Origin of the sequence: Stenotrophomonas sp. S41, from assembly GCF_016624625.1 — a bacterium.
Lineage (GTDB): Bacteria > Pseudomonadota > Gammaproteobacteria > Xanthomonadales > Xanthomonadaceae > Stenotrophomonas.
The window spans coordinates 1-52,603 of the sequence record NZ_JACVTV010000019.1; the positions used below are offsets into that span (position 1 = coordinate 1).

57 protein-coding genes and 4 tRNA genes are annotated in these 52,603 nt (G+C 67.1%); 29 read left to right on the forward strand and 32 right to left on the reverse strand.

Annotated features, from left to right (window positions below; all coding sequences use genetic code 11):
• Positions 1-140: 140 nt before the first annotated feature.
• Both IAE56_RS06395 and IAE56_RS06400 read right to left on the reverse strand, forming a co-directional pair.
• Positions 141-1,037, reverse strand: a complete 897-nt coding sequence (locus IAE56_RS06395; protein ID WP_108769401.1) for a M48 family metallopeptidase — start codon at positions 1,035-1,037, stop codon at positions 141-143.
• An 89-nt stretch (positions 1,038-1,126) separates the two neighbouring features.
• Positions 1,127-2,998, reverse strand: a complete 1,872-nt coding sequence (locus IAE56_RS06400) for a formylglycine-generating enzyme family protein (RefSeq protein WP_108769402.1) — start codon at positions 2,996-2,998, stop codon at positions 1,127-1,129.
• An 84-nt stretch (positions 2,999-3,082) separates the two neighbouring features.
• Here IAE56_RS06400 and rnd point away from each other — a divergent pair, with 84 nt between their 5' ends.
• Positions 3,083-4,162, forward strand: coding sequence for a ribonuclease D (gene rnd / locus IAE56_RS06405; RefSeq protein WP_200751911.1), 1,080 nt, complete (start codon positions 3,083-3,085; stop codon positions 4,160-4,162).
• Between the two features lie 199 nt (positions 4,163-4,361).
• Here rnd and IAE56_RS06410 read toward each other — a convergent pair whose 3' ends face one another.
• From IAE56_RS06410 to IAE56_RS06425, 4 genes are all read right to left on the reverse strand, one after another.
• Positions 4,362-5,495, reverse strand: coding sequence for a hypothetical protein (locus IAE56_RS06410; RefSeq protein WP_200751912.1), 1,134 nt, complete (start codon positions 5,493-5,495; stop codon positions 4,362-4,364).
• 128 nt (positions 5,496-5,623) lie between these two features.
• A complete protein-coding gene (locus IAE56_RS06415) occupies positions 5,624-7,951 on the reverse strand; it encodes a TonB-dependent receptor (protein ID WP_108769404.1) in 2,328 nt (775 codons plus the stop codon).
• A gap of 191 nt (positions 7,952-8,142) precedes the next feature.
• Positions 8,143-10,701 carry a Cache 3/Cache 2 fusion domain-containing protein gene (locus IAE56_RS06420; protein ID WP_200751913.1) on the reverse strand — a complete coding sequence of 853 codons (2,559 nt, stop codon included), beginning with the start codon at positions 10,699-10,701 and terminating at the stop codon, positions 8,143-8,145.
• Between the two features lie 120 nt (positions 10,702-10,821).
• The gene (locus IAE56_RS06425) at positions 10,822-11,127 is read right to left on the reverse strand and encodes a Rho-binding antiterminator (protein ID WP_200751914.1); all 306 of its coding nucleotides are present in this window, start codon (positions 11,125-11,127) and stop codon (positions 10,822-10,824) included.
• A 95-nt stretch (positions 11,128-11,222) separates the two neighbouring features.
• Between IAE56_RS06425 and IAE56_RS06430 the strand changes: the two genes are divergently transcribed.
• Both IAE56_RS06430 and IAE56_RS06435 read left to right on the forward strand, forming a co-directional pair.
• Positions 11,223-11,298, forward strand: a tRNA-Ala gene (locus IAE56_RS06430).
• 129 nt (positions 11,299-11,427) lie between these two features.
• Positions 11,428-11,865: a hypothetical protein gene (locus tag IAE56_RS06435; RefSeq protein ID WP_200751915.1), complete on the forward strand. Its 438-nt coding sequence runs from the start codon at positions 11,428-11,430 to the stop codon at positions 11,863-11,865.
• Between the two features lie 30 nt (positions 11,866-11,895).
• Here the strand turns inward: IAE56_RS06435 and IAE56_RS06440 are convergent, their stop codons facing one another.
• Together IAE56_RS06440 and IAE56_RS06445 are read right to left on the reverse strand one after the other, a co-directional pair.
• Positions 11,896-12,072: a hypothetical protein gene (locus IAE56_RS06440; RefSeq protein WP_200751916.1), complete on the reverse strand. Its 177-nt coding sequence runs from the start codon at positions 12,070-12,072 to the stop codon at positions 11,896-11,898.
• A gap of 108 nt (positions 12,073-12,180) precedes the next feature.
• Positions 12,181-12,942, reverse strand: a complete 762-nt coding sequence (locus IAE56_RS06445) for a hypothetical protein (protein ID WP_200751917.1) — start codon at positions 12,940-12,942, stop codon at positions 12,181-12,183.
• A 127-nt stretch (positions 12,943-13,069) separates the two neighbouring features.
• On the opposite strand from IAE56_RS06445, the gene IAE56_RS06450 reads away from it, so the two are divergent.
• On the forward strand, positions 13,070-13,534 hold the full coding sequence (locus IAE56_RS06450; RefSeq protein WP_200751918.1) for a hypothetical protein: 465 nt from the start codon (positions 13,070-13,072) through the stop codon (positions 13,532-13,534).
• The gene (locus IAE56_RS06455) at positions 13,531-13,998 is read left to right on the forward strand and encodes a hypothetical protein (RefSeq protein ID WP_108769410.1); all 468 of its coding nucleotides are present in this window, start codon (positions 13,531-13,533) and stop codon (positions 13,996-13,998) included. Before IAE56_RS06450 ends, IAE56_RS06455 begins: the two co-directional genes overlap by 4 nt.
• Before the next feature lie 36 nt (positions 13,999-14,034).
• Here the strand turns inward: IAE56_RS06455 and IAE56_RS06460 are convergent, their stop codons facing one another.
• Positions 14,035-15,063 carry an NADP-dependent oxidoreductase gene (locus IAE56_RS06460; protein WP_200751919.1) on the reverse strand — a complete coding sequence of 343 codons (1,029 nt, stop codon included), beginning with the start codon at positions 15,061-15,063 and terminating at the stop codon, positions 14,035-14,037.
• A 374-nt stretch (positions 15,064-15,437) separates the two neighbouring features.
• Here IAE56_RS06460 and IAE56_RS06465 point away from each other — a divergent pair.
• From IAE56_RS06465 to dxs, 7 genes are all read left to right on the forward strand, one after another.
• Positions 15,438-15,513: transfer RNA gene (locus IAE56_RS06465), tRNA-Phe, on the forward strand.
• A 72-nt stretch (positions 15,514-15,585) separates the two neighbouring features.
• A tRNA-Phe gene (locus tag IAE56_RS06470) sits at positions 15,586-15,661 on the forward strand.
• A 107-nt stretch (positions 15,662-15,768) separates the two neighbouring features.
• Positions 15,769-16,347: a lipocalin family protein gene (locus IAE56_RS06475; protein WP_200751920.1), complete on the forward strand. Its 579-nt coding sequence runs from the start codon at positions 15,769-15,771 to the stop codon at positions 16,345-16,347.
• A 180-nt stretch (positions 16,348-16,527) separates the two neighbouring features.
• On the forward strand, positions 16,528-17,004 hold the full coding sequence (locus IAE56_RS06480) for an LEA type 2 family protein (protein WP_108769413.1): 477 nt from the start codon (positions 16,528-16,530) through the stop codon (positions 17,002-17,004).
• Positions 17,005-17,065: 61 nt separating this feature from the next.
• Positions 17,066-18,856 (forward strand): acyl-CoA dehydrogenase C-terminal domain-containing protein, encoded by a 1,791-nt coding sequence (locus IAE56_RS06485; RefSeq protein ID WP_200751921.1) that lies wholly within the window; start codon positions 17,066-17,068, stop codon positions 18,854-18,856.
• Positions 18,857-19,104: 248 nt separating this feature from the next.
• Positions 19,105-19,770 (forward strand): HNH endonuclease, encoded by a 666-nt coding sequence (locus tag IAE56_RS06490; protein ID WP_200751922.1) that lies wholly within the window; start codon positions 19,105-19,107, stop codon positions 19,768-19,770.
• 105 nt (positions 19,771-19,875) lie between these two features.
• Positions 19,876-21,783, forward strand: a complete 1,908-nt coding sequence (dxs, locus tag IAE56_RS06495) for a 1-deoxy-D-xylulose-5-phosphate synthase (RefSeq protein WP_200751923.1) — start codon at positions 19,876-19,878, stop codon at positions 21,781-21,783.
• A gap of 345 nt (positions 21,784-22,128) precedes the next feature.
• On the opposite strand, the gene IAE56_RS06500 is transcribed toward dxs, so the two are convergent.
• The 3 genes from IAE56_RS06500 to IAE56_RS06510 all read right to left on the reverse strand — a co-directional run bounded on the left by IAE56_RS06500 (position 22,129) and on the right by IAE56_RS06510 (position 23,816).
• The gene (locus tag IAE56_RS06500) at positions 22,129-22,332 is read right to left on the reverse strand and encodes a hypothetical protein (RefSeq protein ID WP_079222567.1); all 204 of its coding nucleotides are present in this window, start codon (positions 22,330-22,332) and stop codon (positions 22,129-22,131) included.
• A gap of 146 nt (positions 22,333-22,478) precedes the next feature.
• Positions 22,479-23,018 (reverse strand): DUF3011 domain-containing protein, encoded by a 540-nt coding sequence (locus IAE56_RS06505; protein WP_325167171.1) that lies wholly within the window; start codon positions 23,016-23,018, stop codon positions 22,479-22,481.
• A gap of 138 nt (positions 23,019-23,156) precedes the next feature.
• On the reverse strand, positions 23,157-23,816 hold the full coding sequence (locus IAE56_RS06510; protein WP_200751925.1) for a response regulator transcription factor: 660 nt from the start codon (positions 23,814-23,816) through the stop codon (positions 23,157-23,159).
• A 184-nt stretch (positions 23,817-24,000) separates the two neighbouring features.
• On the opposite strand from IAE56_RS06510, the gene IAE56_RS06515 reads away from it, so the two are divergent.
• From IAE56_RS06515 to IAE56_RS06550, 8 genes are all read left to right on the forward strand, one after another.
• The gene (locus IAE56_RS06515; protein ID WP_234455929.1) at positions 24,001-24,771 is read left to right on the forward strand and encodes a hypothetical protein; all 771 of its coding nucleotides are present in this window, start codon (positions 24,001-24,003) and stop codon (positions 24,769-24,771) included.
• Positions 24,768-25,319 carry a GTP-binding protein gene (locus IAE56_RS06520; protein ID WP_108769419.1) on the forward strand — a complete coding sequence of 184 codons (552 nt, stop codon included), beginning with the start codon at positions 24,768-24,770 and terminating at the stop codon, positions 25,317-25,319. Before IAE56_RS06515 ends, IAE56_RS06520 begins: the two co-directional genes overlap by 4 nt.
• Complete coding sequence (locus IAE56_RS06525; protein WP_200751926.1) at positions 25,312-25,689, forward strand: roadblock/LC7 domain-containing protein; 378 nt, start codon at positions 25,312-25,314, stop codon at positions 25,687-25,689. The genes IAE56_RS06520 and IAE56_RS06525 overlap by 8 nt, the downstream gene beginning before the upstream one ends.
• A 96-nt stretch (positions 25,690-25,785) precedes the next feature.
• A complete protein-coding gene (locus tag IAE56_RS06530) occupies positions 25,786-26,112 on the forward strand; it encodes a hypothetical protein (protein WP_200751944.1) in 327 nt (108 codons plus the stop codon).
• Between the two features lie 113 nt (positions 26,113-26,225).
• Positions 26,226-26,672, forward strand: a complete 447-nt coding sequence (locus IAE56_RS06535; RefSeq protein ID WP_234455930.1) for a pilin — start codon at positions 26,226-26,228, stop codon at positions 26,670-26,672.
• 199 nt (positions 26,673-26,871) lie between these two features.
• The gene (locus tag IAE56_RS21220; protein ID WP_200751927.1) at positions 26,872-27,327 is read left to right on the forward strand and encodes a pilin; all 456 of its coding nucleotides are present in this window, start codon (positions 26,872-26,874) and stop codon (positions 27,325-27,327) included.
• Positions 27,328-27,430: 103 nt separating this feature from the next.
• Complete coding sequence (locus tag IAE56_RS21285) at positions 27,431-27,883, forward strand: pilin (RefSeq protein WP_200751928.1); 453 nt, start codon at positions 27,431-27,433, stop codon at positions 27,881-27,883.
• A 57-nt stretch (positions 27,884-27,940) separates the two neighbouring features.
• A complete protein-coding gene (locus tag IAE56_RS06550; RefSeq protein ID WP_200751929.1) occupies positions 27,941-28,465 on the forward strand; it encodes a hypothetical protein in 525 nt (174 codons plus the stop codon).
• A gap of 18 nt (positions 28,466-28,483) precedes the next feature.
• On the opposite strand, the gene IAE56_RS06555 is transcribed toward IAE56_RS06550, so the two are convergent.
• Positions 28,484-28,690: a hypothetical protein gene (locus tag IAE56_RS06555; RefSeq protein ID WP_200751930.1), complete on the reverse strand. Its 207-nt coding sequence runs from the start codon at positions 28,688-28,690 to the stop codon at positions 28,484-28,486.
• Positions 28,691-29,086: 396 nt separating this feature from the next.
• On the opposite strand from IAE56_RS06555, the gene IAE56_RS06560 reads away from it, so the two are divergent.
• From IAE56_RS06560 to IAE56_RS06575, 4 genes are all read left to right on the forward strand, one after another.
• Positions 29,087-29,362: a hypothetical protein gene (locus IAE56_RS06560; protein ID WP_200751931.1), complete on the forward strand. Its 276-nt coding sequence runs from the start codon at positions 29,087-29,089 to the stop codon at positions 29,360-29,362.
• Between the two features lie 9 nt (positions 29,363-29,371).
• Positions 29,372-29,605 carry a DUF1653 domain-containing protein gene (locus tag IAE56_RS06565; protein ID WP_079222578.1) on the forward strand — a complete coding sequence of 78 codons (234 nt, stop codon included), beginning with the start codon at positions 29,372-29,374 and terminating at the stop codon, positions 29,603-29,605.
• Positions 29,606-29,677: 72 nt separating this feature from the next.
• A complete protein-coding gene (locus IAE56_RS06570) occupies positions 29,678-30,445 on the forward strand; it encodes a transporter (protein WP_200751932.1) in 768 nt (255 codons plus the stop codon).
• Between the two features lie 51 nt (positions 30,446-30,496).
• Positions 30,497-31,069, forward strand: a complete 573-nt coding sequence (locus IAE56_RS06575) for a TetR/AcrR family transcriptional regulator (protein WP_200751933.1) — start codon at positions 30,497-30,499, stop codon at positions 31,067-31,069.
• 109 nt (positions 31,070-31,178) lie between these two features.
• On the opposite strand, the gene IAE56_RS06580 is transcribed toward IAE56_RS06575, so the two are convergent.
• Positions 31,179-31,352: a DUF1328 domain-containing protein gene (locus IAE56_RS06580; RefSeq protein ID WP_200751934.1), complete on the reverse strand. Its 174-nt coding sequence runs from the start codon at positions 31,350-31,352 to the stop codon at positions 31,179-31,181.
• 96 nt (positions 31,353-31,448) lie between these two features.
• Positions 31,449-32,087 carry a LysE family translocator gene (locus IAE56_RS06585; RefSeq protein WP_200751935.1) on the reverse strand — a complete coding sequence of 213 codons (639 nt, stop codon included), beginning with the start codon at positions 32,085-32,087 and terminating at the stop codon, positions 31,449-31,451.
• Positions 32,088-32,237: 150 nt separating this feature from the next.
• Between IAE56_RS06585 and IAE56_RS06590 the strand changes: the two genes are divergently transcribed.
• Complete coding sequence (locus IAE56_RS06590) at positions 32,238-32,963, forward strand: aspartate/glutamate racemase family protein (protein ID WP_200751936.1); 726 nt, start codon at positions 32,238-32,240, stop codon at positions 32,961-32,963.
• Positions 32,964-33,029: 66 nt separating this feature from the next.
• Here the strand turns inward: IAE56_RS06590 and IAE56_RS06595 are convergent, their stop codons facing one another.
• The 12 genes from IAE56_RS06595 to thrS form a co-directional block, all read right to left on the reverse strand.
• Entirely contained in the window at positions 33,030-33,422 is a 393-nt protein-coding gene (locus IAE56_RS06595) for a hypothetical protein (protein ID WP_200751946.1), read from the reverse strand.
• Positions 33,423-33,543: 121 nt separating this feature from the next.
• Entirely contained in the window at positions 33,544-33,876 is a 333-nt protein-coding gene (locus IAE56_RS06600) for a phosphotyrosine protein phosphatase (protein ID WP_108769434.1), read from the reverse strand.
• Complete coding sequence (locus IAE56_RS06605; protein ID WP_108769435.1) at positions 33,873-34,073, reverse strand: hypothetical protein; 201 nt, start codon at positions 34,071-34,073, stop codon at positions 33,873-33,875. Before IAE56_RS06605 ends, IAE56_RS06600 begins: the two co-directional genes overlap by 4 nt.
• A 117-nt stretch (positions 34,074-34,190) precedes the next feature.
• Positions 34,191-34,267: transfer RNA gene (locus IAE56_RS06610), tRNA-Pro, on the reverse strand.
• A gap of 68 nt (positions 34,268-34,335) precedes the next feature.
• On the reverse strand, positions 34,336-34,692 hold the full coding sequence (locus IAE56_RS06615; RefSeq protein ID WP_053518690.1) for a MerR family transcriptional regulator: 357 nt from the start codon (positions 34,690-34,692) through the stop codon (positions 34,336-34,338).
• Positions 34,673-34,972, reverse strand: a complete 300-nt coding sequence (locus IAE56_RS06620; RefSeq protein WP_005410432.1) for an integration host factor subunit alpha — start codon at positions 34,970-34,972, stop codon at positions 34,673-34,675. The genes IAE56_RS06615 and IAE56_RS06620 overlap by 20 nt, the downstream gene beginning before the upstream one ends.
• A 27-nt stretch (positions 34,973-34,999) precedes the next feature.
• Positions 35,000-37,381, reverse strand: coding sequence for a phenylalanine--tRNA ligase subunit beta (gene pheT / locus IAE56_RS06625; protein WP_200751937.1), 2,382 nt, complete (start codon positions 37,379-37,381; stop codon positions 35,000-35,002).
• A gap of 87 nt (positions 37,382-37,468) precedes the next feature.
• Positions 37,469-38,464: a phenylalanine--tRNA ligase subunit alpha gene (pheS, locus tag IAE56_RS06630; protein ID WP_150455548.1), complete on the reverse strand. Its 996-nt coding sequence runs from the start codon at positions 38,462-38,464 to the stop codon at positions 37,469-37,471.
• A gap of 196 nt (positions 38,465-38,660) precedes the next feature.
• Positions 38,661-39,020, reverse strand: coding sequence for a 50S ribosomal protein L20 (gene rplT / locus IAE56_RS06635; protein WP_005410435.1), 360 nt, complete (start codon positions 39,018-39,020; stop codon positions 38,661-38,663).
• A gap of 11 nt (positions 39,021-39,031) precedes the next feature.
• Entirely contained in the window at positions 39,032-39,229 is a 198-nt protein-coding gene (gene rpmI, locus IAE56_RS06640) for a 50S ribosomal protein L35 (RefSeq protein WP_005410436.1), read from the reverse strand.
• Between the two features lie 254 nt (positions 39,230-39,483).
• Complete coding sequence (infC, locus tag IAE56_RS06645; protein WP_075076340.1) at positions 39,484-40,011, reverse strand: translation initiation factor IF-3; 528 nt, start codon at positions 40,009-40,011, stop codon at positions 39,484-39,486.
• A gap of 63 nt (positions 40,012-40,074) precedes the next feature.
• Complete coding sequence (thrS, locus tag IAE56_RS06650; RefSeq protein ID WP_200751938.1) at positions 40,075-41,976, reverse strand: threonine--tRNA ligase; 1,902 nt, start codon at positions 41,974-41,976, stop codon at positions 40,075-40,077.
• A 360-nt stretch (positions 41,977-42,336) separates the two neighbouring features.
• Between thrS and IAE56_RS06655 the strand changes: the two genes are divergently transcribed.
• From IAE56_RS06655 to IAE56_RS06670, 4 genes are read left to right on the forward strand one after another with little or no spacing between them, the layout of a single operon-like run.
• Entirely contained in the window at positions 42,337-44,475 is a 2,139-nt protein-coding gene (locus IAE56_RS06655) for a TonB-dependent siderophore receptor (protein ID WP_200751939.1), read from the forward strand.
• Between the two features lie 7 nt (positions 44,476-44,482).
• Positions 44,483-44,794, forward strand: a complete 312-nt coding sequence (locus IAE56_RS06660) for a hypothetical protein (RefSeq protein WP_108769438.1) — start codon at positions 44,483-44,485, stop codon at positions 44,792-44,794.
• The gene (locus IAE56_RS06665) at positions 44,794-45,057 is read left to right on the forward strand and encodes a hypothetical protein (RefSeq protein WP_200751940.1); all 264 of its coding nucleotides are present in this window, start codon (positions 44,794-44,796) and stop codon (positions 45,055-45,057) included. Before IAE56_RS06660 ends, IAE56_RS06665 begins: the two co-directional genes overlap by 1 nt.
• 10 nt (positions 45,058-45,067) lie before the next feature.
• Positions 45,068-46,627, forward strand: a complete 1,560-nt coding sequence (locus IAE56_RS06670; RefSeq protein ID WP_200751941.1) for a PepSY-associated TM helix domain-containing protein — start codon at positions 45,068-45,070, stop codon at positions 46,625-46,627.
• A 336-nt stretch (positions 46,628-46,963) separates the two neighbouring features.
• On the opposite strand, the gene IAE56_RS06675 is transcribed toward IAE56_RS06670, so the two are convergent.
• From IAE56_RS06675 to rbfA, 5 genes are all read right to left on the reverse strand, one after another.
• Positions 46,964-48,148: a glycoside hydrolase family 18 protein gene (locus tag IAE56_RS06675; protein ID WP_200751942.1), complete on the reverse strand. Its 1,185-nt coding sequence runs from the start codon at positions 48,146-48,148 to the stop codon at positions 46,964-46,966.
• A gap of 284 nt (positions 48,149-48,432) precedes the next feature.
• The gene (gene pnp, locus IAE56_RS06680; RefSeq protein ID WP_108769445.1) at positions 48,433-50,541 is read right to left on the reverse strand and encodes a polyribonucleotide nucleotidyltransferase; all 2,109 of its coding nucleotides are present in this window, start codon (positions 50,539-50,541) and stop codon (positions 48,433-48,435) included.
• Between the two features lie 150 nt (positions 50,542-50,691).
• Positions 50,692-50,952, reverse strand: a complete 261-nt coding sequence (gene rpsO, locus IAE56_RS06685) for a 30S ribosomal protein S15 (protein WP_005410445.1) — start codon at positions 50,950-50,952, stop codon at positions 50,692-50,694.
• Between the two features lie 174 nt (positions 50,953-51,126).
• The gene (gene truB, locus IAE56_RS06690) at positions 51,127-52,035 is read right to left on the reverse strand and encodes a tRNA pseudouridine(55) synthase TruB (protein WP_164072858.1); all 909 of its coding nucleotides are present in this window, start codon (positions 52,033-52,035) and stop codon (positions 51,127-51,129) included.
• A gap of 106 nt (positions 52,036-52,141) precedes the next feature.
• Positions 52,142-52,525, reverse strand: a complete 384-nt coding sequence (gene rbfA, locus IAE56_RS06695) for a 30S ribosome-binding factor RbfA (RefSeq protein ID WP_005410447.1) — start codon at positions 52,523-52,525, stop codon at positions 52,142-52,144.
• Positions 52,526-52,603: the final 78 nt, after the last annotated feature.

The window sequence follows — 52,603 nt, forward strand, 5'->3', positions numbered from 1 at the left end:
CGCGACCAAGCCCCCATGGATGGGTTTACGGCGTCCCCCTCAACCGGACCCGCCCCGCCAACCCACGGATAGCCGGCTTTTGACGTTGCCCTGGCTTCAAGCGGGTGCAGGGCTGCAAGCCCTGCAAAACAAACACCACCCTACTTCGCCTGCTCGCAGAACTTCTGCCGGTACTCCAGCGCCTTCGGCATCAGCGCCTGCAGGTTCTGGATCCGCGTCCCCGGGTTGGGATGCGTCGAGGAAAACTCCGGCGGCGACTGCCCGCCACTCGCCTGCCCCATCCGCTCCCACAACGGCACCGCCTCGCGCGGGTCGAAACAGGCCGCTGCCGCCAGCATCAGCCCCACCTCATCGGCCTGGGTCTCATGGCTGCGCGCATACGGCAGCAGATAGCCATAGCCCATCGCCGACATCATCATCTGTTGCTGCTGCGCATCCATGCCGCTCGCCGCGCCTGCCACCTGGCCGATCTGCGTCAGCTTCTGCTGCGCCATCCGCTGCGCACCATGGCGCAGCAGCGCATGGGCAATTTCATGGCCCATCACCACCGCCATCGCATCGGTCGTGCGCGCCACCGGCACCAGGCCGGTGTACACCGCCATCTTGCCGCCCGGCAGGCAGAACGCGTTGGCCTGGTCGGACTGGATGACGTTGACCTCCCAGTCGAAATCACGCGAGAAATGCCCCGGCTGCACGCCGTGTTCCTGCGCCAGCGCGGTCTCCACCACGTCCACCTTGGCGATCAAGCGCTGCGCGATGGCGCGGATGTCACGCGAGATCTGCGCGTTCGGATCCAGCGGCCGCTCCTGCGACAGGATCTCCTGGTAGGCCTGCAGGCCCAGCGCCTTTTCCTGGCTGGCATCCAGCGTGCTGTCGATCAGCACCTTCTCGCCGGTATAGGGATCGACCGTGCGGTTGGAAAACCAGTAGAACGCCGCGTAGCCGGCCGCCAGCAGCAGCACCCACCAGCGGATGTTGCCGAACAGGCCGCGCCGGGGGCCCTGTTGCGGCGAGCGGGAAAAGGGATCGTTGCGCATCGACAGGTCTTCCAGCAGACCCCGCCGGCCGGCGGGCACGGCGCAATCTTAGTGCGCCGCCGCCCATGGCGGGTGAAGCCCGGCCCGCCTCAGATGCCGCGCACCAGGCGGAAGCCGATGCGCGCGCTGGTGGTGTCCGAATCCTGCGACTGGCGCCAGGCCGCGCGGGTCTGTTCCGGGGCATTGGCCCAGTTGCCACCGCGGATCACCCGCGAACGGCAGCCCGGGTTGAACCAGGCCGCACCATCGGACGGCGCGCGCCGGTAGCTGGCGTGCCAGCAGTCGGCCACCCACTCGCTGAGGTTGCCGGACAGGTCATGCAGGCCGAAGGCATTGGCCTGGAAGGTCGCCACCGGTGCCGGCCCCCACCAGCCATCGCCATAGCCGACGAAGGCGTTCTGCCAGTGCCGGCCCGACGGCGAGACGTCGCGGCTGCCGGTGTAGTTGCCGTTGCCTTCCGGCGGCAGGCCGGCATCGCCCCAGGGGTAGCGGCCGCTGTTGCCACCGCGCATCGCGTATTCGAACTCGGCTTCGCTGGGCAGGCGGTAGGAACGCCCGGTCTGCTCGGACAGCCACGTCGCATAGTTCTCGGCGTCGCGCACGCTCACATGCATCACCGGCGAATTGCCCATCGCCCGGCCGCCGTCGTAATCCGAGCGCCAGTCCACGCCGCTGCGGCGGATGAAGTTGCCGCTGCGCTCGTCGTAGACCACCGAATGGCCACGCCGCGTCGCGCGCGGACGGGCGTTGGTCGCCTTCACGTAGCGCTCGAAGTCACTCACGGTGACCTCGGTGATGGCCATCGCAAAGCCGCGTTCGAAGCGGACGTAGTGCGAGGGTCGCTCGGCGTCGCTGGCGCCGGGCTCGGTATCGCCGGCGCCCATCTGGAAGCCGCCATGCGGCACCACGATCATCTGCGGGCCGCGGCCGCCGTCACGCAACGCATCGCTGAACACCTGGCCCGGGCGGAAACTGCCGTAATGGGTGGCCAGGTCGATGCGCTCGCGCAGCTGTGCCACCACCGGGTCACCTGGCAGGGCGATGCGCAGGGCTTCGGCCAGCTTCTCGCGCGCCGGCTTCAGGCCCTGCGGGGTGGTCAGGTCGCGCAGGCCACCGTCGCGCAGCTGCACCAGGGCGGCGGCACGGATCTGTTCGATGCGCTCGAAGGCATCGGCAATCGTCGGCGAGGAATCGCGCACTTTGCTGGCCTCGGCCAGCCAGGCACCCGCACTGGCGAAGTCGCGCGCACGCGCGGCGTCCTCGGCACGGCGGATCAGCCCGCTCTCGGCCGCGGCCAGGCCCTGCCGCGCACGCTGGTTGTCCTCGTCCAGGGCCAGGGCTTCACGGAAGTTGGGAATCGCACCGTCGCCGTCTTCACCGATGCGGTCGGCACGCAGGTCCTCCTCACCAGCACGGTTGTAGGCCACCACGCGCTGCGCGGTCTCCACCCGGCCCTGCAGCGCGCGCACTTTCCCGTCCTTCGGGGCGAGGGTCAGCAGCACCAGCGCCTGGCGGCTGGCCTCGGCCAATGCTTCGCGCTGCTTCAGCGGCCGCGCCAGCAGCGCATCGGCCTGCTGCAGCAGGCGCTGCCGTGCACGCTGCAGGCCGGCGCGGGCCTGGCGATCGTCCGGATCGACCTCCTGCACGGCCAGCCACAAGGGAATGGCCGCCTCGGCATCCTCATAGAGGTGGTCGCGGGCGAAGGCCTGTTCGGCCGCGCGCCGCAGCTGTGCCTGGCTGCGCTGCTGCCGGTCCACCCGCGGCGGCGTCCACTGCTGGATGTCCTCGGCCGCATCATCATCGGCGATGGTCACCGTGCCCTGCCCCGGTGCCTGTGCCGGCTGCTCCCGGGCCGGGCGCTCGTCAGCGGCCCCGTCGGCGGGCACCGGAGGCGGCGGCGTGCAGCCAGCCAGGGCCACAGCCAGGGCGGTGCACAGCGCGGACGACAGCGGAAAACGCAAGCGGGAGCTCCTTCAACACGGACGCGGACCGACGTTAGGCTATTCTCCCCTGCCTGAGCAAACCCGAGTAGTAGGCCCTGACCCGTGGCAACCTGGATCACCACCCCCGCCGAGCTGGACACGTACCGCCAGCAGCGCCCGAGCCGCATCGGCCTGGACACCGAATTCATCCGTGAACGCACCTTCTGGCCGCAGCTTGCGCTGGTGCAGATGGCCGTCGGCGATGACATCCTGCTGATCGACCCGCTGATTCCCGGCATGCCCGAGGCGCTGGCGCCGTGGCTGGCCGATGAATCGATCACCAAGGTGATGCACAGCGCCAGCGAAGACCTGGTGGCCTTCAAGTGGACCTGCGGGGTGATGCCGCGGCCGCTGTTCGACACCCAGATCGGCGCGGCGCTGGCCGGCATCGGTGCCGGCATGGGCTACCAGAAGCTGGTGCAGGAAATCACCGGTGTCGCCCTGGCCAAGGGTGAAACCCGCTCGGACTGGATGCGCCGGCCGCTGTCCGAATCCCAGCTGCAGTACGCCGCCGACGATGTCGAGCACCTGTTCGCCCTGCATGATGCGATCGACGGCAAGCTGCAGGCGCTGGGCCGCCAGCAGTGGCTGCACGACGATGCCGAGCGTCTGCTGGCCAGTGTCGCCAACGATGAAGAGCGCTGGCCGCACCTGGGCATGCGTGCGGCGCAGTTCCTCGATGCACCGGCCCAGCACCGCCTGCTGCGCCTGCTGCGCTGGCGTGACGTGCAGGCCCGCAGCAGCGATCGCCCGCGCAGCTGGATCCTGGACAACGAACTGGCCGCCACCCTGGCGCGCACGCCGCCGGCCGATGCGGCCGCGCTGGGCAAGCTGTTCGAGCAGTTCCCGAAGGCACCGCGCAAGTTGGCCGGCGCGGTCTGGCAGGCGCTGTCCACGCCGCTGGACGACGAAGCCGATGCGCCGCTGGCCATGCAGGCCACCGACACCAACAAGCAGCTGGTGAAGAAACTGCAGGATGCGGTGGCCGAGCGCAGCCGCGAGCTGGGCCTGGCCGACGGCGTGCTGGCCTCGCGCAAGCATCTGGAAAGCTACCTGGAGCGCCGCCAGTGGCCGGCCGCCCTGGCCGGCTGGCGCCAGCAGGAACTGGAAGCCCGCCTGCAGGCCTTGCTGCCGGCACGTTGATGGCACGGCGCCGGCTCGTGCCGGCGCCATCCGCAGCGCAGCCCGGCTGGGTAGAGTCGACCGCTGGTCGACCATATACATCGCCCGGTAGAGTCGACCGTTGGTCGACTATCGCGCGCAGCGCGGGTATTCGCCTGCATCGTTCAAAGCAGTCGACTGACAGTCGACTCTACCTCGGCTCCGCCGCCTGCACCGTCGCTCAGACGTAACCGCGTTCCTTCAACCGGGCCCAGCGCTCCGGCCCGATCGCCCGGCGCATCCCGGGCAGCGGATCGATGCTGCCCGTGTTGTCGGCCACGGCCACCACGAAATCATCGGTGGTGTTGAGCAGTGCGCGGCGGTCGGGCGCGTCCAGCCAGGCCGCGACGCTCTTCAGCACCCGCTTGGCCGACACGTCGCTGCGGCGCAGCTCCATGTACTGCGAATGGCGCTTGCAGGCCTCGACCAGCGCCTCGTCATCGAACCACCATTCGCCCGCATCGCCCTGCCCGCCGCGCATCTCATCCGGCGCCCACAGGTAGTACGCCACATCCTCGCCACGCGACAGCACCGCTTCGCGGTATGACTGTCGGCCCCACACCAGGAACGGTGGCCAGGCCGCGGTGAAGTCGCTTTCGGTGAAGCACAGCAGCAGGCAGTACAGCGGTTCATCACGTGGGATGCGGGGCAGCTGCGCGGTGATCGCCTCGACCAATCGCCGCTCGACCTCGGCGGTGACCGTCGCCAGCGTCTCGCCCGGGCGTGGCCGCTGGTACTGCAGGCGGCGCTGGCCGGTGGCGCGGCCATTCCTGTCCAGGTACTCCAGCACGATGCGGTCGAGCTGGCCGGCATCGTCATAGCTGTAGACATCCTGGCACCACCACGTGCGCCCCGCCGTGCTCCAGTTGCACATCACTTCACGCAGCAGGCGGTCGCCTTCCCAGTGGTAGGTGCGGTCGATGCCGCGCCCCTCGTCCACCAGGTCCAGCGCCTGCAGTCGACCCTCTTCCTCGCGGAATTCCCAGGCGGCGCTGATCCGGCCACCGTCATGGAAGCTGAGGTACTGGCGACGACCCGGTGCATGCAGCCACACGGCGATGCAGCCGGACGGGCTTCGCTCGAACACGATGCGCCCCGCCTCATCCAGGCCGTGCTGCACGTGCTTGCGCGCATCCACCTTCGCTTCGGCCACCCAGCGCGGCGGCGGCGTGCCGCTGGATTCGCGCGGGAACGGTGTGATGTACCCCATCGATGCGGTCGCCCAGCGCCAGCTGACCACCTGGGTTTCGCAGCGCGCCTGCAGCGCGAGGGCGGCAGCGGGTTCGGCATGGGCCTGGTACAGCGCCTTGAGCATGGTCGAGATCCATTCAACACGGCGCGCGACCATAGCATGTGCGACCGCGCCGTCATGGCACGCAGGTCGCGGAAACGACAACGCCCCGCGGGTGCGGGGCGTTGCCGGGTGCTGCATGGAACCGGTGCTTACCAGTTCATGTTCAGCGAGACACCCACGGTGCGCGGTTCGTTGTAGACCGCGGCCATGTAGTTCTCGATCACGCCCTTGAGGTTCTTCTCGTTGGTGATGTTGCGCGCGAACAGCGCCACTTCGTAGGCACCGTAGTTGCCGGAGTAGCCCAGCTTCAGGCCGCCTTCGAAATCACCCTTGGAGTTGAACTCCTTGCTGTCGTACAGGACGAAGCTGGTGTAACCCTGCTTGTTCCAGTCGGTGGACACGAACATGGTGCCGGCATCGCTGACCGGGAAGTCATAACGCGCAGCGAAGTTCACGTTGTACTTCGGCGCGTTCGGCAGCGGGTTGCCGTCGATCTGGGCGAAGGTGTTCGCACCGACCTTGATGGTCGGGTCGTTCACGGTGCACACCACGGCGCCGTTCAGCGCGCAGACCTGCGCATACACGCGCTTGTCCTGGATCTCGCTGTGCAGCAGGCTCAGGCCGGCGCTCAGGGTCAGGTTCGGGATCGGGCGCAGTTCCATGTCGGCTTCAAAGCCGTAGGCCTTGGCCTTGTCGGCGTTGAACAGCACGCCGTTGCCGTCCGAATCGTTGCCGTTGAGCTGGATGTCGTTGACGGTGTAGGTGAACGCGGTGGCGTTCAGGCGCAGGCGGTTGTCCCACAGGCTGCTCTTCACGCCCGCTTCCCACGACAGGATCGTTTCCGAATCGGCGGTGGTGAAGTCGGCGTTGAACACGGCCGAACGGCCCTGGATGGTCGGGCCACGGAAGCCACGTGCCACCTTCGCGTAGACGCTCACGTTCGGGGTGAACTGGTACATCGCGCTCAGGTCCCAGCTCGGGGTGGTGTCGGACATCTTCACGTCCGTACGGCCCTTGTAGGTGACCACGCCAGCAGCGGTGTCAGCGGTCTTCAGCAGGCGGGTGTGCTTCTCGTCCTTGGTCTGGCGCAGGCCGGCGGTGATGCTGAACTTGTCGGTGAAGGCGTAGCTGATCTGGCCGAAACCGGCCCACGAGGTGTTCTTGTTGCGCAGGCGCACCCAGTTGTTCGGGTTGCGGGCCGCGCCCTGCAGGAACCACGCGCGCTGGTAGAAGTCGGTGGTGTCGCTGCCGTTGAAGTAGAACGCGCCGGCCTGCCACTGCAGGGCGTTGTCGTCATGGCTGGCCAGGCGGAATTCCTGGGTCCACTGGTCCAGGTCGCGGATCTGGCCCATCGACTGGCCGTAGCCGTTCGGCACGCCGTTGACCGGGAAGTTCACCGCGGCGCCGCCGTCGGTGTCGCCACGGCTGTAGCCGGAAGTGGTTTCGTAGGCGGTGATCGAGGTGAAGTCGACCGCGCCGAAGTCATAGCGCGCCTTCACCGAGCCGCCGTAGGTCTTGTAGGCCTGCGGGTTGTTGTCGGCTTCGTCGTAGGCGACCTTGTCGCGCGGCACGTCGGTCTGGTTCGAGCCCTTGGTCAGCGCGTTGCGCAGGAACAGGGTCGAGGTACCTTCGTAGTCGCGGGCGTGGGCCGAGGCCAGGATCGAGAACTGGTCGCTCGGGGTCAGCAGCAGCTGCGCGCGCACGTTGCGGTCGTCGAAGCCGCCCATGGCGTTCTTCTTCGGGCTGACCGTGCCATCGGCGCTGGGGCCGGTGTAGGTGTTGTCGACGTAGTCGTCGCGGTGCTGGTACAGGGCCGACACGCGGAACGCGGCGACATCGTTGATCGGGCCGCCGAAGCCGCCGTCGATCGACACGCTGTTGTAGCTGGCATAGCTGGCGCTGACGCGGCCGCTGTAGTCTTCGCTCGGCTTGATGGTGTCGAACTTGACGATGCCGGCGGTGGTGTTGCGGCCGAACAGCGAGCCCTGCGGGCCGCGCAGCACTTCCACCTGGTCCACGTCATAGACCGGGTTGGACTTCAGCACCACGTGTTCCAGCACCACGTCGTCCTGGATGATCGACACCGGCTGCGAGGCACCCAGGTAGAAGTCGATGTTGCCCAGGCCGCGGATGTAGAAGCGCGGGAAAATGCGGCCGGTGGTGGTTTCCGCATACAGGCTCGGCACGCGGCCGGACAGCGCCAGCAGGGTGTCGTCGCCGCCGGCTGTGAAGTCACGCATGCGCTCGCCCTGCACCACGCCCACCGACACCGGCACTTCCTGCAGGTTCTGTTCGCGGTGCTCGGCGGTCACGGTGATCGTGTCCAGCGCGGTCGCGCTCGGCGCGTGGTCCTGCGCGGCGGCGCCGAAACTGGCGGCCAGGGCCAGGCCCGCACAGGCCAGGGCCAGCGGATGGCGACGGAAGGAAACAACGGACGACATGCCCGACGAACGGCGGGAATCGGTATGGGAAGGCATCGAGAGCTCTGAGGAGGCATCCGTGCGGCCTGCGCGAGCCGGGCGGTAGAAAAGGGAGACGCTGCGCAAGCGTTCATTATCGCCCGAATTGTTACGATTTCGTTGCGCACCCCGTCGCAGTCAGGTTGCCGCCCGCTGCGGCAAAGTGGGAGGCGGCAGCCGATGCCACCGCCCCCCGGGCCCTGCTCCCCTTACGCGCCTGCGCCCACCGGCGTGCGATCCAGCACGAAGCGGCCGGCGGCATCCTGCAGCGCATGCGCCTGGCTGCTCATCGCCCGTGCCGAAGCCGACGCCTCCTCCACCAGTGCCGCGTTCTGCTGGGTCACGCCGTCCATCTGCACGATGCTCTGGTTGACCAGCTCGATGCCGGCGGCCTGTTCCTGGCAGGCATGGGCGATCTCGCCCACCAGACCACCGAGCTCGGTCACCGACGCCACCACGTCCTGGATGGTCCGCCCGGCATCACCGGCCAGCACGTTGCCTTCGGCCACCCGGGCCACCGAATCCTCGATCAGCCCCTTGATCTCCGCGGCAGCCAGCGTGGAACGCTGCGCCAGCGCGCGGACCTCGCTGGCCACCACCGCGAAGCCACGGCCTTCCTCGCCCGCCCGCGCCGCTTCGACCGCGGCATTCAACGCCAGGATGTTGGTCTGGAACGCGATGCCATCGATCACCGCGATGATCTCGGCGATGCGCCGCGAGGCGGCATCGATCAGGCCCATCGTGGCCTGCATCTCCGCCATCGCCGCGCCACCGCGCCCGGCAACCTGTGCGGCCTCGCTCGCCAGCCGGTCGGCGCGGCGCGCATGGTCGGCGTTCTGGCGCACGGCCGAGGTCATCTCCTCGATCGACGCCGCCGACTCTTCCAGGTTGGCCGCCTGCTGTTCGGTGCGACGGGACAGATCGTCGTTGCCGGCGGCGATCTCCGCGGCCGCCAGGCTCACCGCGCCGGCCGCCTGCTGGATGCGGCCGACGATGCCGGTCAGCGCCCCAACGGTAGCGTTGGCGTCCTCGCGCATGCGCGCGAACACACCTTGCGACTGCCCGTCGATGCGGTGCCGCAGGTCACCCTCGGCGAGGTTGCGCAGCAGACCCGAGAGCGCCATCAGGTTCTCATCGGCCGTGCCCATCACGCTGTTGAGGCCCTGCACCATCTGCCGGAAATCGTTGGCGAAGGCCTGCGCATCACCGCGCACGCTGAAATCGCCGGCGGCAGCGGCGGCCACCAGGCGCTTGATCTCGCCATTGATGCCCTGCAGCTTCGAACGCACGCCATTGAGCGCGCCGGTGATCGCCACCTGCTCACCGGGCAGCACGTCCATCGTCTGCTGCAGGTCGCCCTCGGCGTAGCGCTCGACCAGGGCGACCATGCACTGCTGGGTCTGCAGGTGCGCGGCCACCAGCGCATTGGTACCGGCCACCATGGTGCGGAATTCACCCTCGAAGGCCTGCTCGTCGATGCGATGGCTGACCACGCCGGCGGAATGGCGTTCGCCCATCACCGCCTGCGCCTGCAGTATTTCCCGCAGCTTGGAACGCATCTGCTGCAGCGACCCGAGCACGCGGCCGACTTCGTCATCGCGGCGCACCTCGATCTCGCGGTCCAGGCGACCGCTGGCGACATCGCGCGCGACCTGCGCGGCCGCAGCCAGCGGACGGCCCAGCAGCTGGCGCACCACCAGCACGATCAGGGTCACCACCGTCGCCAGTGCCAGCGCCGAGATCAGCGCGATGCGCAGCATCAGGCCGTTGAGTACCTCGTCCAGCACCGACTGCGGTTCAAGGCCCAGCACCAGCCACTGCCAGGCGCCGTAGCGCTGCGCCGAGACAAACCAGGCCTGCTCGGTGCCGCCAGCGGCCGGGCGCAGGTGCAGGCGCGCCTGCGTGCTGCTGCCGTCCAGCAGCGCCTGCAGCGCGGGCAGATCCTGCGCGGCCACCTGTTCCTGCAGTACGCCACCCTCACCTTCCGCGGCGGCCAGCACGCGGCCGCGCTCCTTGCCTGCGCGGGTGTCCACCACGATGAAGCGCCCTTCGCGGCCCAGCGTGGCCTCGCGCAGGCGCGTCTTCAGCGCGGCCAGGCCCTGCGAATAGTCCTGGCCGACGAAGGCGATGCCGGCCACGCTGCCATCGGCAGCGAGGATCGGCATGTAATGGGTCATGTAGTCGGTGCCGAACAGATGCGCCGGGCCGGTATAGCCCTGCCCCGCGCGCACCCGTGCATAGGCCGGATTGGCGTGATCGAGCACAGTGCCGAGCACGCGCTCGCCCTGCGCATTGCGCAGCGAGGTGGCGACGCGCACGAAGTCATCGCCATCGCGCACGAACACCGTGGCCACGCCACCGGTGGCGTCGGCGAAGCGATCGACTTCGGTCGACGTCGGCCCGATCGACTGGCTGCCCAGCCGCAGGGTCGGCGCGCTGCGGCCGACCACGTCGATGGGCGCAGCGCCATCGGCCTGTGCCTCGCCCTGCGGCAGCATCGCGCGGAAGGTGCCGGCGATGCGCTCGGTGCTCTCGCTCAGGCTGCGGTCGTACAGCTGCACCGAATCGCGCATCAGCACGGTGGCGGTGTCCAGGCCGGCGCTCACGCGCTGCTGGTAGCTGTCGGCGGTATCGCGGTAGATCAGGATCGCCAGCGCAGCGAAAGCGACGGTGGTGATCGCGGCCATCAGCAGCGCCAACCGCGAGGCGATGGTCAGCGAACGGTACGGGGGCGAGGCGGAAAAACGGGATGCAGCGGGGGTCATCATGGGAAAACAGATCCGTGGAAGGGAGCGCTCGAAAGCGTCCCCTGTTAACGGCACCGTTCCGGTCCTCTTTACGCCTCCCGCCTAGCCGGATCTGGCTATTGACGCTGCCAAGCCATTGATTCAGAAACCTTGTTCAGCTTCGCCACTGGCGTCGGTGGGCCCGGGGCCCAGCACCGTGCGCTCGCCGGGAATGCCATCGGCGCCTACGGTCGCTACCGCATGCAGCTGGTCCAGGCGGACGCGGCGCTCGCCGTCGGGCGCATCCAGCAGCAGGAATTCCTCCTTCTCCGCAGTGCTGACGGTGGTCCGCGCACGCGCTACGAAGCGGCTGCCATCGCGCAGTTCGACCTGCAGCAAGGCGTGGTGCAGGCAGGCGATTTCCAGCACATCGTGCAGGTCGCACTCGATCGGGCGGTAATCGGTCATGGGGCGTCCCTCGGCGGTGAAGGTGCCCAGCCTGCCACGGCTGCCGGGTCGCTGCTTGGCAAGCCCCGGAGGCAGCGCTACACTGGATGCGCCGTGGGGCCATAGCTCAGCTGGGAGAGCGCGTCGTTCGCAATGACGAGGTCAGGAGTTCGATCCTCCTTGGCTCCACCACTATTCAGAGAAGCCCGTAGATCCCAGCGATCTGCGGGCTTTTTCTTTGGGCCGCCGTCGCGGTGGCGGTCACCCATCCCCACGCCCTGCGCTAGGATCATCATCTCGACACCTACCGAGGATGCACGGATGCATGCAGTCACTGCCCTGCTGGCGCTGGTCGCGCTGGCCGTTCCCGCCGCCCCTGCACTCGCCGCCGATGCCGCGCCGGAAGACAGTGCACAGTGGGGCCTGCGCAAGGAAAGCCCGATCAAGGTATGCCAGCCTGCTGGCCAGCAGGCCTATCTCGAACAGCTGGTCTGCAGCGACCAGACACGCCCGCGTTTCGAGCGTGGCGGCAACGTCGGCAGCCTCAATCCACCGTCCAGCGACCGTGCCGTCAGCGCACGTCAGTTCGAGGCGATGATGACCTTCGCGCCGCTGGCCGAAGGCACGCCCGACTACCACGTCATCGACCGTTACGACGTGCACTGCGGCGAGACCGCCACCGCGGTCTACATGGACATGTACCACTGCCCAGCCGTACCTGTGCCGCGCGCGCCTGCCGGGTTCACGCTGCAGGACTGAACGCCCGGGCAGCCACAACCGTCGCCGCCCTCAACCCGGCTCCTGGCTCCCATCCTTGCGCCGCGGCCGGCGCGAATGCGCGTCATCCACCTGCTGGTCCTGCTGGCCGGGCCGCTGCTTTGCCACCTCGTCCTGACGGCGGTCCTGGCGGCTTTCCTCGGCACCTTCGCGGGCCTGCTGCTGGTTGGGGTTCTGCTTGTCGTTCATGGGGGCGCTCCGGCCGGCAACAGGCCGGCCCGGTCAACGCACGCTAGACGCGCGCCGGTGATGCGATGGTCAGGCCGCCGCGAGCGCCGCGTGCAGGGCGCCTGCGGCTCAGGCCTGCACGCACTCGCGCACCGCGAACGGATGTCCGCAGGCACTGCATTCGGAATGACCGAAGGCCAGTTCCAGCAGCTGCTCGGCGCGGGTATCGCCATCGCCGCGCACCTGCTGCAGCAGCCACTGCTCGGCCACGCCGACCGGTTCACCGGGCAGCAGCGCAGACGTCGCCGACGGGGCACCGAACACCGGATCCTCATGGCAGACATACGGGGCTTCAACATTCAGCGTGCAGTACAGATCGGCCGAACAGGCCACGCACTCCCCCACGATCTCGCCCTCGGCAAGCCGGTCCAGGTGCTGTGACCAGGCTTTTTCACCACTCAGCCCCAGCCAGGCCTGGCGCAGCCAGCCACGCTCACCATGCCCATCCTGCGACAGCGGCACCGCCTCCCGACCACTGCCCCGCAGGCGCTTCTGCACCTTGCTGCGCAACGCCTGGATGACATCACCGTGCGGCACCAGTCCCGGGTCGCCCACGTCCGAGCCGGCGACGATCGCACCGGCCAGCAGCAAGGCATCATCACTGTCGCTGCGCCCGGTCTGCCGTGCGATCGAGAGCAGCACCGGCAGTGCGGCGTGGCTGGCCGGGTAGACCGTGCCCTGGTGGCACAGATGCGACCAGATGTCGTTCCAGTCCTGCTGGTGCTGCGGGTCCATCAGCGCGGCCAGCAGTGCACCCGCTTCAGAGGCGTCGCCATAGGCACACTGCAGCGCGCCCCAATCGATGGCATGAACGTCGGCGGTCCTTGGCATGTCCTTCCCTGGTCGATGCGATAGGCGCCCAGCATGACCCATCGGCGGGCCGATTGGACAGCGCGCTTGTGGCTGCAACCCGCGCGCGGCCACAATCGGCACATCCACCGACGCACAAGGAAGCGCCATGAATCGCCCCGCCCTGCTGGCTTCACTGCTGGTCCCGTTGCTGCTGACGACCGGCTGCGCCCATCGCCTGGCCGCCGCGCCGCCGCCGGTGTCCGGCTACATCGGCAACTACGAAGCCGTGCGTGCCGCGCAGGACGATCCGGCGCGCGGCATTTCCGGCACCTTCGCCATGAGCGTGCAGGCCGTCGGCAGCGACGGTGGCCGCATCTACCTCAACAGCGAACGCGACTACCGGCACCCGCTGAACATCACCCTCAGCATGGATGCCGCGCTGCGCCCCGCACTGGAAGAAGCGCTGGGCCTGAAGCTGGACTACCTGCAGAACCGCCGCCTGCTGGTAGGCGGCACCGCGCGCCGGGTCCGCATCGACTTCATCAACGCCAGCGGCCAGCCCAGCGGCAAGTACTACTACCAGACGCAGATCAGCGTCAGTGATCCACGCCAGGTGCGTTTCGCCCCGTGAGTGCGCGCGGCAGCGCACTGCGGGCGCTTGATTTCGATGCCGCCGACGGCAGCATCGGCCTGGGTGAGCTGCCGCTGAGGATCGGGCCGACGCTCACGCTGGCACAGGCCCACGCGGGTTTTGCCGCGCTGCTGCAGGACAGCCGCGACCTCGGCAACGGCTACCAGTGGCTGCACCTGCGAAGCCTGCAGCTGCAGGGCGTGCCGGCGGCAGTCGCCCTGTGCTTCCACGGGCAGGCGCTGTCGATGCTGTCCATCGGCGTGCAGCTGCCCGGCGCGCCGATGGAAGACGGCTGGCCCACCCAGGCCGCCATCGATGCCGAAGTCACGTTCATGCGCCGTGCCCTGGCCAAAGCGCTGGGACACCCGCTCAACGCCGGCCGCGCCCGTTTCGAGTGGGGCGAGGCCTGGGCAGTGTTCGACCCGAAGGGCTTCATGGCCAGCAGTGGGTTGTCCTACCGCTAGCGCGGCGCCCTGCCCGGCCGAATCGCCGTGGCAGGTTCAATCAAGCTTCACCACCAGCTTGCCGAAGTTGCGCCCCTGCAGCAGGCCGAAGAAGGCTTCCGGGGCACGCTGCAATCCTTCCACCACGTCCTCGCGGTACTGGATGCGCCCTTCGCGCAGCCACTGCGCCATCTCGCGCTCGAATTCCGGCCACAGGTGCTTGAAGTCATGCACGATGAAGCCGCGCACGGTCAGCCGCTGGCGCAGGATCTGGCTGAACAGTGCTGGCAACCGGTCCGGACCCGGTTGCTCGACACCGCGTGCGTTGTAGGTGGCGATGGTGCCGCAGACCGGAACACGCGCGAAATCGTTGAGGAGAGGCAGCACCGCGTCCAATACATGGCCGCCGACGTTCTCGAAGTAGACGTCGATGCCATCCGGCACCGCGTCGCGCAGCTGCGCGGCGAAGTCTGGCGCGCGATGGTCCAACGCCACGTCCACGCCCAGCGTGTGCAGGTAGGCCTGCTTGGCTGCACCCCCGGCGATGGCCACCACACGCGCGCCCTGCAGGCGCGCCAGCTGGGCAACGGTGGCGCCGACCGGCCCGCTCGCCGCCGCCACCACCAGCGTCTCGCCCGGCTTCAAGCGGGCAATTTCATGCAGGCTGGAATACGCGGTGAAGCCAGGCATGCCGAACACGCCCAACGCCGTGCTCAGCGGCAACCCGGCCACGTCGAGGCGGCGTCCCACCGCGGCGGCCGGCAGCACCGCATGGGTCTGCCAGCCACCCGGTGCCAGCACATGGTCACCCACGGCAACATCGGCCACGGTGGACTGCAGCACCTCAGACACGGTCTGCCCTTCCATCACCGCGTCCAGCGCGACCGGCGCAGCATAGGACGGGCCATCGTCCATGCGTCCGCGCATGTACGGGTCCAGCGACAGGTAGCGGTTGCGCAGCAGCACCTCGCCTGGCTGCAGTGCCGGCAGCGGGGCCTGCTCCAGGCGGAAATTGGCGTCGGTCGGCGCTCCCTGCGGGCGTGAGGCCAGGACGATGCGCGTGGTGTTGGTCGGGGTATCGGACATGGCAAGGGTCTCTGCTGCGGGCAGCATCGAAAAGGGAACGCCGACGGTACGCCTCCGCCACGGCCCTGGGCGGCGGCGGAAACAGCGTTCCACCGGCCGCCGCACACGCAGCCCGACACAGCCCCTGCCACTGCGACTTTGCCGATATCGGCGCACCGCTGATTTCCGTCGCGGAGCACGCTCGCGGGGCATGCCCCCGCGCTACCTGCATCCCCCGCCAACCCGCCGCGCGCAATCCGCCGCGCACGCAGGATCAAGCACTTGCGCGCGCGCAGACGGCAATGTGAAGGTTTTTTGCCAAAACGCTTGCCGAATGCGGTCTACCTCCGTAACATGCGCGTCCTCGGCAGCGACCTCGCTGCAACGAAACAAGTGGCCGAGTAGCTCAGTTGGTAGAGCAGGGGATTGAAAATCCCCGTGTCGGCGGTTCGATTCCGTCCTCGGCCACCACTTTCGAAGGCCTGCAGAAATGCAGGTCTTTTTTTTCCGGCCACTGCGTCCGCGCGGTTGGCCTGCCAAACTGGCCGAGTAGCTCAGTTGGTAGAGCAGGGGATTGAAAATCCCCGTGTCGGCGGTTCGATTCCGTCCTCGGCCACCAGTTTGAAGACCTGCAGAAATGCAGGTCTTTTTTTTTGCCCATTCGCGACATTCACACCCCACCGCCGCCACTCGCCTACGCTCGAAGCTCTCGCCCGGAGCCTGCCCATGCCGATGCGCCTGCGCCCTGCCCTCCTGACCTGCCTGTTGACCTGCCTGCTGCTGGCCGCCGCGCCCGCGTTCGCTGCCGAACCCGTGCGCGCCGTCGAGGCCCTGGACATCGACCGCTATGCCGGCCAATGGCACGAAATCGCGCACCTGCCGGTGTCGTTCCAGAAGCAGTGCGTGGGCGAGATCACCGCCAACTACGGGCTGCGCCGCGATGGCCGCATCAGCGTCACCAATGCCTGCCGCAACCGCGAGGGCGAACGGGTGGTGGCCGATGGCGTGGCACGCCCGGTGGAAGGCCAGCCCGGCCAGCTGCAGGTGCGCTTCGCCCCGGACTGGCTGAGCTGGGTCCCGCTGGTCTGGGCCGACTACTGGGTCATCGCGCTGGACCCGGAGTACCAGTGGGCGGTCGTTGGTGAACCCGACCGCAGGTATCTGTGGATCCTCTCGCGCCTGCCGGAGATGGACCGCACGCTGTTCGAGCAGCTCAAGGCCAAGGCCGAAGCGATGGGCTACGACCTGGCGCCGCTGAAGATGATGGCCCCGCTGCGCGATCCCGCGCCCACGTCGACCGACTGAACCCGGACCCTCCCGCCACGCCCGGAGCATCCTGGTGGGCGCTTCGCGCGCGACTGCGGGCCGCGCCCCTACGGTTGATGTTCACGCGCTACCCTCTGCGACGGGTCGCCACGGGCGATCCATTCCACCATACGCCGTAGTATGCTTACCCCACGCACCCCCTATAAAGGACCTGCGCCCATGCTCCACCGTTTCCGTTTCGCCTTGATCGTCCTGTGCACCCTGGCCCTGGCTGCTTGCAGCGATGGCATCGTCAAGCGTGTTTCGGAACCGGCGGCCAGCCTGCAGCAGCTCACCGTGGGCGCCGACGGCAACTGGACCGTGGCCCTGCGCCTGCAGAACTACAGCTCGATGCCCATGACCTTCGACGATGTCTCGCTGACCCTGACCGTCGGCGACACCGAAGCGGGCACCCTGCAGGCCAAGCCGGCCATCTCCATCGGCGGCACCTCGGCCGACGTCATCAACCTCAACCTGGTGCCCAGCTCCGGCGCGCGCCTGGTCGTGGCCGACGCCCTGGCTGGCAACCGCACCCTGGCCTATGGCCTGAAGGGCACGGTGGCCGCCACCCCGCAGGAAAAGAAGCAGCGCAGCTTCGACATCAGCGGCCGCAGCACCCTCAACCAGGCGCCGGGCCTGCCGGGCGTGCTGCGCTGAGATTCCCCATTCGCCGCGGCATTGCCTGCCGCGCCCTTTTGTCCTGATCGAGACGTCACCGATGAGCAGCTACACCGCCCCGCTTTCCGACCTCCGTTTCGCCCTGCACGACGTGCTCAAGGTCGAACCGCTGTTCGCCCGCCTGGGTTTCACCGACGCCACCGCCGACGTGGTCGATGCCGTGCTGGAAGAAGCCGGCCGTTTCAGCGCCAGCGTGCTGGCACCGCTCAACAGCGTGGGCGACGAGATCGGCTGCGTGCTCGACCAGGCCACCGGTGAAGTGACCACCCCGCCCGGCTTCAAGCAGGCCTACGACCAGTTCGTCGATGGCGGCTGGACCGGCCTGACCGCCGCACCGGAGCTGGGTGGCCAGGGCCTGCCGCACACCCTGGGTGTGCCGCTGAACGAAATGATCAACGCCGCCAACCTGGCGTGGGGCAATTTCCCGCTGCTCTCCCACGGCGCCATCGAAGCGCTGAAGCAGCACGGCGAGGCCTGGCAGCACGACGCCTTCCTCAAGCCGCTGATCGAAGGCCGCTGGACCGGCACCATGTGCCTGACCGAACCGCATTGCGGCACCGATCTGGGCCTGCTGAAGACCAAGGCCGAACCGAATGCCGATGGCAGCTACTCGATCACTGGCACCAAGATCTTCATCACCGCCGGCGAGCACGACCTGACCGGGAACATAATTCACCTGGTGCTGGCCAAGCTGCCCGACGCCCCTCCGGGTGCAAAGGGCATCTCGCTGTTCGTCACCCCCAAGTTCAAGGTCGACCGCGACGGCAACGTCGGCGAGCGCAATGCACTGCGCTGCGGCTCGATCGAGCACAAGATGGGCATCAAGGGTTCGGTCACCTGCGTGATGAACTTCGACGGTGCGCAGGGCTACCTGGTCGGCCAGCCGCACAAGGGCCTGCAGGCGATGTTCACCATGATGAACACCGCACGCCTGGGCGTCGGCCTGCAGGGCATCGGCCTGTCCGAGCGCGCCTACCAGAACGCGCTGAAGTACAGCCGTGAGCGCCTGCAGTCGCGCGCGCTCAGCGGCGCCAAGTTCCCGGAGAAGGCGGCCGACCCGATCCTGGTGCACCCGGACGTGCGCCGCATGCTGCTGACCATCAAGTCGCTGGTCGAAGGCAGCCGCCTGCTGGCCCTGCATGCGGCCACGCTCATCGATGTGGCGCACAGCGCCGACGATGCCGCCGAGCGTGAGCGCGCCGACACCCTGGTCAGCTTCCTCACCCCGATCTCCAAGGCCTGCCAGACCGAATGGGGCATCGAGAACACCTACAACGCCCTGCAGTGCTTCGGTGGCCACGGCTACATCCGCGAGCACGGCATGGAGCAGCTGGCCCGCGACGCGCGCATCACCACGCTGTATGAAGGCACCACCGGCATCCAGGCGCTGGACCTGATCGGCCGCAAGACCGCCGCCAGCCAGGGCGCCGGGCTGAAGCTGATGCTGGCCGAGATCGAAGCGTTCGCGAAGGAACACGAAGGCAACGAGGCGCTGGCCGAGTTCATCGGCCCGCTGCAGGCCAAGGCCGCCGAGTGGGGCAAGCTGACCATGGACGTGCTCAAGCGCGCCGCCGGCAACCCGGACGAACTGGGCGCGGCCAGCTACGACTACCTGTTCTATTCGGGTTACGTGGTGCTGGCCTACTGGTGGGCCCGCAGCGTGGCCGCCGCCGACGCCAGCGCGCACGGCGCCGCCTTCGCCCAGGGCAAGCGCGAAACCGCCCGCTTCTACTTCGCCCGCGTCCTGCCGCGCACCCTCGCCCACGCCGCCGCCATGCAGGCCGGCGCCGCCCCGCTGATGGCCATGGACGACGAGCGCTTCGGCGCTTGAGCCCATGGGGTCGGAGCCCTCGACCCTCTGCCTGGAGGAGAGCCCCCCTTTGTTAAGGGGGGCGCGCCAACGGCGCGGGGTATAGGAGGAATGCGCGGGCACCCCAGCACGCCAGCGGCGGGATGGGGTGCGGCGCGCCAACGGCGCGGGGGATAGGAGGAATGCGCGGACCCGAATCATTGCGACCTGGATATCTCCCTCCAGGCGATATCCAAATCGCAATGATTCGGGTATAAGCTGTTTTCCCGATGGAGACAGACACTACACGCTTGGGTCTGATCGAAGCCGGAGCCTCGATTTCTGCTCCGGGCGCCGCGTCATCGCCCAATACCAGCCCGCTGCATCGCCCCGGCACCGTCCGCCTGCTCTCGCTTGACGCCCACGGACGCGTCCTGGATTGGATCACCTGGCAGGACGCCGCCTGTCTCTACGCCCGCAATGCGGTGTCCTGGACACTGGGCGACCCGTGCCTGCACATCCACGGCGGCACCAACCGGCTCAGCGGCCTGCAGAGCGGCATGGACCTGCATCCGATCATCGCCGCCCGCGGCCACGCCCGCTCGCGCGCCCCGGACCCCACGCCGAACCTGACCAACCCGGCCCTGTTCGCCCGCGACGCCCACCTGTGCCTGTACTGCGGCCAGCAGTTCAACCGCCCCACCCTCACCCGCGACCACGTCATGCCGCTGTCCAAGGGCGGCCTGGATTGCTGGGAAAACGTGGTCACCGCCTGCTTCCAGTGCAACTCGCGCAAGAGCAACCGCACCCCGCAGCAAGCCAACATGCCCCTGCTGGCCATCCCCTACCGGCCCAGCTGGATCGAGCACCTGATCCTGTCCAACCGCAACATCCTGGCCGACCAGATGGCCTTCCTGAAGGCGCAGCTGCCCAAGCGATCCAAGCTCAGCACCTGAACACCGGCACCGGCAACCCTCACCGTCCTGTCACGGGCGGCGGCGTTTGCTTGCCCCACCCCCGATTGAGGGCGAAAATGGGCGTTCAGAATAAGTGCGAACACGATGATCGACTCTGCCCGCTATCCCCGCCTCGCGCGCATCCAGACGCCCGATGACCTGCGTACGTTCGACGAATCCGAAATGCGCGCGGTCGCCGATGAACTGCGCGCCTACCTGATCGAATCGGTGGGCAAGAGCGGTGGCCATTTCGCTGCCGGCCTGGGCGTGATCGAACTCACCGTGGCCCTGCACTACCTGTACCAGACCCCGCACGACCAGCTGGTCTGGGACGTCGGCCACCAGACGTACCCGCACAAGATCCTCACCGGCCGCCGCGACGAGATCCACACCGTCAAGCAGAAGGACGGCGTGGCGCCGTTCCCCAAGCGCGAGGAAAGCGAGTACGACACCTTCGGCGTCGGCCATTCCTCCACCTCGATCTCGGCGGCGCTGGGCATGGCCATCGCGCGCCAGTCGCAGGGCGATGACCGCAAGGTCGTGGCCGTCATCGGCGACGGCGCGATGACCGCCGGCATGGCCTTCGAGGCGCTGATGCATGCCGGCGGCATGGATCCGGAACCGAACCTGCTGGTGATCCTCAACGACAACAACATGTCGATCTCCGAGGCCGTCGGCGGGCTGACCAAGATGCTCGGCCGCGCCACCGGCAGCCGCACGCTCAACGCGCTGCGCGAAGGCGGCAAGAAGATCCTTGGCGACAAGAAGAACAATCCCGCGCGCTTCGTCAAGCGCTGGGAAGAACACTGGAAGGGCATGTTCGTGCCGTCCACCATGTTCGAGGAAATGGGCTTTCACTACACCGGCCCCATCGACGGCCACGACATGCCCGCCCTGCTGTCCACGCTGAAGACGCTGCGCGCCTCCAAGGGCCCGAAGCTGCTGCACGTGATGACCACCAAGGGCAAGGGTTACGAGCCGGCCGAGGGTGACCAGATCGGTTACCACGCGGTCGGTCCGTTCGATCCGGACAAGGGCCTGGTCGCCAAGACCGGCGCCAAGAAGCCGACCTATACCGACGTCTTCAGCGACTGGCTGTGCGATGCCGCCGCCGCCGAGCCGCGCCTGTACGGCATCACCCCGGCGATGCGCGAAGGCTCCGGCCTGGTGCGCTTCAGCAGGGAGTACCCGCAGCGCTACTTCGACGTGGCCATCGCCGAGCAGCATGCGGTGACCCTGGCCGCGGGCATGGCCACCCAGGGTGGCAAGCCGGTGGTGGCGATCTACTCCACCTTCCTGCAGCGCGCGTACGACCAGCTCGTGCATGACGTGGCCATCCAGGACCTGGACGTGCTGTTTGCGATCGACCGCGCCGGCGTGGTCGGCCCGGACGGTGCGACCCATGCCGGCAACCTGGACCTGAGCTTCCTGCGCTGCGTGCCGAACATGGTGGTGATGGCGCCGTCCAATGAAGCCGAATGCCGGCAGATGCTGAGCACCGGCCTGCAGCACCCGGGCCCGGCCGCCGTGCGCTACCCGCGCGGCACCGGCACCGGCGTGGATGCCGGCAGCGACCTGTCGACCCTGCCGATCGGCAAGGGCGAACTGCGCGTGCAGGGCAGCCGCGTCGCCCTGCTGGCCTTCGGCAGCAGCGTGGCCGCCGCCGAACAGGTGGGCCGCGAGCTGGGCCTGAGCGTGGTCAACATGCGTTTCATCAAGCCGCTGGACCGCGAGCTGGTGCTGGCCATGGCCAACAGCCACGACGGCCTGGTGACGATCGAGGACAACGTGGTGGCCGGCGGCGCCGGTTCGGCCGTGGCCGAGCTGCTGAATTCCGAAGAGGTGCTGCGCCCGATCCTGCACCTGGGCCTGCCCGACAGCTTCCAGCACCACGCCAGCCGCGAGGACCTGCTGGCCGAAGCCGGGATCGATGCCGCCGGCATCCGCGCCGCAGTGCTCAAGCGCTGGCCGAAGCTGGCCAGCGGTACGCCGCCGCTGAGCGCGGCAAGCTGAGTAGACCCACGCCATGCGTGGATGACGCCCCCGGTAGATCCACGCCATGCGTGGATAAGGGGTCAGAGCCCTTTCCTGCGGAAAGGGATCCGACCCCAACCTCGACGCCCCGGTAGATCCACGCCATGCGTGGATAAGGGGTCAGAGCCCTCTCCTGCGGAAAGGGATCCGCCCCCAACCTCGACGCCCCGGTAGATCCACGCCGTGCGTGGATCAGGGGTCAGAGCCCTTTCCTGCGGAAAGGGATCCGACCCCAACCTCGACGCCCCGGTAGATCCACGCCGTGCGTGGATGAGGGGTCAGAGCCGCTTCCTGCGGAAAGGGATCCGACCCCGACGTAGGCGCTCAGCCGTAGCTGATCGCCTCGACAAACGCGCCACTGGCTTCCACGCGCACGGCGGCACGCTGGCCGGTGTCGGTGAAATGCAGGCGCGCGAGGGTTTCGGCGAAATCGAAGGCGCGGACACCGTCGCGGAACTCGATCGGTTCCGGCTTGTCCGGGTGCAGCACGCGCCACTGGCGCTGCTCACATTGCAGACGGATCAACATGCGTTGCTCACTCCTTGAACAGCGTCTCGATGACGGTGGGCACACCGGGAGGCGCACTGCCCCCGGGTGCCGACGATACGAGGAATGAACTGTGATCGCCATCAGATTATTCTGAATCTGAACGAAAAAGCGCCGCCGTCGTCCAATCAGTTGATCTGGAACTGGGCCCGGCATCCATCGCTGACCCACACACCGCGGCGGTCCCAGCCCCAGGTGCGGCCTTCCACGCAGGGGCTGCGCGAATCCTGCTTGACCAGGCGTACGTCGCGGCGGATGCGCGCGTCGCAGTACTTCTGCCGACGATCGTTGGAATGGCAGGCGATCACCTGGCCACCGTTGCCGCCCCAGCCGCCGCCATGGCCCCAGCCACCGCCGCGGGATTCACCCACGAACTCGGCGCGGCAGCCCTGGGTCACCCACACACCGCCGCGCGACTGGCCCCAGGTGCGGCCCTCCACGCACGCCGAACCGGACAACTGCCGGATCAGCCGCGGACGCCCGTCCAGGCGGCATTCGTTGCTGCGGTTCTTGACCGACTCGCAGCGCACGATGCCACTGCCACGGTTGTCGTAGCGGTCGTCATGCCCGTAGTTCTGCGCCTGCGCGGCACCGGTGGCCGCCAACATCGGCAGCACCAGGCACGCCACGGTACCCCACCCCAGTCCCCAGCCTGATCCCTTGCCCATTGCCATTTCTCCCGATGAATACGATGGCGCAAGCATCCGGGATTCCGCGCGCGGCGCACAGAGGGGGAAAGCGGCGCGGTTCCCAATCCGTTCAAGCAACCCAACCGGGCCTGACCGGAGCTGCGCCGGGACCCGGGATCAATCGCCGATGGCAACGCCGCCATGCGGCGTACCCAGCTTCTCCTCGAACGCATAGGCAAACAGCTCGGCGTCATTGCTGATGCCGAGCTTGCGCATGGCCGAAAGACGCTGACGGCTGATGGTGCTGACGGTCCGCCGCAACTGCGCGGCGATCTCGGTGATCGATGGCCCGGACACATACAGGCGCAGGACCTCCAGTTCCTTCGGCGACAGCACCGACAGCGACCGCTCGCGTCCGGCCTCCTGCAGGCAGGGCGCCAGCACGGGGTCCAGGTAGAGGCGCCCCGCCAGCACCACGTCCACTGCTTCGCGCACGTTGTCCACGCCACTGCCCTTGTGGACCAGGCCACGCACGCCCGAACGCAGGGCCATGTGCAGCGAGGTCGCGTTGGTGATCATGGTGACGAGAATCACCGGCACATCAGGGTGATTGCGACTCAGCGCCTGCAACATCGCATGGCCATCGGAGCGGCTGCCACCCGGCATGGAGAAATCGGTCACCACCAGGTCCACTGGCTCGCAGGCCAGGCAGGAGAGCAGCTGTTCGGCGCTGTGCGCCTCCGCCACGACGCGGTGCCGGCCGCCTGCCTCGACCACCACGCGGGTACCCAGCAGCACGATCGGATGATCGTCTGCAATGGCAATTCGAGTGAGCATGATGATTATCCCTGGGTTGCCACGCTGCAGTGCGCAGCGAGGACGCTAATAATCCAAACATGCGCCGTCAACTTAACATCGCGCCCTTTCAATAATCCTCAGAACGCAGCCATTCGCCGGACTTTCAACTAGTTGCATAAACCACAGGAAATCGAAAATAAAGCGCAACTTTCCCAATAGTTTCATGGCCTGGAATCCGGAAAGGCGATTACATGGCGCTCCCCGATCATTCACTGCGCCGAGCCCCATGGTCCGATTCCGTCGCTCATCTTTCGAGGATCCCAGCGAGCTGTTCGCGCCGCCACCGATGGCGCCGGCGACACTGCCGTCGGCCGCCCTGCCGTTCGTGCAGCAGCTGCGCATCCACCTCGCCGGCGACACCGCGATGCCGCGCCGGTCCGCCTATGCCGCGGGCATCCATGACGATGCGACGGTGTGCTGGCTGGATGCGAAAAACGACCGCATGATGACGACGGCACCCGCGCCGATCGCGCTGACACTGCTGCAGAAACTGCTGGCCGAGGAGCACCCGGCGTTGAGCCTGGCCCCGGTTCCGCAGGAGTTGTTCGAGCAGCGCGCGATCGTGTCCAGCAACCTGCCGCTGCGCCCGTCCTTGTGGAACATCGGCCTGGCTGCAACGCGGCTCGACCGGCTGATGCCACCGCTGCAGATGGACGCAAAGCTGCGCCTGCGCCGCTGGCCGGATTTCCGCATCCTCGCGCACCGCCCCGACCACTTCCGTCTCTGTGCGCTGCTGATCAAACAGGGCGCCTCGGTGCAGGCGTGCTGCGAGATTCTCGACATGCCCCAGCGCGCGGTGCAGTCATTCTTCAACGCGGCCTTCCTCACCGCCTATGCCTTTCCGGTCATGGGCGAGGACGCACCGGTCCGCCCCTCGCCCACCGACGGCCTCGTCAACCTGTGGCGCCAACTTCGTATCCGCTGGAGTGCATGACCGTGCGTGAGCACAAGATCGTAGTAATGGGCCCGCTCGGTGCCGGCAAATCCACCCTCGTGCAGACCCTCACCCAGGGCCGGGCCGTGGTGACCGAAGCGCGCAACACCGACCCCAGCGTGGGCAAGGAGTACACCACCGTGGCGATGGATTACGGCGACATCGACCTGCCCGGCGGCGACCGCCTGCGCCTGTACGGCTCGCCCGGCCAGGAACGCTTCTCGTACATCTGGCCGATCCTGCTGGCCGGTGCCGAAGGCGCGATCGTGCTGGTCGATGGCAGCAAGTGCGTCAACGCCACCCTCGCCGGCCAGCACCTGCAGGCAATCGCCGAGCATGCGCCCACCCTGCCGGTGGTCATCGGCATCACCAAGTGCGGCCGCACCGACGACCCGGTCCTGCCGCACTGGCAGGCCTGGCTGGGCGAGCACGCGCCGCACCTGCCCGCATTGCCGCTGGACCCGCGCGACATGAAGCAGGCCATCACCGCGATGGATCTGCTGATGAGCCAGATCGAATGCAACGCCATGGCGACCGCCGATGAATGACACCCTCCACGCCGCAGCGGCATTGAACGCGTTGGCACGCGACGTCTCCGGCATACAGGCCATCGTCGTCGCCAGCGCCGACGGCTTCGCGCTCGCGCAGGCCGGCCCCAAGGGCAACGTCGCCGACCGCCTGGCCGCGATGACCAGCTCGATGCTGGGCCTGGCCAGCGCACTCGGCCGCGAACTGCGCTTTGGCGAGCTGGACACGCTGATCCTCGATGCCGCCGACGGCAAGGTGCTGATGCTGGCCATTCCCGGAAAGCAGCCGCGACTGCTGATGACCGCGTGCGACCACAGCTGCGTCATCGGCAATGCCCTGTGGCACGCCAAGCAGTGCGTGCGCACGCTGGCCGACAACACGACCCGATGAATGTCCCTCTCTCTGCTCAGACGACTGTTTTCCTCCAAACACCCGCAACGGACCACTGAAATGAATACCGCGATCAACAAATGCCTCGACACGCTCATGCAGATCAACGGCGCCCAAGCCGTTGCGCTGGTCGACTACGAGAGCGGCATGCTGCTCGGTGAAGCCGGCTCCGGCGTGGACATGGAGCTGGCCGCGGCCGGCAACACCGAAGTGCTGCGCGCCAAGATGAAAACGGCCGAGGCGCTGAACCTCAATGACAGCATCGAGGACGTCCTGATCACCCTGGGCCGCGCCTATCACGTGCTGCGCCCGGTATCGGCCAAGAAGGGGCTGTTCTTCTACGTCGTGCTGGACCGGCAGAAGGCCAACCTGGCCCTCGCCCGCCGCATGGTGCTGGACGTGGAAAGCTCGCTGGCGCTGTAACGCTCGGCCAGCCAAACACAGAATCGGGGAAGGGAATGCCGGGGCCGCTGGGGAGAGCGGCCCCGGCCCAGGGATGCCTCCCTGATGGGCTTTCGCACCGTGGAGCCAGCACCATGCACGCATCTTCCCCCGCACACGCAGGCCACTTACCGCCGCCCCGGCTTCGGCCCTGGGCGGCCGCCGCCATTGCCGCGTCGATCATCGCTGTTTACATCGTGATGCTGGCCATGCCCAGGGCAGGTAGCGACCGCCAGCGCGCTGAACTGCACGCTGCGCTCGCCGTTCTCGGTGAAGCGATTCCATGGGTGGAAGCCAGCTATGCCGATGGCGATCTGGAACCCGGCGACCGGCATCTTGGCTTGCCGGCCAGCGCCGCGTTCTGTGCACAGCTGAGCATCCATCTGCCTGACAACGGGCGTGCCCGCCTCACCTGCCAGGTGCGGGGTGAGGTACCTGCTGATGCCACCTTGATCCTGCAACGCGAACCACTGGGCACGTGGCTCTGCGTGGCCGATGTGGCTGATCCCGGATGGCTTCCAACAGCGTGCAGCGACCGCTGACCTGCGGCCGCCGGGACTGTTCCCTGCGCCCCGGCCATCCATTCAATTAATCCTAAATTCGCAAAACCAGCATAATAAAAATACGCTTTTACCAGTTATTGAATATCCACCACTGCGAACTGGTGATTATCTATTGGCAAGCCGGAACTCAACACATTCCCGGCCGAACAATCAATCATCCGTACAGGGGAGGAAAACAATGAAAGAACTGGAAAATCGCAGTCAGCGCGCAATCAGATCCGGCCAGAAGGGCTTTTCACTCATTGAACTTATGGTCGTCGTCGCGATCATCGGAATCCTCGCGATGATCGCGCTTCCCCAGTACTTCAAGTATTCAAGCAAGGCGAAGCTGGCTGCAGCGCTGGCCGAGATCACGCCGGCCAAGGTCGGTTACGAAACATTGTTGGCAGAGGGCGCGACTGTCGCGGGTGTAACCGCTGAAAAACTCGGCCTCCCATCATCGAGCTCGCGCTGCGAGTCATTTGACGTCTCGATGAACGACACGGACGGCACCGGCACGGTGACCTGTCGTCTGAGATCAGATGCGGGCTACGGCGGCGGTGAGCTGACCCTTGATCGGGATTATGAAGGCAACTGGACCTGCACGGGCACGGTCAGCGATCTCGAGCTTCTTCCGGCGACCTGTCGCACCTGAGTTCGCCGCGGGCAACCTGGCGGTGCGGACAGCGTTCCACACCGCCTTCTGCCTGCACAGCACCTATTTTTCAAGCGCATTCTGCTTTCGTGAGGATTGTTTCATGACAACGCTGCAAATTCAGGCGCAACACCCTCCCGCAAAAACCCATCGGCAAGGTGGCTTTTCGTTGATTGAGTTGATGGTGGTCGTGGCGATCATCGGAATCCTTGCAATGATCGCCCTGCCGCAGTACCAGAATTATTCAGCGAAGGCTAAACTGACTGCCGCTCTGAGCGACATCACTCCGGGCAAGACCGGAATGGATCTGCGGCTTGCGGAAGGAACGGTTAGTGATGTAACGGGTCCGGAAGATATCGGGCTTCCTTCCAGCACGTCCCACTGCAGGAGCATCACCGCGAACTATAGTGAATTCTGGTGCGTAATGAGGCCGGACCCGATTCTTGGTAACAGCGCCTCCGTGGGGTTTCTGCGCAGCGGCCACACCAACGAGTACCGGTGCCACATGAGCTCGCAGAAGCCAGACCTGCATCCAGAGCTTTGCCGCTATCCTTGATCCAGCGAGGGCCGGCCAACGCGGGCATTCTTATGACAGTTCGCCGAAGCATCTTGGATGCGTTCTAAAGCGTTCCACTGCGAACTCGTGTTCACTCTTGACGCTCATTACATGCATTCAACTACTGCTTTCTCCCCGGAAGCACGATCATCTGAAACAGATTTCCAGCGGGGAGGTGATGACCAGATTTTCCTCCCGGAAACCATCGTCATCGCGGACGCTAATCCCTGGGTCCGCTGCGAGCTCAACAACCACCTCCACCCCCACTTCGGCGCAGACGCGATCGCCGAAGCCCGCTCTCCCTCCGAAGTCATGCTGCAGATCGCCGACCCACGATGCCGTGTGCTGGTGATCGATCCCTGCATGCCGACCATCGGCCAGACCGACGGCATTCCGCTTTTGCGCAGGATCTGCTGTCTGCGCCGCGATCTGCAGATTCTGGTGCTCGCCCGGCAACCGCAGCAATTGCTGCGCGACAAGGCGTTTCCCAGGCAGATCGGCCACGTCTACGGCAAGAACATCAGCGCGACCTGGCTGTGCCGCTTCGTCGACCGGGCCCTGGCGGAGGCCGAAGCTGCCTGAGCTTCGTGCCCTGCCGCTTCAATGGCTGAAATGCACCGCGTCGACGGCGTTGCCCAGGGCCTCAACCCGCACCGTACTGTCCTGGCCGGTGCGGCGGTGGTGGTCGCTGGCGCGCAGCAGGGCGGCATCGAAGGCGGCGGCGCCGCTGGCGAAGGGTTCGGCGACTGCGGTCGCCGGGTCCAGGACAGACCAGCGCGCGGCACTGCATTTGACGGTAATGACCATGATCGACTCCTTGAAGGGACGGGGCAGCGGCGCCGGGGCGCCTGCGGTTGCCGCCCACCCTAGGGAGCCCGTCAGGCAGTGCCTATCGGATTAGTACGAAAATTCCTGACCAGAACGTCAGAACACCACCCCCATCACATCCCTGAGTCCGTTTAGTGAAAGTTTTTCGTGACTCTTGTCACGAAGTCAGCAGCGCTTCACACTACCGTCACTAACAGGGGCCCCTTCCACATGCGCACCTCGCTTCCGATGCAGCGTTCGACCTTGCTGAAGTTCTACTTCGTGGCCAGCTATCTGGTCCTGTTCGAGGAACTGGTGCGCGCCAGCATCAGCTGAGCGCTTGTCGCCCCGGGGCACACGGCCGACACTGAGGGCCCCGACCCCGAGGCCACGCCGATGAAGACCGCTTTCCTGCCGGTGCTGCTGATGCTGGCCGTGGGCGGCTGCGCCCAGCCCGAACCCGCGCCTGCCCGCGACCCGACCACCGCCGCGCCGGTTGTCGGTGGTGATCGCGACGAACACGGCTGCATCGGTTCGGCCGGCTACCAGTGGTGCCAGCGCAGCGGACGCTGTGAGCGGCCGTGGGAGCTGGCCCAGGCCCAGGGCCTGGCCAATACCGCCGAGGCCATCGACGCGTGGTGCGCGCTGCCGCCCACGCCCGCGCGCAAGTAGAATTCCCGCATGTCCGACCTCAGCCCCCTGCCCCGCCTTGAGCCGGGCCGTTACCGCCATTTCAAGGGCGGCCTCTACGAAGTGATCGATATCGTGCGCAGCAGCGAGACCCTGCAGCCGCAGGTGCTGTACCGCGCCCTGTACGGCGAAGGCGGCCTGTGGGTGCGCCCGTATGCCATGTTCGTTGAACAGGTGCCCGGCGAGCACGGCCCGCAGCCGCGTTTCGCCCGCATCGACGACTGAGCCCCGCGTTCACGGCGCCCCGACGCGCCGGCCGCGCATGCTCGGCTACACCTCCCGGGCTCGTCGGCCAGCATGCGCCAGTGCATCGTTCTGTTCGGCCTCTCCGTGGCCTGCCTGTCCGCACAGGCGGAGCCACCCTCCAGCCCTCCCGACTTCGACCGGCCCGGCCTTGGCGCTGGCACCGACACGGTGCCTCGCGGCGCCGCGGCGCTTGAGTTCGGGCTGCCTGCTTACCTGCGCGAATCCGGCGCCGAGGGTGTCCGCAGCACGACGTGGTCAGGCGATGTCCTGCTGCGCACCGGACTGGCGCCTGGCCTGGAACTGCAGCTCTCGGGCACACCCTGGAACCGTCGGCGCCTGCGCGCGCCGGATGGCGCGCAGAGCCGCCTGCGCGGGGCCGGCGACAGCAGCGCGGGCCTGAAATGGGCCGGTCCGGGCAGCAATGACCGCACCGCCTGGGCCGTGCTGGCGTCGGCCGTGGTGGCGCGCGGCGATGCGGCCTTCAGCGACGGTCGCCAGTACGCGCTGGCGGTCAGCGTCGAACGATCCCTCAGCGATCAATGGCAGCTGGCGCTGTTTGCGCAGCAGCAGCGCGGTGCCGGCCAACGCACGACCACCTGGGCGCCCAGCATTTCGCTGCAGGCCACGCCGACGGTGTCCACCTACCTGGAAGCTGGTTTCTTCGACGTCAGCGATGGCCCCGACCAGTCCATTGCCGGGGCGGGACTGAGCTGGCGGGTGCGGCCCAGCGTCCAGCTCGATGTTTCATTCGATGTGGGCCTGGACGATGAGAGCCCGGATCTTCAGTTCGCCACCGGGCTGTCGGTCTACCTGGACTGAGCCGGGCAGCGCTGGGCTACAATCATACCGTCCAGTCGGTTTCCTTCTCCCATGTCCGCATCCCCTGCCCTCACCCGCCGCAAGGCGCCCGATCTCGTGCGCCAGGCCCTGCTGGACGCCACCGCCCGCGTGATCCGGCAGGAAGGGCTGGCCGCGTTGACGGTGCAGGACGTCGCCGACGCCGCCGGGGTCAGCAAGGGCGCCCTGTTCCACCACTACAGCAGCAAGCAGGCGCTGCTGGATGCAACGCTGGGCGCGATGCTCGATGATTTCGAGCAGGACCTGCGCGCGCACATGCAACGGGCACCCACCAGCCACGGCTGCTTTACCCGCGCCTACGTCGAGGTCACCTTCGACCACCTGCTGCAGCAGACCCAGGATGATGACATCGGCCTGACCATGGCCAACCTGCTGGAACCGGCGATGCTGGCGCACTGGCGCGAATGGATGCGCGGCATGCTGGCGGAGTTCCCACGCGAGGCCAGCGACCCGCGCCTGTACACGGCGCGCTGTGCCGCCGATGGTTACTGGGCCACGGCCTATGGTCGGCCGCTGGACGAGGAAGAGCGCCGCAACGCATTGGCCATGGCGGCCGAGGCGATGAAACTGTGCACGCCCGGCTGAGCTGGGGAATCGGCATCGGCCTGATCTGCGCGGGTGTACTGGCGATCAGACTGTTTTCAGAGAGCAGCGCGCACTGAGCGCGCTGCTGCCTGCAGCCGTGGACAGGCGGTCAGGCGACCTTCTTGGCGATGCTCATCCCGATCAGGAACAGGATCACCGCGATGATGATGCCGGCCCAGAACAGGAACTTGGCGATGCCGACCGCGGCACCGGCGATGCCGCCGAAGCCGAGCACACCGGCGATGAGGCCGATGACGGCGAAGATGATGGCCCACTTGATCATATCGATCCTTTCCCCTGGGGAATGCTGACGGTATGAACAGGTTAAGCAGCTTTCGATGCCCGCCCCGTGAGCGCGCCGCGCGCGCGGCGTGAACATTCAGCGCGGACGGAAACGCAGCAGCGCGACCGCGAAGGCCAGGAACACGCTGCCCACCAGGCGCTCGAACCAGCGCTGCGCGAAGGGCTTGGCCAGCCAGCGACGCAGGCCGTGGCCGCCGGCGGCATACATCACGTACCAGAACAGCTCGCAGCTGGCGAAGGTGGCCACCAGCACGGTGTACTGCAGGCCCTGCGCACGCGCGGGATCGACGAACTGCGGCAGGAACGCGGCGGCGAACAGCAGCAGCTTCGGGTTGCTCAGGCCCACCAGCAGGCCGCCGCGGAAGACGGCCCCTGCACCGTGGACCGGCTCCAGCAACGGCTCGCCCGCGCTGGCCGCCGGGGCCGGCCGACAACTGTCGCGCCACGCCTTGATGCCCAGCCAGGCCAGGTAGGCCACGCCGAGATAACGCAGCACCTCGAACAGCATCGGCGAGGAACGCAGCAGCGCGCTCAGTCCCGCGGCGGACGCGGCGAGCACCAGCAGCATGGCCAGCAGGCAGCCCGCCATGGCCGGCACGCTGCGGCGGAAACCAAGGCCGACGCTGCGGCCGAGGATATGCAGCATGTTCGGGCCCGGCGTGCCACACAGCACGAAGACCGTGGCGAGGAACCACCACCAGGTTTGCAGGGCCATTGCCGTTCTCGACGCGGGAAGCCCACCAGCTTACGGGCTGCCGCCGCGCGGTGGTACGTACAGGCGAGTGCGCGATCGACGGTTACAGAGGGCGGCCAGCATGCGAGGGCCGGTCTGTGCTGCAATGCGGCTTCCAGCACGGAGACACGCATGAAGACCCTGGGACTGATCGGCGGCATGAGCTGGGAAAGCTCGGCGCAGTACTACCGCCTCATCAACGAGGATGTCCGCCAGCGGCTGGGCGGTGCGCACTCGGCGCAGCTGCTGCTGTGGTCGGTGGATTTCGCCCGCATCAAGCAGCTGCAGCACGACGGCGACTGGGACGCGCTGGGCGCGGAGATGATCGATGCCGCGCGACGGCTGCAGGCGGGTGGCGCCGAGCTGCTGGTGGTCTGCACCAACACCATGCACAAGCTGGCACCGCAGCTGGAAGCCGCCTGCCCACTGCCGCTGCTGCACATTGCAGATCCCACCGCGGAGGCCATCCTGTGCACGGGCGTGCGCACGGTCGGTCTGCTCGGCACGGCGTTCACCATGGAAGAGGACTTCTACCGCGGCCGGCTGAGCGAACGCTTCGGGCTGGAGGTGCTGGTGCCGGACGCCGACGACCGCCGCGACGTGCACGACATCATCTACCGCGAGCTGATTGCCGGCATGGTCAGCGAGGTCTCGCGACAGGTGTATGTGGAGGTGATCCAGCGCCTGGTCGCGCGCGGCGCCGAAGCGATCATCCTGGGCTGCACCGAGATCATGCTGCTGGTCCGCGCGCAGGACAGCCCGGTGCCGCTGTTCGACACCACCACCCTGCACGCACGCGCCGCGGTGGACGCCGCGCTGGCCAGGGGTCGGATCCCTTCGCAACGCGAAGGGCTCTGACCCCGCACGGATGCACGACCCTGGGGTCAGAGCCCTTCGCTGGGCGAAGGGATCTGCCCCCGTCTTTCAGCCTTCGCGTATTTCCAGCGCGGTCACCAGCCATTCGACCACCGCGGGCGAATCGCACAGGAAGAACACGGCGTCGCCGCTGCGTGCTTCGCTCAGCATGCGATACACGCTGATGGCCGTGGCTGCCTGGTTGGCAATGAAGACTTCGGTGCTGCGAGGCCCTTCGACCTGCCGCGATTCGCGCTGCAGCGCCTGGCGCGCGGCAACGGTTTCGGCCGGTTCGGCCTCACGGCTGAGGTCCTCGCCGCGCAGGCCCCAGGACACAAAGACACGCTTGTCCTTGAACGTGGTGTCCAGAACCTGGACGCCGGCTGCGCCTGCGCCAGCCGAGCGGTGAATGACGATACTGCTGATCAACGCAACCCCCTGTGGTCGTCGTGGTCCGCGCATGTTCCAGCACGCCCGCCGCAACAGCCGGTGTCGGGTGCGGGAGGATGCCGATGCGATCAGATGTGCGCCGATGATAAGGGAAGTACCGCGCCGCATGGGCCGCGGGCCTGAACGCCCGGTATCAGGTGGCAACGGGCAGGTAAGGCGCGACCCGCAACTCCAGCAGCGCCATCAGCGCCGGGTCCATGCAACGGTAGTCGTCAGGAACGTCCAGGCAGTGCAGCGGCGTGTGTTCCAGCAACCGAGGGAAGGCTGCCTGCAGACGATGCTGGTGCTTGGTCTCCATGACGAAGATGACATCGGCCCAGCGGATATCCGCCGGGCTGATGGGATGGCGTGCATGCGGGCTGGTACCCGCCGAACGTGCCGCAAAGCCAGGCCGCCGTCGCCACATGGCTTCGGCGGTCGGGCTGCGCAACTGGTTGCGGCTGCAGACAAACAGAAGGTTGATCATCCCTGCTCCAGCAGCTGCGTCGTGCTGAGGATGGGATAGGTAAACCCCAACTGGCGCGCGCGGATCAGCTTGGCGCCGCGCGTGTACAGCAGCTTCCAGTTCTTCTCGGGCTTGAAGGCCTGCACCGGTGCAGGACGGTCACCGCCGTGCAGGCGCGCCCTGGCACGACGCCAGGCTCGGGTTCTTGCAGTTTCCATGATGTTTTCTCGTGAGTACCGGGTTCAGCAGCCGCGGTAGTACGAGTGGTGTGCAGGATACAACGCAACAACAAAAAAGCCCACGCATCGCTGCGCAGGCCTTCTGTTTCATCACAGTGGTCGGGACGGCCGGATTCGAACCGACGACCCTCTGCCCCCCAGGCAGATGCGCTACCAGGCTGCGCTACGCCCCGACTGATGCTGCGATGTACCCGCCAGTGCGGCGGGCCGTGAAGTATAGCGGATTACGCTGGGTTTTGGATCACCGGCGAAGCAATTGCAGCACTTCTTCCAGCTCCATGCGCACCTGCTTGATGATCTGGTTGCTCAACGCGGATTCCTCGCGCGCATCCGGACCCTCCAGGCGCAGGCGCGCGCCACCGATGGTGTAACCCTGTTCGTACAGCAGGCTGCGGATCTGCCGCACCATCAGCACGTCATGGCGCTGGTAGTAGCGGCGGTTGCCACGGCGCTTGGCCGGCTCAAGGCTGGGAAATTCGGTTTCCCAGTAGCGCAGCACGTGCGGCTTGACGTCGCACAGCTCGCTTACTTCACCAATGGTGAAGTAGCGCTTGGCCGGGATCGGCGGTAGTTCGCGGTTACTGCCCGGATCCAGCATAAGCTTCCACCCTCTCCTTGAGCTTCTGGCCCGGACGGAAGGTGACCACCGTACGGGCGGAAATCGGAATTTCCTCGCCGGTCTTGGGGTTGCGACCCGGGCGCTGGTTCTTGCGCCGCAGATCGAAATTACCGAAGCCGGACAGCTTCACCTGACGTCCCTGTTCCAACGCTTCACGCAGCACATCGAAGAACGCGTCGACGAATTCCTTGGCTTCCCGCTTGTTCAGACCGACTTCGTCGAACAGCTTTTCCGCCATCTCCGCCTTGGTCAATGCCATTGCCTGCTACCCCTGAGTGCTTCCCGCTCAGCCGCGGATCCGTGCGTGGTGTTCACGTTCGATCGCAGTGACCGCCTCGGCCACCACCGCTTCCACGTCGCGGTCCGTCAGAGTGCGCGACTTGTCCTGCAAAATCAAGCCCATAGCGAGACTCTTGAATCCCGGCTCGACCCCCTGGCCGACGTAGCGGTCGAACAGGTTCAGCTCGCGCAGCAGCGGTCCGGCGGCCTGGCGGATGGTCGCGGCAAGGTCGCTCCAGGCCACCTGTTCAGGCACCAGGAACGCGAGGTCGCGACGCACGGCCGGGAAGCGCGACAGCTCGCCGGCACGCGGCAGTGCGCGGGCGGACAGCGCTTCCAGATCCAGCTCGAAGGCATAGACGTCGGCGTCGATGTCCATGGCCTTGGCCAGGCGCGGGTGGATCTGGCCGATCCAGCCGATCACCACGCCATCGCGGTACACCTCGGCCGAGCGGGCCGGGTGGCCGAAGGCGCGGGTCGAGGGGCGGAATTCGAGCACGGCACCGCTGGCGGCGGCCAGCGATTCCAGGTCGCCCTTCAGGTCATGGAAGTCGACCTTGCGGGTCGGCAGGCCCCACTGCACGGCCTGCGCATCGCCACAGACGGCGGCGGCCACGCGCGGGGTTTCCAGCGGTGCCGGCTGGCCTTCGCCCGCCTGCTGGGCGAACACCCGGCCAACCTCGAACAGACGCACGCGGCCCAGCTGGCGGGCGGCGTTGCGGCCCAGGGTGGCGACCAGGCCCGGCAGCAGCGCCGGGCGCATCACCGCCAGCTCGGCCGACAGCGGGTTGGCCAGCGGCACCAGATTGTCGCGCAGCTGCCACTGGGTCAGCAGGGCATCGTCAACGAAGGCGAAGTTCAGGGTTTCCTGCAGGTCGCGCGCGACCAGCTGGCGACGCACGCTCAGCACGTCCAGCTGGGTCTCGGTCGGCATCGCCACGCGCGCCGCGCCACCCGGCAGGGTGGTCGGGATCTGCTCGTAGCCGTGGATGCGGGCCAGTTCCTCGATCAGGTCTTCTTCGATGGCGATGTCGAAACGGCGGCTCGGCGCGGTCACCTGCCAGCCTTCGCCGGCCGCGGTCACGCCCATGCCCAGCGCGCGCAGGATGCGCTCGACCTCGGCGTCTTCAATGGTGATGCCCAGCACGCGGGTGATGCGGGCACGGCGCAGGGTGATCGTCGCTGCCTGCGGCAGATCGGCCTGATTGACCGCCTCGGTGACCGGCGCCGGGGTACCGCCGGCCAGGTCCAGCACCAGGCGGGTGGCGTATTCGATGGCGGTGCGCGGCAGCGCCGGGTCGACGCCACGCTCGAAGCGGTGGCCGGCATCGGTGTGCAGGCCCAGCTTGCGGCCACGGCCCATGATGGCGGCCGGCGCGAAGTGCGCGGCCTCCAGGAACACGGCGGTGGTGTCGTCGGTGACGCGGGTGTCGAAGCCGCCCATCAGCCCAGCCAGGCCGACCGCACGGTCGGCGTCGGTCACCACCAGGAAGCTCTCGTCCAGCACCGCATCGCGGCCGTCCAGCAGCTTGATGGCTTCGCCGGCGCGCGAACGGCGCACGCCGATGCTGCCCTGCAGGGTGCCCAGGTCGTAGGCGTGCATCGGCTGGCCCAGTTCCAGCATCACGTACTGGGTGATGTCGACCAGCAGCGAGACCGGACGCACGCCGCTGCGGCGCAGGCGCTCGGCCATCCACAGCGGGGTCTTGGCGGCGGCGTTGACGCCTTCGATGACGCGGCCCAGGTAACGCGGCGCTTCGGCGCCGGCGTCGAGCTGGATGGACAGCTCACGGCTGCCGACCGCGGCAATGGCGTCGGCGGCGAAATCCAGCACTTCGCTGCGGGTGGCCGCGGCCACGTCGTAGGCGATGCCACGCACGCTGAAGCAGTCGGCGCGGTTGGGGGTCAGCTTGATCTCGATGCTGGCGTCCGGCAGGCCCAGGTACTCGACCAGGGTCTGGCCGACCGGCGCGTCATCAGGCAGTTCCAGCAGGCCCGAGGCATCGGTGTCCAGGCCCAGTTCCTTGGCCGAGCACAGCATGCCGTTGGATTCGACGCCGCGCAGCTTGGCCGGCTTGATCGCCAGATCGCCGATCTGCGCGCCGACCATGGCCAGCGGTGCAACCAGGCCCGGGCGCGCGTTCGGCGCACCGCAGACGATCTGCAGCAGTTCGCCCTGCCCTGCGTCGACCTTGCACACCTGCAGGCGGTCGGCCTCGGGATGGCGCACGGCTTCGACGATGCGTGCCACGACCACGTGCTGCAGGCCGCTGCCGAGCGCGGTCACTTCTTCCACTTCCAGGCCGATGGCGGTCAGCACCGCGCTCAGTTCATCACGCGAGGCGGAGGTCGGGACGTGGCTGCGCAGCCAGTTTTCGGAGAATTTCATGGTGTCACCCTGGTGGGCCCGGCGCATGCGCCTGGGCCTGCGAATTTAGGAGCAGCCGAGCATGGCTCGGCTCTACATGGTTGCGGCTTACGCGAACTGTTTCAGGAACCGCACGTCGTTCTCGAAGAACGCGCGCAGGTCGTTGACGCCGTAGCGCAGCATCGCGAAGCGCTCCACGCCCAGGCCGAAGGCGAAGCCGGTGTAACGCTCCGGATCGATGCCGACGTTGCGCAGCACGTTCGGGTGGACCATGCCGCAGCCGAGCACTTCCAGCCAACGGGTGCTGCCGTCGGGCTGCTGCCAGGCGATGTCCACTTCCGCACCCGGTTCAACGAACGGGAAGTAGCTGGGGCGGAAGCGCATTTCGAAATCGCGCTCGAAGAAGGCGCGTACGAATTCGGCCAGCGTGCCCTTCAGGTCGGCGAAAGTGGAGTGCTCGTCCACCAGCAGGCCTTCGACCTGGTGGAACATCGGCGAATGGGTCTGGTCGCTGTCGCTGCGGTACACCTTGCCGGCGGCGATCATGCGCAGCGGCGGCTGGTGCTCGCCCATGTAGCGCACCTGCACACCGGAGGTATGCGTGCGCAGCAGGCGGCCATCGCCGAAGTAGAAGGTGTCGTGCATGGCGCGCGCCGGGTGGTGCGGCGGGAAGTTCAGCGCCTCGAAGTTGTGCCAGTCGTCCTCGATTTCCGGACCCTCGGACAGCTCGTAGCCCAGCCGGCCGAAGATGCCGGTGATGCGTTCCAGGGTGCGGGTGATCGGGTGCAGGCCGGCGCGGTCGCCGTTGCGGCCCGGCAGGGTGATGTCGATCGCTTCGGCGGCCAGTCGCGCATCCAGTGCGGCGTTTTCCAGCACGGCCTTGCGCTCGCCCAGCGCGCTGGACAGCGCGTCACGGGCCTGGTTGATGGCTTCACCGGCGGCCTTGCGCTCGTCGGCCGGCAGAGTGCCGAGCTGCTTGAGCTGGGCGGTGATGCTGCCGCTCTTGCCGAGCAGGGCCACGCGCAGCTGTTCCAGCGTGTCGGGGCTCTGTGCGGCGGCCACATCGGCCAGCGCCTGGGTGGTGAGGGATTGGATGTCGCTCATGGGGGGCCGGAACTCCAGTCGGTCTGCCATCGCGATGCGCGAAGGGCCGACCCCTGTCGCCACCGCCGGTCCCCGCACCGCGCGCCTGCGGCGTTGCCGGGACCCAAAAAAGAATGGGGAAGGACTTGCGCCCTTCCCCATGCATTGCCTCTACCTGACACCGTTCCCGTTGAACGGCAACGGCATCGGGAAGGACTTATGCCGCCAGTGCGCCCTTGGCCTTTTCGGCCAGTGCAGCAAAACCAGCTGCGTCGTGCACGGCGATATCAGCCAGGACCTTGCGGTCCAGGGTGATGCCGGCCTTCAGCAGGCCGTTCATGAAGCGGCTGTAGCTCAGGCCGTTGATGCGGGCAGCCGCATTGATACGGGTGATCCACAGCGAACGGAAGTTGCGCTTCTTCTGCTTACGGCCGATGTAGGCGTACTGCTGTGCCTTGATGACCGCCTGCTTGGCGACGCGGAAGACCTTGCGACGGGCATTGTAGTAGCCCTTCGCCAGATCAAGGATCTTCTTGTGGCGGCGACGCGCCTGTACGCCACGCTTAACTCGTGCCATTTTTCAGTTCCTCAGAGGTAAGGGAGCATGCGGTCCAGACGGCCTGCGTCTTCTGCACGGACATGGCCCGTCTGACGCAGATTACGCTTACGCTTGGTCGCTTTCTTCGTGAGGATGTGGCTACGGTTGGCGTGGCCGCACTTGTACTTGCCCGAGGCGGTCTTGCGGAAACGCTTGGCCGCTGCCCGGTTGGTCTTGATCTTGGGCATTGCAATGTCCTTGATGGGGGTGACCCTGGTTTCTGACTGATCTGGCGGTGGCCGTGGCCACTCTTTCCGTCCTGCCATGATCGGCGTACGACCCGTCCTGGGTGGGTCGAGCCGGGCATGATACAGGCAAAACCGCCCTGCCACCAGCCCCTGCAACCCTTTTTCCGTCCTGCTGCAAAAGCAAAGGGACGCCAGCGGCGTCCCTTTACCGTGAACCATTCAGCCAGGCGCCCCGAAAGGCAGCCCTGCAGGCCTCAGGTCTTCTTCTTCGGCGCGATCATCATGACCATCTGACGCCCTTCCAGGCGCGGACGGGATTCGATGACGATGTCCTCGCCCAGATCGGTCTCGATCCGGTTGGCCATCTCGCGACCCAGTTCCTGGTGGCTCATTTCACGGCCACGGAAGCGGATGTTGACCTTGATCTTGTCGCCTTCCTCAAGGAAACCGCGCATCTTGCGCAGCTTGATCTGGTAGTCGCCCTCGTCCGTGACCGGACGGAACTTCACTTCCTTGATCTCGACCTGCTTGGTCTTCTTCTTGGCCTCGCTGGCCTTCTTCTGCGCTTCGAACTTGAACTTGCCGAAATCCATGATCTTGCAGACCGGCGGATCGGCCTGCGGCTGGATTTCAACCAGGTCCAGGCCTTCATCTTCGGCCATGGACAGCGCTTCGTCGCGCGACAACACGCCGATCATTTCTCCGTCACTGCCGATCACGCGGACGCGCGGCACACGGATTTCCTGATTCTTGCGGTTCTGTTTGTTGTCAGGGGTGCTGATATTACGTTCTCCCAAGGGTATCGAACCGGTCCGGGTGCCTGTGCGCCCGGACCGGACCTTTGCTTACGCGCCCTCGGCCTGGAGCCGCTCGATGAAGGCCTGCAGGCTCATGCTGCCAAGGTCTTCGCCAGAACGCGTACGCACCGCCACAGCTCCATTTTCCTTCTCGCGGTCACCGATGACCAGCAGGTAAGGCACGCGCTGCAACGTATGCTCGCGGATTTTATAGCCGATCTTCTCGTTACGCAAATCGGAGCTGACGCGGAAGCCTTGCTCCGCAAGGGTTTTGGTCACGCCTGCGACGTATTCAGCCTGGGCGTCGGTGATGTTGGCCACCACCACCTGGGTCGGGGCCAGCCAGGCCGGGAACTGGCCGGCGTGGTGCTCGATCAGGATGCCCAGGAAACGCTCCATCGAGCCGACGATGGCCCGGTGCAGCATGACCGGGTGCTTCTTCTGGCTGTTTTCGTCCACGTACTCGGCGCCCAGACGGCCCGGCATCATGAAGTCGACCTGCATGGTGCCCAGCTGCCAGGTACGGCCGATCGCGTCCTTCAGGTGGTACTCGATCTTCGGGCCGTAGAAGGCACCCTCGCCCGGCAGCTCCTGCCATTCCACGCCACAGGCGGTCAGCGCCGAGCGCAGCGCGCCTTCGGCCTTGTCCCAGGTAGCGTCATCACCCAGGCGCGATTCCGGGCGCAGGGCGATCTTGATCTGGATCTCGTCGAAACCGAAGTGCTGGTAGACCGCCAGCGCCTGCTGGTGGAACGCAGTCACTTCCGATTCGATCTGGTTCTCGGTGCAGAACACATGACCGTCGTCCTGGGTGAAACCACGCACGCGCAGGATGCCGTGCAGCGCGCCGGACGGCTCGTTGCGGTGGCAGGAACCGAACTCACCGTAGCGGATCGGCAGGTCGCGGTAGCTGTGCAGGCCCTGGTTGAACACCTGGACATGGCCCGGGCAGTTCATCGGCTTGACCGCGTAGGTGCGCTTCTCCGATTCGGTGAAGAACATGTTGTCCTGGTAGTTGTCCCAGTGGCCGGACTTCTTCCACAGGCTCACGTCCAGGATCTGCGGGCAGCGCACTTCGCCGTAGCCGCTGCTGCGGTAGACCTTGCGCATGTACTGCTCGACCACCTGCCACAGCGCCCAGCCCTTGGGGTGCCAGAACACCAGGCCCGGGGCCTCTTCCTGCAGGTGGAACAGGTCCTGCTGCTTGCCGATGCGGCGGTGGTCGCGCATTTCGGCTTCTTCGATGCGCTTGATGTACGCCTCGAGCTGCTTCTTGTCGGCCCATGCGGTGCCGTAGATGCGCTGCAGCTGTTCGTTCTGCGCATCGCCACGCCAGTAGGCGCCGGAAATGCGGGTCAGCTTGAAGGCCTTCAGGAAGCGCGTGTTCGGCACGTGCGGGCCGCGGCACATGTCCACGTATTCCTGGTGGTAGTACATGCCCATCGCCTGGATGTCGTCGGACATGTCCTCGATCAGGCGCAGCTTGTAGTCCTCGCCACGGGCCTTGAAGATCTCGACCACTTCAGCGCGCGGCGTCACCTTCTTGATGACGTCGTAGTCCTGGGCGATCAGCTCGCCCATGCGCTTCTCGATGGCGGCCATGTCTTCCGGCGTGAACGGGCGCTCGGAATAGATGTCGTAGTAGAAGCCCTCGGCGATGACCGGGCCGATCACCATCTTCACGTCCGGGTACAGCTGCTTGACGGCGTGGCCGACCAGGTGGGCGCAGGAGTGGCGGATGATTTCCACGCCCTCCTCGTCCTTGGCGGTGATGATGCGCAGGCTGGCATCGTGGTCGATGACGTCGCTGGCATCGACCAGCACGCCATCAACGGCGCCGGCGATGGTGGCCTTGGCCAGGCCGGCGCCGATCGACTGGGCGACATCCATGACGCTGACGGGATTTTCGAATTCGCGGCGGCTGCCGTCGGGAAGGGTGATATTGATCATCGCAATGGCTTCGTGCGGGGCCCGCTCGGGCGGGCTGGAAAGCGTTCCGGGCGGTGCCCGGGCAATAAAAAAGCGCCGCGAGGGCGCCTGCGGAACAGGGCCTTCGGGGGCAGGTCAGCGGTGGGCGGTGGTAGTGCTCATGTCGCACGCTCGGCCGGCGCTGGGCGCGGGCCACCTTGTTCCAGTCAGGGTTCTGCGACGATCTTAAACCAGCGCGCGGCAAAGCCCAAGCCAGCCGGGCCGCGGCCCTGCCAGGACGGCTGAATGGCGGTCGCTGGCGGGGCCAGATGTCAATGATTACCATACGCAGGCGTTTCTCACTCGCGTGTGGCGCGCCCCTTCCCGGCCCTGGATCCGCCCATGTCTACGCAGTCGCTGCCGGTCCGTACCGGCCTGTTCCGTGCCCCACTGTCCGCCCTCGCGGTTGCCCTGGCCGTTGCCGCATCCGGCACGCTTCCGGCGCTGGCCCGGGCCGATGAGGCGCGCACCCTCGACACCGTCCAGGTAACCGCGCCGATCGCCACCGAAAGCGGCAGCGCGACCAAGACCGACACCCCGCTGCGCGAGATTCCGCAGTCGATCTCGGTCATCACCGACCGGCAGATGCGCGACCGTGGCATCCACGGCGTGGAGGAAGCGGTGTGGTACACCGCCGGCGCCCAGGGCGGGCAGTACGGCGAGGACACCCGCAGCGACTGGCTGCTGGTGCGCGGTTTCAAGCCCGCCCGCTACCTGGATGGCCTGGCCACGGTGGAAGGCACCTGGACCGGCGAATCGCGCATCGAACCGTATGGCCTGGAGCGCATCGACGTGCTGAAGGGCCCGGCCTCGGTCAACTATGGCGCGATGCCGCCGGGCGGCCTGGTCAACTTCGTCAGCAAGCGGCCCAGCGCCAACCCGCTGCAGGAAGTGGAGCTGCAGATCGGCAACTACGGCCTGAAGCAGGCCGCCTTCGACATCGGCGGCGCGCTCAACGACAGCGGCAGCGTGCTGTACCGCCTGGTCGGCCTGGCCCGCAACAGCGACAACGTCATCGACCAGGTGCATGACGACCGCTACTACCTCGCCCCGTCCATCACCTGGACCCCGGACGAAGCCAATTCGCTGACCGTGCTGGCCCGCTACCAGAAGAACGACACGGTCGAGACCGGCGGCTTCCTGCCCTACCAGGGCACGGTGGTACCCGGTGCAAATGGGCGTTACATCTCGCGCCACTTCTTCAGCGGCGAGCCGGGCGTGAACGACTACACCAAGGAAGCCACTTCGCTGGGCTATGAATTCCGCCACGATTTCGGCGACGGCACCGTGTTCAACCAGAACGTGCGCTACAGCTGGGCCGAAGTGGATGCCAGCCACGGCAGCCTGGGCCTGTTCGGCCTGGTGGCGCCGGACAGCACCGAGCTGGTGCGCTATTACTACCCGCGCATGGATACCTCCGAGAGCGTGTCCATCGACAACAACCTGACCTTCCGCTTCCACAGCGGCCGCGTCGAGCACACCGTGCTGGCCGGGCTGGACTACCGCCGCGCGCGCGACGATTACGCCTCGGCATTCCTGTTTGGCGCCCCCACCCTCGATGCCTACAACCCGGTGTACGGCGCGCCGGTGCAGGTGCCCGACTACACCTCGCGACAGGTGCAGACGCAGGGCACGCTGGGCCTGTACCTGCAGGACCAGATCCGCATCGACCGCTGGCTGGTGACCCTGGCTGGCCGCCAGGACTGGGTCGGCACCGATACCGAACAGCGCATCGGCGGCACCGGCACCGCGCACCAGAGCGATGACCAGTTCTCCGGCCGGGTCGGCGTGAACTACCTGTTCGACAACGGCGTCAGCCCCTACGTCAGCTGGTCGCAGTCGTTCCAGACCACCATCGGCACCGATTTCGAAGGCCGCGCATTCGTGCCGACCACCGGCGAGCAGTTCGAGGCGGGCGTGAAGTACCAGCCCGAAGGCGGCCGCCTGCTGCTGACCGCGGCTGCCTACCAGATCGAGCAGGACAACACGCTCACCGTCGACCCGCAGCACACCCTGTTCTCGATCCAGCAGGGCCAGACCCGCGTGCGCGGCGCCGAACTGGAAGGCCGCTGGAACATCGGCCAAGGCCTGAGCGTGTACGGCAGCTACACCCGCTTGGACGCCAAGGTCCGCCGCAGCACCGATGCCGCGTCGCTGGGCAAGCGGGTGGCGCTGGTACCGAAGGAAAGCGCCTCGCTCGGCGCCGATTACACCTTCACCGCCGGCGCGCTGAGCGGCTTCGGCTTCGGTGCGGGCGTGCGCTACAACGGCGGCATCTACGGCGACATCTACAACGATTGGTATACCCCGTCGTTCACCCTGTTCGATGCCAGCGTGCATTACGACCGCGGCCCGTGGCGCCTGCAGGTCAACGCCGCCAACGCGGCCGACAAGAAGTACGTGTCTGCGTGCAACAGCGCGACGTGGTGCTATTACGGCTACCCGCGCACCGTCACCGCCAGCCTGCGTTACCAGTGGTGAGCCGACGATGATCACCGTGGGCCTGTCGACGCTGGGCTTCTGCAGCCTGGCCGTGCTGTCGGCGATGTTTTCCGCGCTGGCGTTCTACGCGGCCTCGCCGCACTGCCGCTGGCCACGCCTGCGCCGCGCCGGCCGCCTGGGCCGGCAGATCGGCCTGGTCGCTGCGGTCGCCTCGCTGTGGCTGTGGATGGCCGAACTGGGCGTTGCCGCCGGCCTGGTGGCGATGCTGTGCACCTGGATGCTGGTGGCCCTGCTGCTGCCGGCGCTGGCCGCCTGGCACCGCCCGGCGATGGATGGCAGCGCACGGGAGCCGCGCTGATGTGGATGCGCGCCCTGTCCGGCATCTTCGTCGGGTTCTTCCTTGCCGCCGCCGCCACCGGCCTGCTGACCTGGCTGCCGCCGGGGCCGTGGCCGAGCGCGGTGGTGCCGGCCTTGATCGCCTTCGTCCCGCTGTGGATGCTGGCAGCGCTGTGGGCCTTCAGTTTCCGCACCGTGGCGCGCGCCTGGCTGGTGCCGGCAGGCTGTGCCGCCGCCGGCTTCGCCGCGCTGTGGCTGCTGCGCCTGAGCGGCGCGGTGCAATGAGAACGAGCGCATGAAATTCAGTTCGCAGACCCTGCGTACCTTCACCACCCTGCACACCTGGGTCGGCCTGGTGGCCGGCTTCGGCCTGTTCGTGGCGTTCTATGCCGGCGCCCTCACTCTGTTCCACCACGATCTGCCGGTGTGGCAGACGCCGGGGGCAGCCAGCGTGCTGCCGGCCGGGCTGGACGACGCGCAGTACCTGCTGGACGACGTGCTGGCCAAGCACCCGGAAGCACGCCGCCATGTCGGCATGACCTTCCCCGGTGCCGAGCACCCGCAGCCGCTGGCCTACTGGCAGGGCGCCGACGGCGGCTGGCGCTATGCCTGGCCCGGCAACACCGGCGGCAGCGCCACGCCACCGCAGGCGGGCCTGGCCGAGCTGGTCAACGAACTGCACTACAGCCTGGGCCTGCCGGTGGCCGGCATCTACGTGATGGGCATCGTCAGCCTGCTGTACGGCATGGCCCTGCTCAGCGGACTGGTCATCCACCTGCCCAAGCTGCTGGGCGACCTGTTCGCGCTGCGCCCGGGCCGCAACCTCAAGCAGATGTGGCAGGACGCGCACAACGTGATCGGCGTGCTCAGCCTGCCGTTCCACCTGATGTTCGCGGTGACCGGTGCCCTGCTCTGCCTGGTCTTCATCCAGATCGCCCTGCTCAACCCGCTCATCTTCGAAGGCAAGGCCATGCAGGTGGTGCCGGCGGCGATGGATACCGCGCCGGTGCGCGAAGCTGCGGGCGTGCCGGCCGCGCCGGGCAGCCTGCGCGAGCTGCATGCGCGTGCGCTCGAAGTGGCCCGCGCACAGGGCGTGGCCGATTTCGAACCGGCTTACCTGAAGCTGGCCAATGGCGGCGATGCCAACGCCACCATCGAGATCACCGGCGAATCCAGCGGCACGCTGGGCCCGCTCGGCTCGGTGGCGCTGGACGTGGCCAGTGGCCGCGTGCTGGCCAGCCAGCTGCCTGGCCATCGCGATGCCAACCACGCCACGCTCAGCGCGGCCTATGCCCTGCACTTCGGCGAATTCGGCAACGGCGTGGTGGTCTGGCTGTACTTCCTGCTGGGGCTGGGCGGTGCCTTCCTGTTCTATTCGGGCAACCTGCTGTGGATCGAATCGCGACGCAAGCGCCGGCAGCCGCAGCAGCCGCGCGCAGGGGTGAACATGGCGCGGGCCACGGTGGGGGTGTGCATCGGCCTGTGCGTGGCGATCTCGGTGGCCTTCGTCACCGCGCTGGTGCTTGAACACGTGGCCCCGGCGACGGTGGACCACGGCATCCGCTGGGCCTGCTTCGGCACCTGGGCGGCGTGTGCGCTGTGGGCCGCCGTGCGCCGGCCGGCACAGGCCGCGCGTGAACTGCTGTGGGCCGCGGCCATCAGCACCGCGCTGGTGCCGGTGATGCATGGCGCGCTCAACGGCGACTGGCCGTGGCTGACCGCCGCACGCGGGTTGTGGCCGCTGTTCTGGATCGACATGGTGGCCCTGGCGATGGCCTTCGGCTTCGCCCGGCTGGCAGTGGCCAGCCAGCGCCGTGCCCGTGATGGCGACCCCAACAGCGTGTGGGCCAATTGAGGAAACCGCCGGGCATTACCCGGCGCTACCGGTACGCAACGCCCCGGTAGAGTCGAGCTTGCTCGACTGCTGTTGCCTCCGCGCCAAGAGCAGTCGAGCAAGCTCGACTCTACAAAGGCGTGATGGCGATGGCCTTTGGTTTCGCCCGCCTGGCGGTGGCCAGCCAGCGCCGCGCCCGAGAGGGCGACCCCAACAGCGTGTGGGCCAATTGAGGAAACCGCCGGGCATGGCCCGGCGCTACCAGTACGCAACGCCCCGGTAGAGTCGAGCTTGCTCGACTGCTGTTGATTCCGCGCCAAAGGCAGTCGAGCATGGCTCGACTCTACAAAGGGCTGGTCAATCGCCGACGCGGGCCTTGTGCCATGGCGCGAGCATGGCATTGAGCAGGCTGGCCTGTTCGTCATCGCCGGTCAGTTCCCACATGAACACGCCGGCCAGGCCCTGCTCGCGGGCAAACTGCGCGCGCAGGCCGATCGAGCGCGGGTCCTCGTAGCTGATGAAGATCTTCTCGGCCACGTTGTACAGCCACGGGCTCTGCGCCTGCGGCTGCCAGTATTTCGTCCAGCCCGGCTGGTCCAGGTAGCGCGCCTTGATCACCCGCCAGTCGCCGGCATCGGCCGGTGCGCTGTAGGCCTGGTACAGGCCATCGGGTGCGTCGCCGGTCACCTTGAAACCGCGCCCGTAGAACGGCACGCCCAGCACCAGCTTGTCGGCCGGCACGCCGTGTTCGCGGTAGTACTGCACGGCGCCGGCCACGTTGTTCCAGCGCCGCAGTTCCGGCTCCAGCGGGTCAGCCGGCACTTCATGCAGCGGTGCGTTGAAGGTCGACACTGCCGAGAAGCCGGTGCCCATGTCATAGCTCATCAGGTTGATGAAATCGAACACCTTGGCCAGCGCCGGCAGGTCGTAGCTGGCCGCCGCGTCATAGGGTCCGTCGGTCTGCAGGCGGCCGGCCGCGAGCGCGGCGGTCAGCAGCATCGGTTGGTCGCGCTTGCGGCCACGCGCATCCAGCGCCACGCGGAAGGCCTGCGCGAGCTTGGTCATGTTCGCGCGGTCCTGCGGGCGATGGGCCAGTTCGCTCGGCCCGCCACTGACCGGGAATTCCCAGTCGATGTCCACGCCGTCGAAGCTGCCTGCGTACTTCTCGAAGAACAGCGCCATGCAGGAATCAACCAGGCGCTTGCGGCTGGCCTCGGTCAGCGCGGCATCGGAGAAGCCGCCTGCGCCCCAGCCGCCGATGGAGATCAGTGTGCGCAGATGCGGGTGCGCCTTCTTCAGCTCGGCCAGCGCCGCGAAGTTGGCCGGCGCTTCGGCGCCCACCGTGCAGCGCCCTGCCTCGATGGTGGAGAACGCGTAGAACAGGTGGGTGAGGCGATCGGCCGGAATGTGCGACACCGGGTAGCGCTCGGCCGAACCGCCGGGATAGTAGGCACCGTAGATCGGCGGCTGCGCCGCGTGGCTGGCGGCAGGAACGGCAGCGGCGAACAGCAGGGCAAGCCCGGCCAAGGTCTGGCGCAACATGGAAACTCCCGATAGGTAGAGTCGAGCAGGCTCGACTCTACACGGCGGGGAGCCCGTAGAGTCGAGCAGGCTCGACTGCGCTGCATCCAAGCAGTCGAGCAAGCTCGACTCTACGAAAGGCACGGAAACGCAGGCAAAGAAAAAGCGGGCCGAAGCCCGCTTTTTCATTTCGGCGATTCCAGAAGTGTGTCAACCAAGGCTGACACCTACCGGGAACCGTAATCGACCGCGGCGAAAGCGTGAGGACCAACGGTCCTCACCTACCGTAATCGACCGGAGGTCGATTACTCGGCGCTTGCGCCTTCGCCTTCTTCGACGGCCTTCATCGACAGGCGGATACGGCCCTGCTTGTCGACTTCCAGGACCTTGACCTTGACCACATCGCCTTCCTTCAGCACGTCGCCGACCTTCTCGACGCGGTCGCTGGAGATCTGCGACACGTGGACCAGACCGTCCTTGCCCGGCAGGATCGTGACGAACGCACCGAAGTCCATGATCTTGGCGACCTTGCCTTCGTAGATGCGGCCCGGCTCGACGTCCGAGGTGATCTGCTCGATGCGGGCCTTGGCGGCCTGGGCAGCGATGGCGTTGACCGAAGCGATGACGATGGTGCCGTCATCCTGGATGTCGATCTGGGTGCCGGTTTCCTTGGTGATGGCCTGGATGGTCGAGCCACCCTTGCCGATCACTTCGCGGATCTTGTCCGGGTGGATCTTGATGGTCAGCAGGCGCGGCGCGTAGTCCGACAGCTCTTCACGCGGAGCGGTCAGGCCGTGGGCCATTTCGCCCAGGATGTGCAGACGGCCAGCCTTGGCCTGCTGCAGAGCCTGCTTCATGATCTCTTCGGTGATGCCTTCGATCTTGATGTCCATCTGCAGGGCGGAGATGCCCTCAGCGGTACCGGCAACCTTGAAGTCCATGTCGCCCAGGTGATCTTCGTCACCCAGGATGTCGGACAGGACGACGAAGCGATCACCTTCCTTGACCAGGCCCATGGCGATACCGGCAACCGGTGCCTTCACCGGCACGCCGGCGTCCATCAGGGCCAGCGACGAACCGCAGACCGAGGCCATCGACGAGGAACCGTTCGACTCGGTGATTTCCGAGACGACGCGGATGGTGTACGGGAAGGATTCCAGCGACGGCATGACAGCCAGCACGCCGCGCTTGGCGAGGCGACCGTGGCCGATTTCGCGGCGCTTCGGGCCCATCATGCGGCCGGTCTCACCCACCGAGTACGGGGGGAAGTTGTAGTGGAACAGGAAGTTTTCCTTGTACTCACCGGACACGGCATCGATGACCTGGCCATCACGGGCGGTGCCCAGGGTGATGGTCACGATGGCCTGCGTCTCACCGCGGGTGAACAGCGAGGAACCGTGGGTACGCGGCAGGATGCCGGTCTGCACGGCGATCGGGCGGACGGTGTCCAGCTGACGGCCGTCGATGCGGACCTTGGTGTCCAGCACCGAGTTGCGCATGGTGCTGTATTCCAGCTCGCCGAACTCCTTCGACAGCTCGGCCGGGTTCCAGCCTTCAGCGGCCACGCGGCCAGCCAGGGTTTCGACCACGTCCTTCTTGATCGCCGAGATGGCGTCACGGCGCTGCAGCTTGTCGCGCACCTGGAAGGCTTCGCCCAGGCGCGGGCCGATGGCTTCCTGCAGGGCGCTGATCAGCGCGTCGTTCTTGGCCGGGGCCACCCAGGTCGACGGCTTGGTGCCGGCTTCCACGGTCAGCTCGTTGATCGCGTTGATGACCTTCTGCATTTCGCGGTGACCGAAGGTCACGGCGCCCAGCATCACGTCTTCGGACAGCAGCGCGGCTTCGGATTCAACCATCAGCACGGCGTTGGCGGTACCGGCAACAACCAGCTCCAGCTCCGATTCCTTCAGCTCCGACACGGTCGGGTTGAGGATGTACTCGCCGTTCTTGTAACCGACCTTGGCGGCGGCGATCGGACCCTTGAACGGGGTACCGGCCAGCGACAGGGCAGCCGAGGCACCGATCAGGGCCGGGATGTCACCGTCGATTTCCGGGTTCAGCGACATCACCGTGGCGATGATCTGGACTTCGTTCTTGTAGTCTTCCGGGAACAGCGGACGGATCGGACGGTCGATCAGACGCGAGATCAGGGTTTCCTTCTCGGTCGCGCGGCCTTCGCGCTTGAAGAAGCCACCCGGGATACGGCCACCTGCGTAGAACTTCTCCTGATAGTCACAGGTCAGGGGGAAGAAATCCTGGCCTTCGCGCGCGCTCTTGGCGGCGACGGCGGAGACCAGCAGCACGGTGTCGTCGAACTTGACGATGACGGCGCCACCGGCCTGACGGGCGATTTCGCCGGTTTCAAGCGTGACGGTGTGCTTGCCGTACTGGAAGGTTTTGGTGATTTTTGCCACGGAGGGTGTCCTTGGGGATGCTGTCTGCGAATTTGGACCGTCGGCGACCCTTGCCGCCAGCGGGTGACCGGATCGTTCCGGTCTGAATCGGTATTCCGGTGCTACAAAACAAAACCGCGGCGCATCGCTGCGCCGCGGGGGATTCTTTGCTTAGCGACGCAGGCCAAGCTTTTCGATCAGGGCCTTGTAACGCTCGACGTCCTTCTTCTTCAGGTAGTCGAGCAGGCTGCGACGGCGGTTGACCATCTGCAGCAGGCCGCGGCGGCTGTGGTGGTCCTTCTTGTGGGTCTTGAAGTGGCCGGTCAGCAGTTCGATGCGGGCGGTCAGCAGGGCAACCTGGACTTCCGGGGAGCCGGTGTCAGCCGAGCTGCGCTTGTTGTCTTCAATGACCTTCTGGGTGTCGATCGACATTTTCTTTTTTCTCTGTGATGCGTGGCCGGCAGGAACGCGCTTCGCGCACCGCCAGGCTCGCCGTGGACTACGAGGATGAAACCTGCGCGAGGCAGGTTGCCGGAAAACGGCCGCGAAATTGTAACGGTCAGGGGCTCCGGGAACAAGGACCGGGGCTGAACCGGCCGGGTCCCGTCAGAGGTTGAAGCGGCGCTGCGGGGCCAGCAGGCCACTGTCGTCGACCTGCCCCAGGCCCTGGACAGCATCGTCCGGCCCGTACACGGCCACCAGGCCGCGCGGCCAGGCGGCGTCGCGCTGGCGCTGGCCGACACAGAAGCGGTGCGCCTGTTCAGCGTCGAGGTCGACCCGCGGGTATTCGGCCAGGCCGGCGGCCAGCGGCAGCAGCAGCGCCTCCATGCCCGCCTCGTCGCCGGCCTCGACCATCGCCCGCAGCTGGTCCAGGGTGACCATGGCCGGGGCGTGGAACGGCTCGACCCACAGCCGGCGCAGCGCGCTGATGTGGGCGCCACAGCCCAGCGCCTCGCCGAGGTCACGGGCCAGGCTGCGGATGTAGGTGCCCGAACCGCAGGTCACCCGCAGCCGCAGGCGCTCGGCCTGCTGCTCGAGCACCTCGATGGCATGCACCTGCACCTCGCGCTCGGGCGCCTCGATGACGTCACCGCGGCGCGCCTTCACATACAGCGGCTCGCCGCCCTGCTTCAGCGCCGAATAGATCGGGGCGCGCTGCAGGATGCTGCCGGTCAGCGGCGCCAGTGCGGCCTGCAGGGCCTCGGCGCTGATCGCCGGGACCGGGCGCTGCAGCAGCACCTGGCCTTCGGAATCATCGGTATCGGTGGTCTGGCCGAGCTGGATCTCGGCGTCATAGGCCTTGGCCGAGCCCAGCAGCAGGCCGGCGATCTTGGTCGCCTCGCCGAAGCACAGCGGCAGCAGGCCGGTGGCCAGCGGGTCGAGGCTGCCGGTGTGGCCGCCCTTTTCGGCACGGAACAGGCGGCGGGCCACCTGCAGGGCGGCGTTGGAGCTCATGCCGGTCGACTTGTCGAGCAGCAGGATGCCATCCAGGCGGCGGAACTGAATTCGGGTCATGACAGATACGGGTAGCGCCGGGCCATGCCCGGCGTGCGCGAAACGCGGCCAGCGTCCGGCCTCGCACGAGCAGAATGGAAAACGCCGGGCATCACCCGGCGCAAGCTTATTCTTCGTCGCTCTCGCGACGCTTCTCCGCGGCCAGCGTATCGGGCAGGTCGCGCAGGATGTTGTCGATGTGCTCACCACGGTCGACCGAGTCGTCGTAGTGGAAATGCAGCTCCGGCACATGGCGCAGCTTCATCGCGCGGGCCAGGTCCATGCGCAGGCGGTAGCCCAGCTCCTTCAGGCCAGCCACGGCTTCGGCCGAACGTTCCGGCATCAGCGCGGTGACGAACACCTTGGCATGGGCCATGTCGCGGGTGATTTCCACGTCGGACACGCTCACCGAGGGCAACCCGTGCTCGCGCACGGCGTTGTGCACCAGGGTGCCGAGTTCACGGCGCAGCTGGGCGGAGACACGGTCGGTTCGATGGAAAGTCTTGGGCACGAGGAGCTCTTGGTTCAGTTGTCGCCCCCCCCACCGGGGGGGGGGAAAAAATATTAAAATGTAACGCCCCCCACAAAG

What these genes read in the sequence shown, in the direction of transcription:
- IAE56_RS06395 (WP_108769401.1), bottom strand. Translation starts at nt 1,037, where the DNA reads ATGCGCAACGATCCCTTTTCCCGCTCGCCGCAACAGGGCCCCCGGCGC.
- IAE56_RS06410 (WP_200751912.1), bottom strand. Translation starts at nt 5,495, where the DNA reads ATGCTCAAGGCGCTGTACCAGGCCCATGCCGAACCCGCTGCCGCCCTC.
- IAE56_RS06415 (WP_108769404.1), bottom strand. Translation starts at nt 7,951, where the DNA reads ATGCCTTCCCATACCGATTCCCGCCGTTCGTCGGGCATGTCGTCCGTT.
- IAE56_RS06420 (WP_200751913.1), bottom strand. Translation starts at nt 10,701, where the DNA reads ATGATGACCCCCGCTGCATCCCGTTTTTCCGCCTCGCCCCCGTACCGT.
- IAE56_RS06425 (WP_200751914.1), bottom strand. Translation starts at nt 11,127, where the DNA reads ATGACCGATTACCGCCCGATCGAGTGCGACCTGCACGATGTGCTGGAA.
- IAE56_RS06435 (WP_200751915.1), top strand. Translation starts at nt 11,428, where the DNA reads ATGCATGCAGTCACTGCCCTGCTGGCGCTGGTCGCGCTGGCCGTTCCC.
- IAE56_RS06440 (WP_200751916.1), bottom strand. Translation starts at nt 12,072, where the DNA reads ATGAACGACAAGCAGAACCCCAACCAGCAGCAGGCCCGCGAAGGTGCC.
- IAE56_RS06445 (WP_200751917.1), bottom strand. Translation starts at nt 12,942, where the DNA reads ATGCCAAGGACCGCCGACGTTCATGCCATCGATTGGGGCGCGCTGCAG.
- IAE56_RS06450 (WP_200751918.1), top strand. Translation starts at nt 13,070, where the DNA reads ATGAATCGCCCCGCCCTGCTGGCTTCACTGCTGGTCCCGTTGCTGCTG.
- IAE56_RS06460 (WP_200751919.1), bottom strand. Translation starts at nt 15,063, where the DNA reads ATGTCCGATACCCCGACCAACACCACGCGCATCGTCCTGGCCTCACGC.
- IAE56_RS06475 (WP_200751920.1), top strand. Translation starts at nt 15,769, where the DNA reads ATGCCGATGCGCCTGCGCCCTGCCCTCCTGACCTGCCTGTTGACCTGC.
- IAE56_RS06480 (WP_108769413.1), top strand. Translation starts at nt 16,528, where the DNA reads ATGCTCCACCGTTTCCGTTTCGCCTTGATCGTCCTGTGCACCCTGGCC.
- IAE56_RS06485 (WP_200751921.1), top strand. Translation starts at nt 17,066, where the DNA reads ATGAGCAGCTACACCGCCCCGCTTTCCGACCTCCGTTTCGCCCTGCAC.
- IAE56_RS06490 (WP_200751922.1), top strand. Translation starts at nt 19,105, where the DNA reads ATGGAGACAGACACTACACGCTTGGGTCTGATCGAAGCCGGAGCCTCG.
- dxs (WP_200751923.1), top strand. Translation starts at nt 19,876, where the DNA reads ATGATCGACTCTGCCCGCTATCCCCGCCTCGCGCGCATCCAGACGCCC.
- IAE56_RS06500 (WP_079222567.1), bottom strand. Translation starts at nt 22,332, where the DNA reads ATGTTGATCCGTCTGCAATGTGAGCAGCGCCAGTGGCGCGTGCTGCAC.
- IAE56_RS06505 (WP_325167171.1), bottom strand. Translation starts at nt 23,018, where the DNA reads ATGGGCAAGGGATCAGGCTGGGGACTGGGGTGGGGTACCGTGGCGTGC.
- IAE56_RS06510 (WP_200751925.1), bottom strand. Translation starts at nt 23,816, where the DNA reads ATGCTCACTCGAATTGCCATTGCAGACGATCATCCGATCGTGCTGCTG.
- IAE56_RS06515 (WP_234455929.1), top strand. Translation starts at nt 24,001, where the DNA reads ATGGCCTGGAATCCGGAAAGGCGATTACATGGCGCTCCCCGATCATTC.
- IAE56_RS06520 (WP_108769419.1), top strand. Translation starts at nt 24,768, where the DNA reads ATGACCGTGCGTGAGCACAAGATCGTAGTAATGGGCCCGCTCGGTGCC.
- IAE56_RS06525 (WP_200751926.1), top strand. Translation starts at nt 25,312, where the DNA reads ATGAATGACACCCTCCACGCCGCAGCGGCATTGAACGCGTTGGCACGC.
- IAE56_RS06530 (WP_200751944.1), top strand. Translation starts at nt 25,786, where the DNA reads ATGCAGATCAACGGCGCCCAAGCCGTTGCGCTGGTCGACTACGAGAGC.
- IAE56_RS06535 (WP_234455930.1), top strand. Translation starts at nt 26,226, where the DNA reads ATGCACGCATCTTCCCCCGCACACGCAGGCCACTTACCGCCGCCCCGG.
- IAE56_RS21220 (WP_200751927.1), top strand. Translation starts at nt 26,872, where the DNA reads ATGAAAGAACTGGAAAATCGCAGTCAGCGCGCAATCAGATCCGGCCAG.
- IAE56_RS21285 (WP_200751928.1), top strand. Translation starts at nt 27,431, where the DNA reads ATGACAACGCTGCAAATTCAGGCGCAACACCCTCCCGCAAAAACCCAT.
- IAE56_RS06550 (WP_200751929.1), top strand. Translation starts at nt 27,941, where the DNA reads ATGCGTTCTAAAGCGTTCCACTGCGAACTCGTGTTCACTCTTGACGCT.
- IAE56_RS06555 (WP_200751930.1), bottom strand. Translation starts at nt 28,690, where the DNA reads ATGGTCATTACCGTCAAATGCAGTGCCGCGCGCTGGTCTGTCCTGGAC.
- IAE56_RS06560 (WP_200751931.1), top strand. Translation starts at nt 29,087, where the DNA reads ATGAAGACCGCTTTCCTGCCGGTGCTGCTGATGCTGGCCGTGGGCGGC.
- IAE56_RS06565 (WP_079222578.1), top strand. Translation starts at nt 29,372, where the DNA reads ATGTCCGACCTCAGCCCCCTGCCCCGCCTTGAGCCGGGCCGTTACCGC.
- IAE56_RS06570 (WP_200751932.1), top strand. Translation starts at nt 29,678, where the DNA reads ATGCGCCAGTGCATCGTTCTGTTCGGCCTCTCCGTGGCCTGCCTGTCC.
- IAE56_RS06575 (WP_200751933.1), top strand. Translation starts at nt 30,497, where the DNA reads ATGTCCGCATCCCCTGCCCTCACCCGCCGCAAGGCGCCCGATCTCGTG.
- IAE56_RS06580 (WP_200751934.1), bottom strand. Translation starts at nt 31,352, where the DNA reads ATGATCAAGTGGGCCATCATCTTCGCCGTCATCGGCCTCATCGCCGGT.
- IAE56_RS06585 (WP_200751935.1), bottom strand. Translation starts at nt 32,087, where the DNA reads ATGGCCCTGCAAACCTGGTGGTGGTTCCTCGCCACGGTCTTCGTGCTG.
- IAE56_RS06590 (WP_200751936.1), top strand. Translation starts at nt 32,238, where the DNA reads ATGAAGACCCTGGGACTGATCGGCGGCATGAGCTGGGAAAGCTCGGCG.
- IAE56_RS06595 (WP_200751946.1), bottom strand. Translation starts at nt 33,422, where the DNA reads ATGCGCGGACCACGACGACCACAGGGGGTTGCGTTGATCAGCAGTATC.
- IAE56_RS06600 (WP_108769434.1), bottom strand. Translation starts at nt 33,876, where the DNA reads ATGATCAACCTTCTGTTTGTCTGCAGCCGCAACCAGTTGCGCAGCCCG.
- IAE56_RS06605 (WP_108769435.1), bottom strand. Translation starts at nt 34,073, where the DNA reads ATGGAAACTGCAAGAACCCGAGCCTGGCGTCGTGCCAGGGCGCGCCTG.
- IAE56_RS06615 (WP_053518690.1), bottom strand. Translation starts at nt 34,692, where the DNA reads ATGCTGGATCCGGGCAGTAACCGCGAACTACCGCCGATCCCGGCCAAG.
- IAE56_RS06620 (WP_005410432.1), bottom strand. Translation starts at nt 34,972, where the DNA reads ATGGCATTGACCAAGGCGGAGATGGCGGAAAAGCTGTTCGACGAAGTC.
- pheT (WP_200751937.1), bottom strand. Translation starts at nt 37,381, where the DNA reads ATGAAATTCTCCGAAAACTGGCTGCGCAGCCACGTCCCGACCTCCGCC.
- pheS (WP_150455548.1), bottom strand. Translation starts at nt 38,464, where the DNA reads ATGAGCGACATCCAATCCCTCACCACCCAGGCGCTGGCCGATGTGGCC.
- rplT (WP_005410435.1), bottom strand. Translation starts at nt 39,020, where the DNA reads ATGGCACGAGTTAAGCGTGGCGTACAGGCGCGTCGCCGCCACAAGAAG.
- rpmI (WP_005410436.1), bottom strand. Translation starts at nt 39,229, where the DNA reads ATGCCCAAGATCAAGACCAACCGGGCAGCGGCCAAGCGTTTCCGCAAG.
- thrS (WP_200751938.1), bottom strand. Translation starts at nt 41,976, where the DNA reads ATGATCAATATCACCCTTCCCGACGGCAGCCGCCGCGAATTCGAAAAT.
- IAE56_RS06655 (WP_200751939.1), top strand. Translation starts at nt 42,337, where the DNA reads ATGTCTACGCAGTCGCTGCCGGTCCGTACCGGCCTGTTCCGTGCCCCA.
- IAE56_RS06660 (WP_108769438.1), top strand. Translation starts at nt 44,483, where the DNA reads ATGATCACCGTGGGCCTGTCGACGCTGGGCTTCTGCAGCCTGGCCGTG.
- IAE56_RS06665 (WP_200751940.1), top strand. Translation starts at nt 44,794, where the DNA reads ATGTGGATGCGCGCCCTGTCCGGCATCTTCGTCGGGTTCTTCCTTGCC.
- IAE56_RS06670 (WP_200751941.1), top strand. Translation starts at nt 45,068, where the DNA reads ATGAAATTCAGTTCGCAGACCCTGCGTACCTTCACCACCCTGCACACC.
- IAE56_RS06675 (WP_200751942.1), bottom strand. Translation starts at nt 48,148, where the DNA reads ATGTTGCGCCAGACCTTGGCCGGGCTTGCCCTGCTGTTCGCCGCTGCC.
- rpsO (WP_005410445.1), bottom strand. Translation starts at nt 50,952, where the DNA reads ATGTCGATCGACACCCAGAAGGTCATTGAAGACAACAAGCGCAGCTCG.
- truB (WP_164072858.1), bottom strand. Translation starts at nt 52,035, where the DNA reads ATGACCCGAATTCAGTTCCGCCGCCTGGATGGCATCCTGCTGCTCGAC.